General features: G+C 69.8%; 54 protein-coding genes and 1 pseudogene (2 of these 55 cut by a window edge). 25 read left to right on the plus strand and 30 right to left on the minus strand.

The annotated features are described in order from the left end of the window. On the minus strand, positions 1–541 hold the 5' portion of the coding sequence (locus AQJ91_RS07680; protein ID WP_067017738.1) for a M20 family metallopeptidase. It extends 677 nt beyond the left edge of the window; the window shows 541 of its 1218 coding nt (coding positions 1–541); it begins with the start codon at positions 539–541; its stop codon lies beyond the left edge, outside the window. Positions 542–1433: 892 nt separating this feature from the next. On the opposite strand from AQJ91_RS07680, the gene AQJ91_RS07685 reads away from it, so the two are divergent. Next, on the plus strand, positions 1434–2102 hold the full coding sequence (locus AQJ91_RS07685; RefSeq protein WP_067017740.1) for a class I SAM-dependent DNA methyltransferase: 669 nt from the start codon (positions 1434–1436) through the stop codon (positions 2100–2102). Between the two features lie 4 nt (positions 2103–2106). On the opposite strand, the gene AQJ91_RS07690 is transcribed toward AQJ91_RS07685, so the two are convergent. The 4 genes from AQJ91_RS07690 to AQJ91_RS07705 are packed head-to-tail and all read right to left on the minus strand — an operon-like array spanning position 2107 to position 6830. After that, positions 2107–3177, minus strand: a complete 1071-nt coding sequence (locus AQJ91_RS07690) for a hypothetical protein (protein WP_067017742.1) — start codon at positions 3175–3177, stop codon at positions 2107–2109. Positions 3178–3235: 58 nt separating this feature from the next. Then, positions 3236–4174: an N-acetylneuraminate synthase family protein gene (locus AQJ91_RS07695; protein ID WP_067017744.1), complete on the minus strand. Its 939-nt coding sequence runs from the start codon at positions 4172–4174 to the stop codon at positions 3236–3238. A gap of 14 nt (positions 4175–4188) precedes the next feature. Beyond that, the gene (locus AQJ91_RS07700; RefSeq protein ID WP_067017746.1) at positions 4189–5451 is read right to left on the minus strand and encodes an N-acylneuraminate cytidylyltransferase; all 1263 of its coding nucleotides are present in this window, start codon (positions 5449–5451) and stop codon (positions 4189–4191) included. A gap of 32 nt (positions 5452–5483) precedes the next feature. Further along, a complete protein-coding gene (locus AQJ91_RS07705; RefSeq protein ID WP_079084749.1) occupies positions 5484–6830 on the minus strand; it encodes a DUF6716 putative glycosyltransferase in 1347 nt (448 codons plus the stop codon). Positions 6831–7028: 198 nt separating this feature from the next. Between AQJ91_RS07705 and AQJ91_RS07710 the strand changes: the two genes are divergently transcribed. The 3 genes from AQJ91_RS07710 to AQJ91_RS07720 all read left to right on the plus strand — a co-directional run bounded on the left by AQJ91_RS07710 (position 7029) and on the right by AQJ91_RS07720 (position 10464). Then, entirely contained in the window at positions 7029–8015 is a 987-nt protein-coding gene (locus tag AQJ91_RS07710) for a glycosyltransferase family 2 protein (RefSeq protein WP_067018053.1), read from the plus strand. Next, on the plus strand, positions 8015–9343 hold the full coding sequence (locus tag AQJ91_RS07715; RefSeq protein WP_067017750.1) for an alpha-2,8-polysialyltransferase family protein: 1329 nt from the start codon (positions 8015–8017) through the stop codon (positions 9341–9343). Before AQJ91_RS07710 ends, AQJ91_RS07715 begins: the two co-directional genes overlap by 1 nt. Before the next feature lie 137 nt (positions 9344–9480). Then, on the plus strand, positions 9481–10464 hold the full coding sequence (locus tag AQJ91_RS07720) for an O-methyltransferase (protein ID WP_067017752.1): 984 nt from the start codon (positions 9481–9483) through the stop codon (positions 10462–10464). Between the two features lie 57 nt (positions 10465–10521). On the opposite strand, the gene AQJ91_RS07725 is transcribed toward AQJ91_RS07720, so the two are convergent. From AQJ91_RS07725 to AQJ91_RS07735, 3 genes are all read right to left on the minus strand, one after another. Then, complete coding sequence (locus AQJ91_RS07725) at positions 10522–11637, minus strand: S1 family peptidase (protein WP_079084750.1); 1116 nt, start codon at positions 11635–11637, stop codon at positions 10522–10524. Positions 11638–11776: 139 nt separating this feature from the next. Further along, positions 11777–14107, minus strand: coding sequence for a glycosyltransferase (locus AQJ91_RS07730; RefSeq protein ID WP_067017756.1), 2331 nt, complete (start codon positions 14105–14107; stop codon positions 11777–11779). Continuing rightward, the gene (locus tag AQJ91_RS07735) at positions 14104–15561 is read right to left on the minus strand and encodes a tetratricopeptide repeat protein (protein WP_067017758.1); all 1458 of its coding nucleotides are present in this window, start codon (positions 15559–15561) and stop codon (positions 14104–14106) included. Before AQJ91_RS07735 ends, AQJ91_RS07730 begins: the two co-directional genes overlap by 4 nt. A gap of 235 nt (positions 15562–15796) precedes the next feature. On the opposite strand from AQJ91_RS07735, the gene AQJ91_RS07740 reads away from it, so the two are divergent. The 3 genes and pseudogenes from AQJ91_RS07740 to AQJ91_RS07750 all read left to right on the plus strand — a co-directional run bounded on the left by AQJ91_RS07740 (position 15797) and on the right by AQJ91_RS07750 (position 19104). Beyond that, complete coding sequence (locus AQJ91_RS07740; protein WP_067017760.1) at positions 15797–16909, plus strand: acyltransferase family protein; 1113 nt, start codon at positions 15797–15799, stop codon at positions 16907–16909. A 140-nt stretch (positions 16910–17049) separates the two neighbouring features. Continuing rightward, a pseudogene (locus tag AQJ91_RS07745) lies at positions 17050–17997 on the plus strand (class I SAM-dependent methyltransferase). A 294-nt stretch (positions 17998–18291) separates the two neighbouring features. After that, entirely contained in the window at positions 18292–19104 is an 813-nt protein-coding gene (locus tag AQJ91_RS07750; RefSeq protein ID WP_079084751.1) for a sulfotransferase family protein, read from the plus strand. Between the two features lie 186 nt (positions 19105–19290). Here AQJ91_RS07750 and AQJ91_RS07755 read toward each other — a convergent pair whose 3' ends face one another. Genes AQJ91_RS07755 through AQJ91_RS07765 form a run of 3 tightly spaced genes read right to left on the minus strand, consistent with a single transcriptional unit; the run spans position 19291 to position 20747 of the window. Next, positions 19291–19692: a hypothetical protein gene (locus AQJ91_RS07755; protein WP_067017764.1), complete on the minus strand. Its 402-nt coding sequence runs from the start codon at positions 19690–19692 to the stop codon at positions 19291–19293. Then, positions 19682–20044, minus strand: coding sequence for a glycosyltransferase (locus tag AQJ91_RS55260; protein WP_234381878.1), 363 nt, complete (start codon positions 20042–20044; stop codon positions 19682–19684). Before AQJ91_RS55260 ends, AQJ91_RS07755 begins: the two co-directional genes overlap by 11 nt. Before the next feature lie 52 nt (positions 20045–20096). Beyond that, positions 20097–20747 (minus strand): TetR/AcrR family transcriptional regulator, encoded by a 651-nt coding sequence (locus tag AQJ91_RS07765; protein WP_067017768.1) that lies wholly within the window; start codon positions 20745–20747, stop codon positions 20097–20099. Between the two features lie 73 nt (positions 20748–20820). On the opposite strand from AQJ91_RS07765, the gene AQJ91_RS07770 reads away from it, so the two are divergent. Beyond that, the gene (locus AQJ91_RS07770; RefSeq protein ID WP_067017770.1) at positions 20821–22230 is read left to right on the plus strand and encodes an FAD-dependent oxidoreductase; all 1410 of its coding nucleotides are present in this window, start codon (positions 20821–20823) and stop codon (positions 22228–22230) included. On the opposite strand, the gene AQJ91_RS07775 is transcribed toward AQJ91_RS07770, so the two are convergent. Together AQJ91_RS07775 and AQJ91_RS07780 are read right to left on the minus strand one after the other, a co-directional pair. Beyond that, positions 22227–22802: a Uma2 family endonuclease gene (locus AQJ91_RS07775; protein ID WP_067018055.1), complete on the minus strand. Its 576-nt coding sequence runs from the start codon at positions 22800–22802 to the stop codon at positions 22227–22229. The genes AQJ91_RS07770 and AQJ91_RS07775 overlap by 4 nt on opposite strands. A 99-nt stretch (positions 22803–22901) precedes the next feature. Continuing rightward, positions 22902–24482, minus strand: coding sequence for an acyl-CoA mutase large subunit family protein (locus AQJ91_RS07780; RefSeq protein ID WP_067017772.1), 1581 nt, complete (start codon positions 24480–24482; stop codon positions 22902–22904). Between the two features lie 258 nt (positions 24483–24740). On the opposite strand from AQJ91_RS07780, the gene AQJ91_RS07785 reads away from it, so the two are divergent. Further along, the gene (locus AQJ91_RS07785) at positions 24741–25577 is read left to right on the plus strand and encodes a L,D-transpeptidase family protein (RefSeq protein WP_234381882.1); all 837 of its coding nucleotides are present in this window, start codon (positions 24741–24743) and stop codon (positions 25575–25577) included. A gap of 232 nt (positions 25578–25809) precedes the next feature. Here AQJ91_RS07785 and AQJ91_RS07790 read toward each other — a convergent pair whose 3' ends face one another. The 6 genes from AQJ91_RS07790 to AQJ91_RS07815 all read right to left on the minus strand — a co-directional run bounded on the left by AQJ91_RS07790 (position 25810) and on the right by AQJ91_RS07815 (position 30808). Next, positions 25810–26799: a hypothetical protein gene (locus AQJ91_RS07790; protein ID WP_067017776.1), complete on the minus strand. Its 990-nt coding sequence runs from the start codon at positions 26797–26799 to the stop codon at positions 25810–25812. Beyond that, a complete protein-coding gene (locus tag AQJ91_RS07795; protein ID WP_067017778.1) occupies positions 26799–27461 on the minus strand; it encodes an RNA polymerase sigma factor in 663 nt (220 codons plus the stop codon). Before AQJ91_RS07795 ends, AQJ91_RS07790 begins: the two co-directional genes overlap by 1 nt. Positions 27462–27791: 330 nt before the next feature. Further along, complete coding sequence (locus AQJ91_RS07800) at positions 27792–28574, minus strand: hypothetical protein (RefSeq protein WP_067017780.1); 783 nt, start codon at positions 28572–28574, stop codon at positions 27792–27794. A 210-nt stretch (positions 28575–28784) separates the two neighbouring features. Then, positions 28785–29402, minus strand: a complete 618-nt coding sequence (locus AQJ91_RS07805; RefSeq protein WP_067017782.1) for an RNA polymerase sigma factor — start codon at positions 29400–29402, stop codon at positions 28785–28787. Between the two features lie 120 nt (positions 29403–29522). Continuing rightward, entirely contained in the window at positions 29523–30380 is an 858-nt protein-coding gene (locus AQJ91_RS07810; protein ID WP_067017784.1) for a hypothetical protein, read from the minus strand. Further along, positions 30377–30808 (minus strand): hypothetical protein, encoded by a 432-nt coding sequence (locus AQJ91_RS07815; protein WP_067017785.1) that lies wholly within the window; start codon positions 30806–30808, stop codon positions 30377–30379. The genes AQJ91_RS07810 and AQJ91_RS07815 overlap by 4 nt, the downstream gene beginning before the upstream one ends. A 522-nt stretch (positions 30809–31330) precedes the next feature. Here AQJ91_RS07815 and AQJ91_RS07820 point away from each other — a divergent pair. Genes AQJ91_RS07820 through AQJ91_RS07830 form a run of 3 tightly spaced genes read left to right on the plus strand, consistent with a single transcriptional unit; the run spans position 31331 to position 33394 of the window. Beyond that, complete coding sequence (locus AQJ91_RS07820; RefSeq protein WP_067017787.1) at positions 31331–31576, plus strand: hypothetical protein; 246 nt, start codon at positions 31331–31333, stop codon at positions 31574–31576. Then, entirely contained in the window at positions 31573–31887 is a 315-nt protein-coding gene (locus AQJ91_RS07825) for a hypothetical protein (RefSeq protein ID WP_067017789.1), read from the plus strand. The genes AQJ91_RS07820 and AQJ91_RS07825 overlap by 4 nt, the downstream gene beginning before the upstream one ends. 16 nt (positions 31888–31903) lie before the next feature. Then, a complete protein-coding gene (locus AQJ91_RS07830; protein ID WP_067017791.1) occupies positions 31904–33394 on the plus strand; it encodes an AAA family ATPase in 1491 nt (496 codons plus the stop codon). 300 nt (positions 33395–33694) lie between these two features. Here the strand turns inward: AQJ91_RS07830 and AQJ91_RS07835 are convergent, their stop codons facing one another. From AQJ91_RS07835 to AQJ91_RS07845, 4 genes are read right to left on the minus strand one after another with little or no spacing between them, the layout of a single operon-like run. After that, positions 33695–34216 (minus strand): YcxB family protein, encoded by a 522-nt coding sequence (locus AQJ91_RS07835; RefSeq protein ID WP_067017793.1) that lies wholly within the window; start codon positions 34214–34216, stop codon positions 33695–33697. Between the two features lie 40 nt (positions 34217–34256). Continuing rightward, on the minus strand, positions 34257–34418 hold the full coding sequence (locus tag AQJ91_RS53410; protein ID WP_159054504.1) for a hypothetical protein: 162 nt from the start codon (positions 34416–34418) through the stop codon (positions 34257–34259). Next, positions 34415–34690: a DUF7848 domain-containing protein gene (locus tag AQJ91_RS07840; RefSeq protein ID WP_067017795.1), complete on the minus strand. Its 276-nt coding sequence runs from the start codon at positions 34688–34690 to the stop codon at positions 34415–34417. Before AQJ91_RS07840 ends, AQJ91_RS53410 begins: the two co-directional genes overlap by 4 nt. Beyond that, entirely contained in the window at positions 34687–34938 is a 252-nt protein-coding gene (locus tag AQJ91_RS07845) for a hypothetical protein (protein ID WP_067017797.1), read from the minus strand. Before AQJ91_RS07845 ends, AQJ91_RS07840 begins: the two co-directional genes overlap by 4 nt. Before the next feature lie 184 nt (positions 34939–35122). Between AQJ91_RS07845 and AQJ91_RS07850 the strand changes: the two genes are divergently transcribed. The 3 genes from AQJ91_RS07850 (at position 35123) to AQJ91_RS07860 (ending at position 38766) form a co-directional block, all read left to right on the plus strand. Beyond that, a complete protein-coding gene (locus AQJ91_RS07850) occupies positions 35123–35965 on the plus strand; it encodes a helix-turn-helix domain-containing protein (protein ID WP_067018056.1) in 843 nt (280 codons plus the stop codon). Continuing rightward, positions 35947–36156, plus strand: a complete 210-nt coding sequence (locus AQJ91_RS07855) for a DUF397 domain-containing protein (protein ID WP_067017799.1) — start codon at positions 35947–35949, stop codon at positions 36154–36156. Before AQJ91_RS07850 ends, AQJ91_RS07855 begins: the two co-directional genes overlap by 19 nt. 165 nt (positions 36157–36321) lie before the next feature. Beyond that, on the plus strand, positions 36322–38766 hold the full coding sequence (locus AQJ91_RS07860; RefSeq protein ID WP_159054505.1) for a FlgD immunoglobulin-like domain containing protein: 2445 nt from the start codon (positions 36322–36324) through the stop codon (positions 38764–38766). Positions 38767–40206: 1440 nt separating this feature from the next. Here AQJ91_RS07860 and AQJ91_RS48930 read toward each other — a convergent pair. Together AQJ91_RS48930 and AQJ91_RS53415 are read right to left on the minus strand one after the other, a co-directional pair. After that, the gene (locus tag AQJ91_RS48930; protein WP_079084754.1) at positions 40207–40701 is read right to left on the minus strand and encodes a DUF1877 family protein; all 495 of its coding nucleotides are present in this window, start codon (positions 40699–40701) and stop codon (positions 40207–40209) included. Positions 40702–41041: 340 nt separating this feature from the next. Further along, positions 41042–41452 (minus strand): hypothetical protein, encoded by a 411-nt coding sequence (locus AQJ91_RS53415; RefSeq protein ID WP_159054507.1) that lies wholly within the window; start codon positions 41450–41452, stop codon positions 41042–41044. A 111-nt stretch (positions 41453–41563) separates the two neighbouring features. On the opposite strand from AQJ91_RS53415, the gene AQJ91_RS07875 reads away from it, so the two are divergent. From AQJ91_RS07875 to AQJ91_RS07900, 5 genes are all read left to right on the plus strand, one after another. Next, positions 41564–42817, plus strand: a complete 1254-nt coding sequence (locus tag AQJ91_RS07875) for an IS256 family transposase (RefSeq protein ID WP_079084755.1) — start codon at positions 41564–41566, stop codon at positions 42815–42817. A 46-nt stretch (positions 42818–42863) separates the two neighbouring features. Next, on the plus strand, positions 42864–43238 hold the full coding sequence (locus AQJ91_RS07880; protein ID WP_067017807.1) for a YybH family protein: 375 nt from the start codon (positions 42864–42866) through the stop codon (positions 43236–43238). A 213-nt stretch (positions 43239–43451) separates the two neighbouring features. Further along, the gene (locus AQJ91_RS55265) at positions 43452–44009 is read left to right on the plus strand and encodes a hypothetical protein (RefSeq protein WP_234381885.1); all 558 of its coding nucleotides are present in this window, start codon (positions 43452–43454) and stop codon (positions 44007–44009) included. 239 nt (positions 44010–44248) lie between these two features. After that, a complete protein-coding gene (locus AQJ91_RS55270; RefSeq protein ID WP_234381887.1) occupies positions 44249–44599 on the plus strand; it encodes a hypothetical protein in 351 nt (116 codons plus the stop codon). 401 nt (positions 44600–45000) lie between these two features. Beyond that, complete coding sequence (locus tag AQJ91_RS07900) at positions 45001–47748, plus strand: FG-GAP-like repeat-containing protein (protein ID WP_067017813.1); 2748 nt, start codon at positions 45001–45003, stop codon at positions 47746–47748. A 95-nt stretch (positions 47749–47843) separates the two neighbouring features. Here the strand turns inward: AQJ91_RS07900 and AQJ91_RS07905 are convergent, their stop codons facing one another. Then, complete coding sequence (locus tag AQJ91_RS07905) at positions 47844–48188, minus strand: hypothetical protein (protein WP_407696828.1); 345 nt, start codon at positions 48186–48188, stop codon at positions 47844–47846. Between the two features lie 217 nt (positions 48189–48405). On the opposite strand from AQJ91_RS07905, the gene AQJ91_RS07910 reads away from it, so the two are divergent. Further along, complete coding sequence (locus AQJ91_RS07910) at positions 48406–48894, plus strand: DUF1877 family protein (RefSeq protein ID WP_324617981.1); 489 nt, start codon at positions 48406–48408, stop codon at positions 48892–48894. 93 nt (positions 48895–48987) lie between these two features. Here AQJ91_RS07910 and AQJ91_RS07915 read toward each other — a convergent pair whose 3' ends face one another. The 4 genes from AQJ91_RS07915 to AQJ91_RS07930 form a co-directional block, all read right to left on the minus strand. Beyond that, a complete protein-coding gene (locus AQJ91_RS07915) occupies positions 48988–49548 on the minus strand; it encodes a hypothetical protein (RefSeq protein WP_067017819.1) in 561 nt (186 codons plus the stop codon). A 76-nt stretch (positions 49549–49624) separates the two neighbouring features. Beyond that, a complete protein-coding gene (locus AQJ91_RS07920; protein WP_067017821.1) occupies positions 49625–50128 on the minus strand; it encodes a hypothetical protein in 504 nt (167 codons plus the stop codon). Between the two features lie 89 nt (positions 50129–50217). Further along, positions 50218–50901, minus strand: a complete 684-nt coding sequence (locus tag AQJ91_RS07925; protein ID WP_067017823.1) for a DUF4328 domain-containing protein — start codon at positions 50899–50901, stop codon at positions 50218–50220. Positions 50902–51017: 116 nt separating this feature from the next. Then, complete coding sequence (locus AQJ91_RS07930; protein ID WP_107122376.1) at positions 51018–52595, minus strand: beta-N-acetylhexosaminidase; 1578 nt, start codon at positions 52593–52595, stop codon at positions 51018–51020. Positions 52596–52852: 257 nt separating this feature from the next. On the opposite strand from AQJ91_RS07930, the gene AQJ91_RS07935 reads away from it, so the two are divergent. From AQJ91_RS07935 to sdhA, 4 genes are all read left to right on the plus strand, one after another. Beyond that, on the plus strand, positions 52853–53428 hold the full coding sequence (locus tag AQJ91_RS07935; RefSeq protein WP_067017826.1) for a 2-oxo-4-hydroxy-4-carboxy-5-ureidoimidazoline decarboxylase: 576 nt from the start codon (positions 52853–52855) through the stop codon (positions 53426–53428). Positions 53429–53619: 191 nt separating this feature from the next. Beyond that, positions 53620–54000 (plus strand): succinate dehydrogenase, cytochrome b556 subunit, encoded by a 381-nt coding sequence (gene sdhC / locus AQJ91_RS07940; RefSeq protein WP_079084756.1) that lies wholly within the window; start codon positions 53620–53622, stop codon positions 53998–54000. An 8-nt stretch (positions 54001–54008) separates the two neighbouring features. After that, complete coding sequence (locus AQJ91_RS07945) at positions 54009–54503, plus strand: succinate dehydrogenase hydrophobic membrane anchor subunit (protein WP_067017830.1); 495 nt, start codon at positions 54009–54011, stop codon at positions 54501–54503. 23 nt (positions 54504–54526) lie between these two features. Further along, positions 54527–56035, plus strand: partial view of a succinate dehydrogenase flavoprotein subunit gene (gene sdhA, locus AQJ91_RS07950; protein ID WP_067017832.1) — the 5' portion only. The gene runs 246 nt beyond the window's last position; 1509 of the gene's 1755 nt are visible here — the first part of the coding sequence; it begins with the start codon at positions 54527–54529; the stop codon falls past the right edge of the window.

Here is a 56035-nt window from a genome sequence, read left to right on the forward strand (position 1 = left end):
GGTCGCAGTGCACGGCGAGCATCCGGCCGACGCCGTCCAGCACGCCGCACTCGATGGCGTCGGTGGCACCGCCGGGCAGCACCTCCTCGGCGGGCTGGAACACCAGCCGTACGGGGCGCGGGAGGAGCCCCTGCCGGTGCAGGTCGGCGAGCACGAGACCGGCACCCAGGACGACGGTGGTGTGCACGTCATGGCCGCATGCGTGGGCCCGGTCCGGCACGGTCGACCGGTACGAGCAGTCACTCTTCGTGTCCGGAATGGGCAGGCCGTCGATGTCGGCCCGCAGGGCGAGCATGGGCCGGCCGCCGTCCCACTCCCCGATGTCGCAGATGAGCCCGGTCCCGACGGCGAGCACGCGCGGCGCGAGCCCGGCCTTCTCGAGGCGCGCCTTGATCGCGGCGGTCGTGCGGAACTCCTGGTTGCCGAGCTCGGGGTGCATGTGCAAGTCGCGCCGGAACGCGACGAGTTCGGCACGGAGCGCTGCGCTCAGCGTGCCGGGAAGCACGGCTCCCCCGGGAAGGGCCTCGGACTCGTGGGACATCAGTTGATTCACCCTCTGAAGGGTAGGACGCCGAGGCGGCCAACCGACCCTCGATCAACAAAAGTTCAACCCGTTAGGGGAAGAAAAACTGGCCGCCCGACGCATAGGTATCGGTTGGGATGGGTAAACTCGCCCGCTTTTCCGGCCAAGTCGATCACAGATCGACCACGAGTCGACCATGGGATCCACGGAGAGTCACCGCGGTACCCGTCCACTCCTCAACGGATACCACGCCCCGCACGCCCCCGTCGGTTCTGTTCACCTGTCGGGACCGCACACGGGAAGACCGCCTGGCGCAAGGGCCTCGGGCCTGACAATCGGAGGATCCGGGCTACGGGCCCAACGGAATCGCCCGCTCGGGCGCCCGCGCCTCGGCCCAACCCTCCCATTACGCTGGTCGTGTCCCGCGACGTGGTGTAGGGGATCAAGCGCTGCGCGTTCCGATTCGAGGCACAGGGCGATCTGTGCCGAGACGGTAGTCCACGAGACCTCCTGGCAGGGCGAGTTGGACACCCGATCGGGCCGAGCCACCGTCCCTGGCCTGCGGATTCCGGCGCCTTGATCCCCTACACCACCTGGCGGGACGCCACCATTACGCTCGGTCACGCGGCGGGGCCGACGTCCCACCGACCTCAAGCCGCTGGCCCCAAGTCGCCGAACCCACCCGGCATACCGCCGGACCCCGGCCACACCCGGCAAGACCGGTCCGCACCCAGCCGACCGCACCGCCCCTGACCTGGGCTCCGCTCCTCCCCCGTCCGCCCGCTCACTCCCCGGCGATGCCGACCAGTGGCCGCCGCTCGGTCTCCGCCGACGCTGCCGCAGGCACCGAGGCACCGCACTGGCCGAGATACGGCCGGTCCCCGGCGTTCCGCCGATAGGGTGCCGGAGCGTGACCGACGCCGATGCTGATTTTCTCCGCGCCACCCGGGCCTCGTACGACGCGATAGCCCGGGCCTACACCGACCGTTTCGCCGACGGGCTGGCCGATCTGCCGCTGGAGCGGGGCCTTGTCGCCGCCTTCGCCGAGCTGTGCCGTGCGCACGCCCCCGCGCCCGTCGCCGACCTGGGCAGCGGGCCCGGCTATGTCACCGCCCGGCTGGACGCCCACGGCCTGCCGGTCTTCGGGGTGGACATCTCGCCCCGGATGGTGGAGCTGGCCCGGCGGGCGCATCCGGGGTTGCGGTTCCATGTGGGGTCGATGACGTCGCTGGACCTGCCGGACGAGACGCTGGCCGGCGTCCTCGCGCTGTACTCGGTCATCCATGTGCCGGACGAGCATCTGCCCGCGACGTTCGCCGAGTTCCACCGGGTCCTGGTACCGGGCGGGCACGTACTGCTGTCGTTCCAGTCCGGGGAAGCCGAGGACCGCCTCCATCTGACCGAGCGCTTCGGCCAGGAGATCGACCTCGACTGCTACTGGCGCACCCCGGACACCGTCATCGCCCACCTCACCAAGGCGGGTCTCCGGCTGCACGCCCGCTTTCTGCGTGAAGCCCGTGCCGAGGAGCAGCGGCCCCGTGCCTTCATCCTCGCGGAGAAGCCCCCGTACCGGTCCTGAACCGCTAAACCGCGCTCACCGCCGACAGCCGGTGGACGTCCCGTGCCGTCCCGGTGACTCCGGACAGGAAGCCCTGGGCGCGTGGTGAGGCGTTCTCCGTGAGCCACCCGGGGTCGATGTCGCACACGGCGACGCGGACCTCGGTGCCGGACAGTGCCAGCGGCAGGGTGTGGACGACGGTCGACGGGAAGCTGAGGATCGTCCGGCTGATGGGCCCGCGCCGGGCGATCAGCTCCAGCGGCAGGTCCGGGCGTACGATCTCCAGCCCCGTCTCCACCGCCAGCCGGTGCAGTTTCTCGGTGCTTTCGCGGCGGTGGGCGAAGTAGCGGGTCGCTCCGTGTGTCTTCGCCAGGGCGCTCACCGCCTCCAGGTAGCGGTCGGTGTCGACGACGCCTGTCTCGACGAGCGACGTACCGACCATGTCCGCGCCCTTGGTGATGCGGGGCGGGCCGAAGCGGGTGCGGGTCCAGGCGAAGGTGTTGGCCGTGACGGTCACGCCCGCCGGTGTCTCCTCCATCGGCATCGAGGAGAAGATCTCGACCCGGTGGCCCTCGCTCGGCGTCAGGCGCTTCCGGGCGGCTGCGGACACCGGCGCGAAGACCAGGTCCCGGGGGCCGGGTCGGCCGCCCTTGCGGTGCCAGCGCACCAGGCGTTCCCCGCGGGCGAGCTGGGCGACGAACTCCATGGTCGCCGTGCCGTCGTCGACCACGACGAGATCGCGGGCCCTGGTGATCGTCAGCAGGAGTTGTACGTATCGCGAGAAGGGGTCACCCAGCACGACGCGGGCGGCACGGCGCAGCATTCCGGCGAGGCCGCCGATCGTGTGGAACGGGGCCGCCGTGCCGCCCCGTGCCTCCTCCCAGCGGACCTCGTGCCCCTCCTCCCGGGCCAGCTCGGCCATCCGGCGCAGCTGGCCTCGGGTCATGGGGTCGATCGGGGACAGGACGACGAGGGTGAGCCCCGCGCCGAGGGCATGCTCCTGGGCATGCGCCCACTCCAGTACGTTCAGCAGCTGTACCGGGCTCTCGACGAAGGCGAGAGTGCGGGGGCCGGGGTTCCCGGCGCGGGGGCTCATCGACGTACGACCGTCCAGTCGTAAGGCGCTCAACAGGCGCTCTGAAGGGAGCTGGGACTCAGACCGCGACCGGCTCGCCGGCCGCCGCGGCGATCTCCGCCTCGGCGACCACACCGGCGACGCGGCGCAGCTTCTTCATCGGGCCTAGCTCGGACTCGTAGACCTTCTTGACGCCGTCGCCGAGGGAGGCCTCGATGGTGCGGATGTCGCGGACGAGGCGCTGCAGGCCCTGCGGCTCTACCGAAGCGGCCTGGTCGGAGCCCCACATGGCGCGGTCGAGGGTGATGTGACGCTCGACGAAGGTGGCGCCCAGGGCGACCGCGGCCAGCGTGGTCTGCAGGCCCGTCTCGTGGCCGGAGTAGCCGATCGGGACGTTCGGGTACTCCGCCTGGAGGGTGTTGATGACGCGGAGGTTGAGCTCCTCGGCCTTCGCCGGGTACGTCGAGGTGGCGTGGCAGAGCAGGATGCTGTCCGAGCCCAGGACCTCGACCGCGTGGCGGATCTGCTTCGGCGTCGACATGCCGGTGGAGAGGATGACCGTGCGGCCGGTCGAGCGCAGGGCGCGCAGCAGCTCGTCGTCCGTCAGGGAGGCGGAGGCCACCTTGTGGGCGGGGACGTCGAACTTCTCCAGGAAGGCGACGGCCTCGGTGTCCCACGGGGAGGCGAACCAGGCGATGTCCTTGGACTTGCAGTAGTCGTCGATCTGGCGGTACTCGTCCTCGCCGAACTCCACGCGGTGGCGGTAGTCGATGTACGTCATCCGGCCCCAGGGGGTGTCGCGCTCGATGTCCCACTGGTCGCGCGGGGTGCAGATCTCCGGGGTGCGCTTCTGGAACTTGACGGCGTCGCAGCCGGCCTCGGCGGCGGCGTCGATGAGCTTGAACGCGTTCTCGAGCTCGCCGTTGTGGTTGATGCCGATCTCGCCGACGACGTAGACGGGGTGACCCGGGCCGGCGGTCTTCGAACCGAAGGAGCGGAGGCGGGAGTTGGTGCTCATGGCGGTAGCTGTCCTTACTTGGTGAGGGAATCGAGAGAGGGGCCGAGGATCCAGCTGGCGATCTCTCGGATCGCGCCGTCGCCACCGGGAACGGTGGTGACCGCGCGTGCGGCGCCGCGCACGACGTCGTGGGCGCTCGCGACCGCCACGGGCCAGCCGACGAGGGCGAAGCACGGGAGGTCGTTGACGTCGTTGCCGACGTAGAGCACGCGCTCAGGCGCGATGCCCTGCTCCTCGCACCACTGCTTCAGCGCGAGGTCTTTGCGGTCGATGCCGTGCAGGACCGGGATCTTGAGCTTCCGGGCCCGGGCGGCGACGACCGGGTTCTGCTCCGTGGAGAGGATCAGCATGTTCAGGCCCGACTTGCGCAGGGCGGCGATGCCGAGGCCGTCTCCGCGGTGCACGGAGACGAACTCCTTTCCATCGGCGTCGATCAGCACCCGGTCGTCGGTCTGGGTGCCGTCGAAGTCCAGTACGACCGCGTCGATGTCGTCGGCGGTCGGCAGCGAACCGGGACGGTCCGCGTCGAAGAGGGGGGCAAGCGCGCGGGCGCGGGCCAGGTCGTGCGGGTCGTCGATCTCCAGGACCCGGGCGGGGTCGGTGCGCACGAGTTCCGTGCGGCCGAAGAAGCGGTGCTTGTGCTCGCGGAAGCCTCTGGCGTCCATCGCGTAGGCGGCGCCGGTCTCCAGGAAGTCCTGGGGGCGGTCCTGGCGGCGCGGGCGGAAGGACTTGTCGTGGTTGACGCCGAAGCCGCCACCGGCTGCGATCGTGCGCTCGGCTTCCGCGGCGGCCGACTCGTCGTCGCCGTGGCGCCACACGAAGCCGTGGAAGGGCGCGACGGTCAGGGAGGTGTCGGCGCCGTTGGCGACGATCGCCTTGACGACGGCGTCGATGTCCTCGCGGACGATGAACGGGCTGGTGCACTGCACGAGGAGCACGACGTCCACCGGGGCCCCGTGCAGCGCCTCGTGCGCGTCCATGGCGTGCAGCACGGCCGCCTCGGAGGTGGCGGTGTCGCCGGCGATGGCGGCGGGGCGCAGCACGATCTCGGCGCCGGCCTGGCGGGCGGCGGCCGCGATGCCCTGGTCGTCGGTGGAGACGAGGACGTCGGTCACCAGCCGGGAGGCCCGGCACTCGCGCACCGCACGCGACACCAGCGGTACGCCGCCGACGGGGGTGAGGTTCTTCGCGGGCACGCCCTTGGAGCCGCCGCGGGCGGGGATCACGGCGAGCACCCGGCGTACCGAGGCGCCTGGACCTGCTTCCGACTGGGACATGGGTTCTGCTCCTTGACGTGGGATCTGGCGGCTCACAGCTCCCCCATCCGCCGGATGACAGGTGCCACGCGCTGCACGCCGTGCCGGTAGGCGCCGCGTGCCGCCCGGCGCACTATCTGGCGGACCGGGCCGGGCTCCTTGTCGTGGGCGGGGGCGCCGGGCAGCGGGCTGCCGTCCGGGCCGAGGTGGTGGCGGGCGAGGATGCCGGGCAGATAGCCGGGCGCGGTGGCGGGTGTGTAGTACGGGGTGAGGGCGGGCAGTCCGCCGGGGCGCTCCAGCAGCGTGGCGATACGCTCGCGGGCCGCGTCGAAGGCGGTGGCGTACGAGCCGTCCGCGGCGACGCCCTGCCGGGACACCCACTCCTCGTCGGGCACCGGCCGGTGCCCTTCGTCCAGCTGGTCCCAGGAGGCGAGGCAGCCGGAGCCGACGAAGTGGTGGTTGCCGAGCACCTCACGCACGCCGAGGTCGGTGAGGACGACGGTGGGGATACGGCGGTGCAGCGACTCCAGCGCGGCCGTGGAGCTGATCGTGACCAGCAGGTCGGTGCGGTCGAGAACCTCGCCCATGTTCCCGTAGACCAGGCGGAAGTTGGCCGGCGGGTCGAGCCGCTGCACCAGCTTCTGGTACGGCAACTCCTCGATGTGCGTGGTGTGTTCGCCCGGCTTGGAGCGCAGCTTGAGCAGCACCTCGCGCTCGGGGTGCAGCCGCGCGTGCTGGATCAGGCGGTTCAGCAGGTACGTACGGTCCTTGCGGCTGTCCGGCACGGAGGGCTGGGCGGCGAAGACGACCGTGTACGGGTCGTGCTCGCCGGCGTAGGGATCCCCGCCGAGGAACGGCAGCGCCACCTCGGTCACCGCCGAGGCGTCGGCGCCGACCCCCTCGTACACCGCGCGGAAACGCTCTGCGTCCTGGCGGGAGTTGGCGAGGACGAGGTCCGCGCCGTGCCGCAGCAGCAGCCCGTCGGCGAGCTTCTCGTAGACGACGCCGACATAGCCGGTGACGACGACCGGCCGCTCCGGCCGCCCCTCCCAGACCCGCTTCAGGCCGTGCAGCATGGCCTGCACACCGCCGCCGACGAGCGAGAGGACCAGGACGTCGTACGACTCCTGCGCCATGGAGCGCAGGAACTCGACGGCCGTGACCTCCTTCAGGGAGTCGGCGCGCACGCCCACCTCTGCCAACTGGCGGGCCGTGGGTGTGGCACGGCCGCGCAGCAGGAATCCGTCCAGGGCGGGGCTCACTTGCGCCTCGCCGCGCGGTCCGGCTTCCATGGACAGGCCCGGCGCGATGCGGTCCGCGGTCAGCGCACCCCATTTCCAGCGGGTGTCGGAGTCCGCGAGGACGGCAATTCGCAGGGGCTTCGTTGTACTTGCTGGCACAACGGAGACGCTAGGAAGCAATTTCTAGGTCCGGCCCAACCGCAACTCAACGAAAAGTTAACAACACCCCACCGAGAGCCGAACTGGCCTGCCGATTCCCGGAAAGTACAAGGGATGCACCGTTCCGACACATTGAGTTCACTCCCCGTACCCCCACCGGAAAGTTCCCGAGCCGGGCGTTCTCCTAGCCTTTTGCAGGTGCCAAAGCTCTCCGTCATCGTGCCGTTCTACAACGTGCAGCAATATGCCCCGGACACCCTCAGAAGCCTTCACAGAAATGCTCGGAGTGACTTCGAGTTCGTACTGGTCGACGACCATTCGAAGGACGAGACGCCGGCAATTCTCGAACGGGCGACCGAGGAGCTCTCGGACGTCGCCCAGGTGCGGTACATCCGCCACGAGAAGAACGGCGGGCTCGCCACCGCGCGCAACACCGGCCTGGACGCCGCGCGGGGCGAGTACCTGACCTTCCTGGACGGCGACGACTGGCTCGCCCCTGGCTATCTGGCCGAACTGGTGAGCGCCATCCAGGGGTTGGGCTGCGACTTCGTCCGCACCGACCATGTGCAGGCCACCGCCCGCGCCCGGTCCGTGCACCGGGCCCCGGTCGGGCTGCGGAACGAGGTACTGAACTCGCGGGATGCGATCCTGCCCGCCGACCGGACGACCTCGGTGGACTACGCCTACGCCTGGGCCGGCGCGTATCACCGCCGACTCCTCGATCGCGGTCTGCTGCACTTCACGGACGGGCTGCGTACGGCCGAGGACCGGCCGTGGATCTGGAAGCTGCACCGCGAGGCGGAGTCGTTCGCCGTGGTGAGCCTGCTGGGCGTGTTCTACCGGCGCGGCGTCACCTCTTCCCTCACGCAGATCGGCGACGCACGCCAACTCGACTTCATCCGCGCCTTCGACCAGGTCATCGAGGAGACGGCGGCGGACCGCGACGCCGACCGGCTGCTGCCCAAGGCGGTGCGCACGTACTGCGCGATCATCGCCCACCATCTCGCCGACGGGGCCAAATGGGAACCGTCCGTGGCCAAGCAGCTGCGAGCGAGGAGCGCGGAGGCGATGAAGCGCATGCCGCAGGACGCGCTCAGTGACGTACTGGAGACCATGGACATGCACCGTTCCTCGAAGCTGCGGCGCCTGCGGCGCCGGATCACCAGGGCGGAGGCAGCCGCCTGATGTCTCGTACCACCCAGATCTTCTGTGCCTCGACGCTGTACGGCGCCGTCACCTTGGCGGCCGCGATCGAGTCCGGCTGCTTCGCCGAGGCGGACCGCCGCCTGCTGCTGGTCTTCAACAACTCGGCGACTCCGGAGAACACTCCGTCCGTCGACGAGATGCCGGGCTTTGCGTCGCTGCACGACCACTTCGACGCCGTCCTGTCCTGGAACGAGGCCATCCGCCCCTTCCACCCGGGTGCCTGGTCGCCGCGCCCTGACGACATCCCGCTCTTCGAGCGCTATGTGCGGCTGCTCTGGGGCCTGGGCGACGACCTCGTGGAGCTGGTCCTGGAGTCCATCCAGGTCACCCCCGCCCTCACCGTGGCCCAGCTGTTCACCGGCGCCCCGATCCACGTCTACGCCGACGGGCTGATGAGCTACGGCCCCACGCGCAACAAGCTGGATCCGCTGGTCGGCACTCGCGTGCGGCGGCTGCTGCACCTGGACCTGGTGCCGGGGCTGACCCCGATGCTGCTGACCGAGTTCGACGTGCCCGCGCACGTGGTGCCGACGCCGGCGTTCCGGAAGGTGCTGAGCGGCCTCACGGACGCCGTGCCGGATCTGCCCGCCCTGCCCGGCGACGCGGCGCTGCTGCTCGGCCAGTACCTGTCCGCGCTGAACATCCTCTCCGCCGCCGAGGAGGAGGACCTGCATGTGCGGATGATGCGCGGGGCGGTCTCGCGTGGGCACCGCACGATCGTCTTCAAGCCGCACCCGACCGCGCCGGCCCGCTTCAGCCGGGCTCTGGAGACCGAGGCCGAGAAACTCGGCGTGGACCTCACCGTCCTGGACACGCCCGTCCTCGCCGAGGTGCTGTTCGAGAAGGCGCCGCCCGCGCTGGTCGTCGGCTGCTTCTCTACCGCGCTGTTCACGGCGTCCGCGTTCTACGGCCTGCCGGTCGCCCGCATCGGCACCGAGCCGCTGCTCGATCGTCTGACGCCCTACCAGAACAGCAACCGGATCCCCGCCGTCCTCGTCGACGCGCTGCTCCCGGATCTGGAGGGCAAGGGTGACGACGCCGTGCCCGTCCACACGCTGAACGGTCTCGTCACCGCAGTCGGCTTCATCATGCAGCCACAGATGCACGCCGGCCTGCGCCCGGCCGCGGAACGCTACCTGTCCCAGCACTTCGGTCCACGCACCCAGCGCTACTTCAAGCGCAAGCGGCTGACCTCCCTCGGGCTGCCCGGCGGTATCCCGGAGCGGCTGTCCTTCCTCCCCCGCAACGCCACCGCACGCCGGGTGGTACGGCGGGCGCGGGCGCTGAGGAAGGCGGTTCGCCTTTGAGCCAATCAAGGGTGAACAGGGCAGCACGATTGAGGAAACAGCGGAGAACTATCGAACCGCCCCGTTGATTTCACGGCGAAGCATGGGCGGTGCCCTTAGGATCACGACACCGCCCACCCGAACCCCATGAGGCTCTCATGACGAAGCTCGGCCGGCTCTATTCCCTGTTCGACAGCGTCGAGTTGCCGGACACCCTGCCCTACACCCAGGTGAGCGACTGGGAGTTGCGGTTCCTGTACCTGCTGGGGCGTCATCACCTCTCGGGCCGGGACCGCATCGTCGAACTCGGCTCCGGCGGGGGCGGATCGACGTACGCTCTCGCACTCGGGCTGCGCGAGAGCCCGGTGTTCGACGAGAAGACGGGACGGCTGCACGCGTACGACTTCTTCCGCGTCGGCAAGGGGACGTTCGCCACGGAGAAGTTCTTCACGGCCGGCACCAGGCCCGAGGGCGAGAACTCCTTCCTGGACGACTTCCGCGACCGGCTCGAGCCGTTCCTGCCGTTCCTGGAGATCCACGCCGGAGACATCTGGCAGACCTCCGACCCGGACGACTCGACCCCCGTGGAGTTCCTGCACATCGACATCGCCAAGACGGCTCGTGTCTTCCGCTGTGTGTCCGAGCGCTTCCTGACCCGGCTGCGCCCCGGCTCGGTGGTCCTGCACCAGGACTTCGCGGGGCCCCGGCTGCCCTGGCTGCACTACAGCATGGGCGCCCTGCTGCCGTACGTCGAGATCGCCGGGCCGCCGATCCGCTCCACACTCGCCTTCGAGGTGACGCGGCCGATCCCCGAGGACGTGCTGAAGACAATCTCCGAGGACGCCTTCTCCCTGGACGAGAAGCTGGCGCTGATCTCGGCCGTCCAGGAGCGCGTCGACCGCGACCACACCGGCGGCATCCCCTTCAAGTCCGTGCTGGAACTGGCCAAGGCCTACGTCGCCCACTACGCCGGCGAGCATCGGCGGGCCTGGTCCATCGCCAAGCCGCTGACCGGGGACGAGTACCTGAGCCGTACGCGGTCCGACCACTTCGAGCAGGTGCGGAAGGCGTATGAGGACGACAGGGCGACGGGCGGCGGCTCCCGTCTCACCCGGCTGGTGAGGAAGACCGTACGCGGCTGACACGCCCGGCGGCCGCCGGCCACCGCGGGGCATGCCCCGCGGTGGCCGGCGCTCAGCTCAGAACACGCTCAGCCCGTGGTGGGCCAGCACCCAGTGCACCGGCTGGAAGTACGTCCGGTACTGGCTCACGGTGCTGTTGCACGTCGCGCCGTCCGGAGTGTTGGTCCCGGAGGTGATGCCGAGCGCGTAGGTCCCCGCCCACAGCGGACCGCCGCTGTCTCCTCCGAGGGCGCAGTGCGAGGTCTTGATCATGTTCTTCAGGACCGTGCCGTCGGAGTAGGTGACGGTCTCGCTCGGCGAGAGCACCTCGCCCACGAGGTCGCTGCTGACGGCGCCGGCTCGCTTGGCGGACTCACCGTCGTTGGGGTAGCGGGAGTCGGTGATCTCGTAGTAGGTGCCGACCGCCTTGACGGACCCGTAGGCGGCCAGGTCTTCGCCGCGGTACTCCATGACGGCGTAGTCCTTGTCAATGCCGCCGTAGTCGAACCATATGCGCTTGCCGAGGTAGTTGCCCCCGGCCTCCCTGTGCCACCAGAGGTCGAGATCGGTTTTCGCGCAGTGCCCAGCGGTGACGAAGTACTTCTGCCCGGAGGAGTTGCGGGCGTTGAACCCGAGGGTGCAGTGCCAGCCGCCGTCCTTCGAGTAAATACCGATGCCGCCGACGGATTCGTAGGCCGTCGGCCTGATCGTGCCGGGGAGCTTCTCGACACGCACCGCGTCGCCGTAGCCGGCGACGAGGCTCATGAGCCGCTTCTCGTCGGCAGCGGACACGCCGTCGAAGATCTCGACGGTCAACTGGTTGGTGCTCGGGTCGACGCCCCAGGAGGTGTTGGGAATCGGGTCGGCGTCGGCGATCCGCCGGTCGAGGGTGGCGCGGGCGGAGGTCAGAGTGGCGGTGCTGTGCTTCACGACCTCGGCGACGCCGCCTTCGGCGCGGACGGCCCGCGCGGTGGCCTCGTCGGTGACGGCGATGACGAGCTGTCCGGCCTTGTCGTAGTAGACGCCGCCGGTGTGGTCGGCACCGAACTCGGCGGCGACCGCTCTCGCCCGGGCGGGATCGGTGAGGGGAGTGGGGGTGGTGGGGGCCGCGTTCGCGGTCGGCGCGGACAGCGCTACGAGCAGGCCGCATATCGCCACGGTCAGCGACGCGCGACGTCTCGGGTGTCTTCGCATGGGTGTTGCACCTCCAGGAAGCAGTGAGCACGGCGTGCTTGATCGCCGTGCTCACAGGAGCGTACGGAGGAGCGTGGAGCCCACGCCTTTACCGGTACATGAACACTTGACGTCAGTACGTCAGTTGGTCGTCAGTTGGTCAGTCCTGGCCGCCCAGGATGATCCGCAGGTCGGCCGCGTTCGCCTCGGTGATCTTCCAGAGTTCCTGCTGGCGGCCGTGCACGTCGGCGACCGTCCTGTCGTGGTCGGCGAGCAGGTCCTTGGCACGCTCGACGAGGCGGGCGGCGAGGTGGCGGTCGTGCACGGACACGCCCCACTCGGGCCGCTCGATGTCGTTCAGGAAGTACGCCATCTTCGGGTGCGAGATGAGGCTGATGATGGGCGTGCCCACGCCGAACGGGATCATTCCGGCGTGGCCGCGCATGCCGATCACCAGCTTGGTGCGGGCGTACAGGTCGCGGATGCCGTCGTTGTCGAAGTCGTACATCGGGATGACGGGCATCGAGATGCCGTGCTCGCGGCGCAGGTCGAAGGCGATCTTCTCGTCGTCGAGCGAGTGCGCCACGCACTTCACCTCGCCGAGCTCACCGAGGTCCCGGACCGCCTGGGCCATCTGCGCCAGGAAATAGGCGTAGTCGTGGCCGAAGCGCAGGGCGGCCCGGTCGTAGGCGGCGTTGATCAGGATGGTGTCGTCGCGGGTCGCCGGGTCCTGCCAGCCGGGCACGAGCTGGCGCGTCACCGTGGTCGGGCACGGCTGGAAGCGCACCTTGTCGTGCAGGTGGGCCGGGAGCATGGCGCGCACCTTCTCGATCGAGCCGTGGTTGCGCAGCCCGAAGAAGGAGGACTTCTCGACGAGGAGGCGCAGGGACTCCCGGAACCGGTTGGCGCGGTAGGACTGGCCGTCGAAGGCGTTGAAGCCGACGGCGTACACCACGATCGGTACGTCGATGCGGCGCATCAGCTCGTCCGGGACGTTCCACTGCCAGGCACTGTTGCCGTTGGGCATGGTGTCCGGGATGAACAGGCCGCCGCCGCCGATGACGAGGCCGCGGCGGGCGTTGACGCTGTCCAGCGCCGCCTCGTCGAACAGGCGGTGGGCGTGCACGGAGTGCCAGCGGCGGGAGGTGGTGTCCGGACCGAAGGCGCTGCGGACGCTCTCGGGGAGGAGCTTGTCGCCCGCGTTGCCCTGCCGGTCCATGTAGAAGGCGACATGGGCCAGTTGGTCCTCGGCGCTGTCCTGCTCCTGTGCGGGGACGGAGGCCGCGCGCTGCGCCCACAGGCGGCTGGAGCGGTGGGTGATGTCGACGGACAGGCCGCTCGTCGCGTACTTCAGGGCCGAGGCGTTGTCGCCGTGCACCCAGGCCATCTGGGCGAGCCGGGCGTAGGCGGTGGCGGCCCGGTTGGGGGCGGCGGTGGCCAGCAGCAGCTGGGCCCTGGCCTCGTCGTAGCGGGAGACGCTCATCAGGGCGTGGCCGAGCACCTCGTGCGGCCAGGCCTCGTCGAGCGGGATGCGGACGCTTTCGAGGATGTCCACGGCGTCCTGGTAGTTGCCGGTCGCGATGTGCGCGGCGGCCACCTTGCGGGCGGTCTCGACGTCGCCGGTGCGGGCGACGTGCGGGGTGCCGCAGTGCACGACCAGGTCGTGGTGGAGGCCACCGGAGGAGGCGAGGTAGGCGGCGTGGAAGTCGGCGTCTTCCAGCTCGTACTCGCGCCACTTCTCCTCGGCCAGGCTGTACCCGGACTCGCCGCCCTGCCAGGGCTTGTGACGGCCGGTGAAGTGCAGGATCGCGGTGTCCTCGGGCACGGGCAGGTCACCGGACAGCCGCCGCTTGACGAAGTTGTAGCGCGGGTCGAGGCGGATGAAGTCGCCGTCCAAGACCGCATTCAGGATGCCCTGGTCGTGCTTGTCGAGCTCGTAGTCGCCGCTGCGTCCGGTCGCGTCGAGCTTGGCGCAGAACGCGTCGCTGAGGTACTCCCGCTGGATCACCAGCAGACCCGAGTTGAGCTTGTGCTGCCCGTAGAAGAACTGCGACACGGCCGCCAGGCCCTCGCGCAGCTTCAGCAGTTCGCCCAGGTCGCCGAGGACGACCATGTCCGTGTCGAGCGTGATGACGGTGTCGTAGTCACGCATCCGGAAGACGTCCAGGATGAAGTACGCCTTGCGCACCAGGTAGTTGTCCTGGTCGCCCTTCTTGTACGAGTCGTAGTGCGCGTCGTTCACGCGGCGCAGCACGATGCGCGGGTGCAGGGCGCGGATGCGGGCGATGGAGGCGGGGCGCAGGTCGTCGTACAGGACGACGAAGTCCTCGCACACGCCCGGGTTGGACAGGGCGAGACTGCGCAGCAGGGCGAGGAAGCCGGGCAGGTAGTTCTCGTCGACGTACGACGCGAAGGCGATGCGGCGCTTGCCGGTGAGGGCGTGCGACGAGGTGGCGGCCGCCTGGATCCGCGTGGGGGAGGTCGTGGTCATCGCAGGGATATCCTCATGTCGGTCACGCGCTGGGCCCGCTGCATGACCCATTCCTTCTCGCTGGTGTATTCGTGGACGGACGTGATGGCCAGCTTCATCGCTTCCTGGACGCGGTAGGCGCCGGACTCGTAGAAGTCGAAGCCGATCAGGTCGAGCGTCGGGCTGACGTCCAGGAAGTCCAGCAGCCACAGCATGTTGAAGCCGGTGGTCGGGATCCCCGACCAGACGTCGGCGCCGAGCTTGCCGATGTTGCGTACGGGCCAGCGCAGCGACTCGTCGCCGAGGCAGGTCTGCGCGCCGGGCACCAGGCGGTTGCGCAGCGACCACTTCCAGTCGCCGGAGATGCCGCCGAAGACGAGCCGTGTGGTGACCTGCTTGTCCCAGTTGAAGCCGTGCTTGTGGATGGTGGCGTGGATGTCGGTGCGGGTGCCGGTGTGCTTCGGGTCGATCTTGTACGAGTTGAAGCGCACGACCAGGTCGTAGTCGTCGATCTCGGCGCCCATCGAACTGCTGCCGACGCGGCCGGAGTTGGCGATCAGGCAGATGGACTTGCCGGCGACCTGGTTGCGGAACTCGCCCAGGCTGATCCACCGCACGCCGCCGTTGGTCGGGTCGGTGACCGGTCCGCGCATCCGGGAGCGACGCTGCTCGGCGTAGAGCGCGAGGGCCTCGGTGAGCTCGGGGAGGTCGGCACCCGGGACGGCGGTGCGCAGGTCGAGATACTGGCTGAGCAGCTCCTGCCGGTCCGCGACCGGGGCGTCCTCTTCGGCCAGCCGAAGCAGCGCTCCCACGAGCCGCGGCTCGGCCTCCGTCCAGTCGCCGAGCGCGTGCGCGGCCAGGCCCTCGGCCCACACCTCGGTGGCAGGGCCGCGGGCGAAGTCCGTGGCGCGCGGACACTGACGCCTCAGCAGGGCGAGCAGTTCGCGCTCCTTCTCACTCGCCATGCGCAGTCCGGCGATGCGGGCGCGGACGCCGAAGCCGTCGTCGTCGGTGAGGGCGACGTAGCGCTCGTACGCCTCCACGGCCCCGTCCTCATCGCCCAGGGCCTCGAGGAGGCGGGCGCGCAGCCGCCAGCCGGCGCGGGAGTTCTTGCGCTGGGCCAGGACGGTGTCGCTGATGACGAGTGCGAGGTCCAACTCGTCGTCGTAGCCGCACTCCAGTGCCTTGTTGGCGACGGCGAGCAGCGCGTCGAGCAGCTCGTTCGAGATCCCTGAGGCGGGCGTCGCCGCGCCCTTGACCGCCCGCTTGAGCAGGGCGCCGGCACCGGCGGGTGCGGAGGCGGCGGGCTGGGACGTGCTGGACACGACGAGCAGCTTGCGCAGCTGCTCGGCGAGTTCGGTGCGGCGGCGGTCGAGGCTGCCGACGAGTTTGCCGCTGTGCACCGCACAGGCGCGCACGCAGTCGTCCGGCTCCCCTCCACCCGCACGTGCCCGTCTGTTCTGGACCCGCGTCATGGCACTCCTGTCTCTTTTGCCAAAGCAATGCTGAATTCGCGGTCGCATTCCCTGCGATTACCGCGACGTAGGGGGGATGTTGAGAAAATCTAGAAACCGAAAACGACGCCCAGGTGAACGCCTCGGGACCGGGCGGCGAATGGTTTGCCGGTCAACGAGGCCCTTCCTGTGGTTCGGACTAGTGTGCTGCGACGGAACCGCAGGACCACCCGTCGAGGGGATTTTCGTGACCAGCATGACCGTCCGCCCGGCCCCCCAGACCACCAGGCGGCCGGAGCCGGCACGGCCACCCCGTCAGGCCCGGCTGCGGGCCTTGGACGGGCTGCGGCTGGTCGCCGCGCTGATGGTGGCGGCGTACCACTACGGCGGCCGCGGCGGCGACGTCACCGAGGCCTGGGGCAGCTCGCCCAAACAGCAGTTCCCCACGCTGCACGAGTACTTCGCCTATGGCTGCCTCGGCGTCCAGGTCTTCTTCGTGATCAGCGGGTTCGTGATCTGCATGAGCGGCTGGGGCCGGCCCCTGAAGTCGTTCTTCGCCTCCCGGGCCTCCCGGCTGCTGCCCGCCTACTGGGTGGCGGTGGTGCTCGTGGCAGCGGTGTTCGCTCTGCCGATGGTGGCCTACAAGGCGGTCTCGCCGAGCGACGCGCTGGTGAACCTGACCATGCTGCAGATGCCGCTCGGCGTGGACCGGGTGCTCGGGGTGTGCTGGACGCTGTGGGCGGAGATCCGCTTCTACGCGCTGTTCGCGCTGTGCGTCGTGCTTCCCGGAGCGAGCCGCCGCCGAGTGATCATGTTCTGCGCGGTCTGGACGCTGGCGGCGGTGATCGCGCAGAACGCGAACATGCCGCTGCTCGACATAGTCCTGATGCCCGAGTACGCCCCCTTCTTCACCGGCGGCGTCGGCCTCTACCTCGTCCACCGCGACCGGCGGGACGCCTACGCGTGGGGCATCGTGGCGGTGAGCTTCCTGATCGGGCAGCACTACGCGGTCCGGAACCTGTGGAACGCTGCGGACCCGAACGCCTTCGCCCACCGCACGTCCTTCGGCATCGTCCTGGTCGTCGCCTTCGGCTTCGTCGCGGTCGGCGCGATCGCGCTGGGCTGGCTGAACTGGGCGAACTGGCGCTGGCTGACGGTGGCGGGGGCGCTGACGTACCCGTTCTACCTGGTGCACGAGCACCTCGGCTGGGCGGTGATCCACGCCCTGCACCGCGGCCTGGGCCTGGCGTCGGCGGAGACCTTCGCCCTGACGATCGGCCTGATGCTCCTGCTGGCATGGCTGCTCCACCGCTTTGTGGAGAAGCCGCTGGCGCCGCGGCTGCGGGCGGTGCTGGCGAAGGCGCGGTAGCGCTCCGCTGGTCGTGCCGCGTGGGGTCGTCCTTCGTGTGCGGCGCCGTCGGGGCTTGTCGCGCCTGGCGAGCCGGGGCTGTTCACTCGACGTTCAACCAGTCGTCGGTTTGGACGGCGCTCAGGGAGCAGGCTCGTGTCATGGCCAACGCACAAGCGACTGACAAGTACCCCGGCGAGCTCGCGGACGTGCCGGGCTGGTTCCCGCCACTCGACCAGGTGCTGTTCACCTGGTTCCTCGACCAGCAGGAGAAGCAGGGAGTGGAGGGCGACCTGCTGGAACTCGGCGCCTACCTGGGCAAGAGCGCGATCCTCCTGGGCCGGCGTCTGCGGGACGGCGAGAGGTTCACCGTGTGCGACCTGTTCGAGAGCGACGCCCCGGACGGGCCCAACCAGGCCGAGACCAACAAGTCGTACGCCTCCCTCACCCGGCAGGCCGTCGAGCGGAACTACCTCTCCTTCCACGGCACCCTGCCGACCGTTATCCAGGCACCCAGTTCGGTGATCGCCAAGGACGTCGCCCCCGGCACCTGCCGCTTCCTCCACATCGACGCCTCGCACCTGTACGAGCACGTGTACGACGACGTAGGACGCGGCCCGGGAGATCCTGCTGCCCGAGGGCGTCGTGGTCCTCGACGACTTCCGCTCCGAGCACACCTCGGGCGTCTCCGTCGCCGCCTGGGAGGCGGTGCTCAACCGGGGCCTGCGCCCGATCTGCCTCAGCACGCTGAAGCTGTACGGCACTTGGGGCGATCCCGAGCCCGTGCAGGAGGCGCTGCTCACCATGCTCCGGCAGCGCACCGACTGCGGGCTGAGCGTGCAGGGGGCCGCGGGACACCGCCTGATCCGCACCCGGTCCAAGGGCATGCAGCCGCCGCCGTTCCCACGCTCACGGCACTATGTGCCACCGACACCCGCGCCGCAGAGTTCCCCGGCACCCCGGCCGCGGACCGCCCACTCCGCCAGTCCCGCTCCCGTGCCCGCCGCATCGCCGTCGATCTGCTCCCCCCAGTCGTCACTCGGGCCATACGCAAGACCCGCACCGACCGCTCTACGGGCCTGCCCGGCGAAACCGGCCCGCGGTCGTGAATCAAGACGACGGCACTGTCACTTGCCTGACCGGCCGCGGAACCTGCGACGACCAACGGCGTCACGCCCATGGGCATCAAGATTCCCATGGAGAATTAAGGAAGGGGTAAAGCTACAGGTCACGGATGGTTTTCAGCCACTTGCCACACACGCGCTCCTCCCGCCTGACACCTGCAGTTCATCCGCAACCCCTGAGATGCGGATCGCACGGCGCGAACGCGAGAGAAAGGTGTCACTGTGCGAGACCCTCGGATTGCTGCGATCGGAAAGGGACTGAAGCGCCGGGGGAGGCTGATGAAGGAGGCTGTGAGTCCCCCGCGCGGTGGCCTGAACGCCGTTCCCTCACCTCGGAGGGCCGAGGACTCCTACACCGCCCCGCCCGCCCCGCGCCTGGTGGAGTCGCCGGTCTTCGTGCTGTCCTCGGTGCGCTCCGGATCGACCTTGCTGCGGATGCTGTTGAACAGCCACAGCCAGATCCGGGCCCCGCACGAGATGCACCTGCGCACTGTGCACGTCCAGCTGTCCCGCGATTTCACCGCGGCCGCCATGCAGGAACTCCAACTCGACAAGGAAGAGCTGGAACACGTGCTGTGGGACCGGGTGCTGCACCTTGAGCTCACTCACAGCGGCAAGGACCTCATCGTCGACAAGACCCCGCCGAACACCCTCATCTGGCCGCGACTGCAACGATGTTGGCCGCAGGCACGCTACATCGTCCTGCTGCGCCACCCGGCCGCGGTCATCACGTCCCTGACCAACCGCCGAACGGATCCCGACCACGAGGCCATCCGCGCCGAAGTGCTCGGCTACTGCGAGAAGCTGGAGGAGGCGAGACGGAACCTCGATGCCCACGTGATCACGTACGAGGAACTGACCGCGGAACCGGAGCGGGTGACCCGCGGCGTCTGCGCGTATCTCGGTGTCCCCTGGGAGCCCGGCATGCTCGATTACGGCGGCAAGGACCACGGCACGCTCCGCCCACAGCTGGGTGACTGGTCCAGCACCATCAGATCCGGCCGCGTCCAGCCCGGCCGCACGGCCGAATCGGGCGTCGAACTTCCGTCGCGCCTGCGGGAGTTGGCTCAAGCATGGGGCTACCCGTTCTGAAGTACCCGATCGGCAGCGTTCCATCGGGCCGAGCTCGGGGTCGACGTCTTCGGGTCGTGGTGGTCCCAGCCGGACAGCGTGGAGCCGCGGCCATGGGCAGGGGACCTTCCGGTCGTGCATACGTCCGGACGCCCCATGCTGCCGTGGCCCCCGGCGACGGGCGACAGGGGCCACGGCGGGGGTGGATCAGGGTGCGTCGGAGATGTCGAGCTTGTTCACCTTGATCCGGGAGGTGTCGAACTCCCAGGCCACGTAGAACCTGCCCGGGGCGTACTCGTCGGCCATGGGGTACGTGTCCCAGCCTTCGCCCGTGGTGTTCTGCTGATCGGGGTCATATTGGTCCCGGGGGCCGTCGGCGAAGAACTTGGCGGCGCTCCAGGCCGCGCCGGGGCGTTTGGTCTTGTAGTTAAGGGCCGGGCGTGTCTCGGTGCTCGTGCCGGTGGTGTAGATGTACAGGTACTGGCCGTGATCAGATACGTGCCAGAGATGGATGGTGCGTCGACAAACCCTTCGGATCGTGAACTCCAGGTGGATCCGAAGGGAAGAGATCTCCTCAGATTTCGAGGAATCTCCCCGCTCAGAAGGCATCCGAGGGAACGTACGTCCCCCAAACCTCCCGCAGCTTCGCGAACCGCCCGATGGCGTTCACCAGATACACCCGGCTGTTCTTCAGTCTCTTCGTCAGCGTCAGCAGCGCTTCGTACGTCTTGTCCTTGGAGGACCGGTCCTCGACGAAGATGAACTCGAAGTCGTCCCGTTCGTTGTTGACCAGGCTGGTCACCGTCTCGGGTACGTACGACTCGATGTTGCAGCAGGGGACGATCACGGACAGTGTCGGGGGGCGGTTGGTCGCGCGACTGGCCCGCTTCGACGACTCCCTGCTCCACAGCGACCGCTGTGAAGGTGCCTGCTCGCCGTCCCTGGTGCGCTGCTGACTCACTTCCTCGGCGACCTGGCCTACACCTGGATCGGCGCCCACAACCGAACCGCGCTCACCTGACCCCGTACCGCGCCTCGATCCCGGCGATCACAAGGACCAGCCCCTCCTCGAAGTGCCGGTCGTAATCAGCGAAGATCTCCGCGCCCACCTGAGCCGACAAGGGATAGTCGGCCATCAGGCGGGCACGTTCGTCCACGTCGTAGCCTTCCCGGCGTTCACCCGCCATGGGCTCGACGCCCTGCTCCTCGGTGACGAAGCCAAGGGTGTAGAAGTACGTCGTCGAGGTCGCGCGGACCGCGTCGGCGAGAGTGAAGCCGGTGGTAACGAAGAGGCGCAGGTTGTCCTCCATCTGCTCGGCGTGCTCGATGCCGGTGAAGCGGGAGCCGCTGAAGACCTTGGCGCCGTCGCGGTAGCCGAGCAGGGCGGTGCGCAGTCCGCGGTTGGCCTTGAGCAGCCGCTCCTGCCAGGTGTCGGCGGGGTCGAGGGGCGTCCCAGCGATCATCCGGCGGTACATCTCGGTCGCCATCTCGTCGAGCAGCGCCTGCTTGTCCTTGAAGTGCCAGTACAGGGCGGGTGCCTTGACGTCCAGTTCCTTGGCGATGGCGCGCAGGGTCAGGCCGTCCAGACCGACCTCGTTCAGCAGCTTGAGGGCGGCGTCCGCGACGCGTGTGCGGTCGAGGGGCGCTCGGCGTTCCGTGCTCACACTTGACAGTTTAACGTCGTTAAGGTCACCCTCGTAGCCGACGACACGTTAACAACGTTAAGGGGATATGGGCATGTCTGTACGCACTGATGTGCTGATCGTCGGCGCGGGCCCGACCGGCCTCGCCCTGGGCGTCGACCTCGCCCGGCGCGGGGTGGACGCGCTGGTCGTGGAGCGGGCCGACGGGCTGTTCCCCGGCTCGCGCGGCAAGGGGATCCAGCCGCGCACGATGGAGGTCTTCGACGACCTGGGCGTCCTCGATGCGATCCAGGCGGCCGGGGGCAGTTACCCGGTCGGGATGGTCTGGCAGGACGGGAAGCGGGCGGGCGAGCACCAGATGTTCGACCCGGCGGAGGTGACAGAGGACTCCCCGCACACCGGGCCGTGGATGGTGCCGCAGTGGAGGACGCAGGAGATCCTTTTCGCGCGGCTGGAGGAACTGGGCGGGACGGTCACGTTCGGCCGCGAGGTCGTGGGACTCACGCAGGACGAGGACGGCGTGACCGTGCACTTCGCGGCGGGGGACGAGATCCGCGCCCGGTACGTGGTCGCCGCCGACGGCGGCCGCTCAGCCGTACGGCGGGCTCTCGGCATCGGCATGACCGGGGAGACGGTCGACCCGAGTTCGATGCTGGTGGCGGACGTGCGGATCGCGGGCCTGGACAGGAACAACTGGCACATCTTCCCGCCACACGAGGAGGGCGACGGCTACCTGGCGATCTGCCCGCTCGCCGGGACGGAGGACTTCCAGGTCGTCGCACAGTTCCCGGAGGGCACGACGGTGGACCTCTCCCTCGACGGCATACGCAAGACCGTCGCCGCCCGCTCCCACCTCGCCCCCGAGGATGTGACCGAGGTGCGCTGGGCCTCGGACTTCCGCCCCCGGGCGGCACTGGCGGACCGTTTCCGCGCGGGCCGGGTCTTCCTGGCCGGAGACGCGGCGCATGTGCACTCGCCGGCCGGGGGCCAAGGCCTGAACACGAGCGTCCAGGACGCCTACAACCTGGGCTGGAAGCTGGGCGCGGTACTGCGAGACGGCGTCGACGCCGGGCTCCTGGACTCCTACGAGGAGGAGCGCCGCCCCATCGCCGCCGACATGCTGGGCGTGTCGACGGGCGTCCACCGCGGTGAGGTCCGGCGCGGGGAGGCGACGCGGCAACTCGGGCTGGGGTACCGGGAGTCGCCGCTCACGGTAGAGACGCGGGCGACGCCGGGGCCGGTGCGGGCGGGGGATCGGGCGCCCGACGGGATGCTGGGTGAGGTACGGCTGTTCGACGCGTTTCGGGGGCCGCACTGGACGCTGGTGGCGGTGGGGGCGGAGGTGCCGTCGGGGGTGGCGGGGGTGGTGCGGGTGGTTCGAGGGGGCGTGCAGGGGGCGTACGGGTCCGGGGTGTTCCTCGTACGGCCGGACGGTTACGTGGGGTGGGCGGGTGGCGGGGCGGCGGGACTGACGAAGTACCTCGCACGGTTCGGCCTGCGTTAGTCGTCGTCGCCGTCGAGAAGCGTGTCGACGGCGAGTTCGAGGGTGACGCCGACAGAGTCGGGCACCGGCACGGTCTGGCCTCGCTTGAAGCGCTTGGGGTCGGGGTATTTGCCGTCAGCCGGGTCCTGGTAGAGGAGGACCTCGTCGTGTTTGCGGTCGGCGATGAGGTAGACGGGGATGCGAGCCCGAGCGTAGATATCGACCTTGGTCGCCGTGTCATTGGTCCAGTTGGAGGAAGTCACCTCCAATACCAGCCGGAAGACGTGCGGCGCGTAGCAGTTCTTCTCGACGAGGGCGTCCTTGTAGTCGGCGTCGACTACAGAGAAGTCCGGTACTGCATAGTCGTCCGGGCCGGTCGGCAACCACAGGCCGATTCCTTGCACGTACCTGAGCCCCAGTGCTCGGGCCCTGACTCTCAAGAACTCCTCAATGAGCCACGTCAGCGTCTCTTGGTGCGGGCCATCAGGCGGCGGTGTCACGACAATGCTCCCGTTGAGGATCTCCACCCGGTGCCCGGGCAGCTCCTCCCAGAGCCGGTCGGCAGCATCAGAAAGCGACGACTCGTGCAGCATCACAGCCACGGCACCCTCCTTTCGGGAACACCCTCCACGAGATTAACCGGGGACGTGCGGTTTCCGCCCCCGATCACTCATTCGAGGGAACCACCCATCTCAGAACGCATCCGACGGAACGTACGTCCCCCAAACCTCCCGCAACGCGTTGCACACCTCGCCCACAGTCGCCCGAGCCCGCAACGCGTCCTTCATCGGGTACAGGACGTTGTCCTCCCCCTCCGCCGCCTTCTTCAGCGCCGCCAGTGCCGAGTCCACCGCCGCCTGGTCCCGCTCGGCCCGCAGCTTCGCCAGCCGTTCCGCCTGCTGGGCCTCGATCGCCGGGTCCACCCGGAGGGGCTCGTACGGTTCCTCCGCGTCCAGCTGGAAGCGGTTGACGCCGACCACGACCCGCTCGCCGGCGTCGGTCTCCTGGGCGATGCGGTACGCGCTGCGTTCGATCTCGCCCTTCTGGAAGCCGTGCTCGATGGCGTTGACCGCGCCGCCCAGCTCCTCGACCTTCGCCATCAGTTCGACGGTGGCGGCCTCGACGTCGTCGGTCATCTTCTCTATGACGTAGGAGCCCGCGAAGGGGTCGACCGTCGCCGTCACGTCCGTCTCGTAGGCGAGGACCTGCTGCGTACGCAGGGCCAGGCGGGCCGACTTGTCCGTCGGCAGCGCGATCGCCTCGTCGAAGGAGTTGGTGTGCAGGGACTGCGTGCCGCCCAGTACCGCCGCCAGGCCCTGGACCGCGACCCGGACCAGGTTCACCTCGGGCTGCTGCGCCGTCAGCTGGACGCCCGCCGTCTGCGTGTGGAACCGCAGCATCAGCGACTTCGGGTTCTTCGCGCCGAACTCGTCCCGCATCACCCGGGCCCAAATGCGCCGCGCCGCACGGAACTTGGCCACCTCTTCGAGGATCGTCGTACGCGCCACGAAGAAGAACGACAGCCGCGGCGCGAAGTCGTCGACATCCATGCCGGCCGCGACCGCCGTGCGCACGTACTCGATGCCGTCCGCCAGCGTGAACGCGATCTCCTGCGCGGGCGACGCCCCCGCCTCGGCCATGTGGTAGCCGGAGATCGAGATCGTGTTCCACTTCGGGATCTCGGCCTTGCAGTACTTGAAGATGTCCGCGATCAGACGGAGGGACGGCTTCGGCGGGAAGATGTACGTGCCCCGCGCGATGTACTCCTTCAGCACGTCGTTCTGGATCGTGCCGGTCAGCTTGTCCGCGCTGACGCCCTGCTCCTCCGCGACCAGTTGGTACAGAAGCAGCAGCAGCGACGCGGGCGCGTTGATCGTCATCGACGTCGACACCTTGTCCAGCGGGATCCCGCCGAACAGCACGCGCATGTCGTCGATCGAGTCGATCGCCACGCCCACCTTGCCGACCTCGCCGTGCGAGATCGGGGCGTCCGAGTCGTGGCCCATCTGCGTGGGCAGGTCGAAGGCGACGGACAGGCCCATCGTGCCGTTGGCGATCAGCTGCTTGTAGCGGGCGTTGGACTCCACCGCCGTACCGAAACCGGCGTACTGGCGCATCGTCCAGGGACGGCCCGTGTACATCGACGGGTACACGCCCCGCGTGAAGGGGTAGCCGCCGGGCTCGCCCAGCTTCTCCGCCGGGTCCCAGCCCGCGAGCGCGTCCGGCCCGTAGACCGGTTCGATGGGCAGTCCGGACTCCGACTCGCGCGCCATGGTGTGTTGCCTCCCACTGAGCAGTTACTCGCCAGTTACTCGCTGGTACAGACCGACCCTTCGACGGACTGTAGCGGTGGGCGTGCACCCGGTGGAGAGGAGCACGCTGGGACCTTGCTCACAGACATGTTGCGGTCCCGGTCACAACAATGCCGCGCCGTTCGCAACCAGTATCCGCGGGGAACATCTCACGTGACACCAGCGCAGTCGCCGGTGGCTGCGGTGAGACGACGGGGGCCGTACATGCGTATGAGGGGCATGAGGAGATCGACCGGCGCGCTCGCCTCGGCCGCGGCGCTCGCCGTGCTGTGCGGCGCGTGCACGGTGCAGCCCGCGGACGGCGAAGGCGGGCAGCAGGCGCCGGTGCGGATCGAGGTGCCGAGCGGTACGCCGTCGCCGGCCCGGACCCCGTCCCGTACGCCCGCGGACGACAAGCCGAAGGCGTCACCGCGCCCGGCCGCGCCCGAGGTCCTCTGGGCGCCCGGCGACACCGGCCGTGACGTCCGTGAGCTCCAGGCGCGGCTGCGGCAGGTCGCCTGGCTCTTCGACGGGCCGACCGGCGAGTACGACGACCTGACCGAACAGGCGGTCAAGGGCTTCCAGGGCAAGCGCGGACTGCCGAAGACGGGGAAGACCGACACCGTCACCTGGCAGCGGCTGCTGAGGATGACGCGGGAGCCGGGCAAGTGGGACCTGTATCTGATGGGCGGACAGCCCGCCGACGAGCCGGACGCCCGGTGTCTGAGCGGCCGGGCGCTGTGCATCAGCAAGTCGAGCCGGACCCTGCGCTGGATGGTCGGCGGACAGACGCTCACGACGGTGCCGGTGCGGTTCGGCTCGGAGTACACGCCCACCCGGGAAGGTGTGTTCCAGATCTACTGGAAGTCCCGGCACCATGTGTCGACGCTCTATGACTCGCCGATGCCGTACGCGATGTTCTTCAGCGGCGGCCAGGCGGTGCACTACTCGTCCGACTTCGCGGTCCAGGGTTACGCCGGGGCCTCGCACGGCTGTGTCAACGTCCGGGACGAGGCGGCGATCGCGGATCTCTTCGCGCAGGTGCGGAACGGTGACAAGGTCGTCGTGCACTGGTGAGACGCGGGGAGTGGGAGTGGGGCGCGGGCGGGACCGGGGGAACGTGTCCCGCCCGCGCCATTGCACGAGCCGTAGGTACGGGGGGAACCCCGGCTCTGTGCGACGGCCGATGACCAGTCGGCTCACTCAGTACTGCGCATCAGCCTGCGAAAACGTCACACTCGCCGCGAAGAATTTTCCGCACGACCCGCTCCGCGGGGTGAAACCGCAGGTCACGGGCTTACGGCGGGGGTCAGGAAGCGTCGTTCTTGCCCTTGCCGCCGCCGTTGCCGTTCCCGCTACCGCCGCTGTTGGCGTTGCCCTGGCCACCGCCGTTGGCGTTCCCGTTGCCGTTGCCGTCCTGGCCCGGGTGGTGGCCTTCGTCGTCGCTGCCCTTGCCGCCCTGGTCGGACTCGCCGCCGCCGGTGTCGCCCTTGCCGTGGTCGCCCTGCCCCGCGGTGCTCGTGCCGGTGTCGGCCAGGACGCCCTTGCAGTACGTCTGCACGCGCGCCGGGCCGCCCGCCGCACCCTCGAGGGCACGTCGGCGGTCGTCGGTGAGCTGCTTGCCGTCGCGGACGTCGCGGCAGGCCGAGGGTGCGCCTTTCCACCGGCCGCCGGACGGGGCCTCCCGGCCCTCGGTGGAGCCGCGGTCGGTGGCCGGGCCGCCGGGTGCCGCCTCCTTGGACGGTGCCCCGCCGGTGCTGCCGTTGGTGTCGCCGTCGGGCGAGGGCACGCCGACGACACCGTTGTCCGGGGAGGGCGAGATCAGCGGGCGCTCCGGTGTCGCCGAGACCGAGGCGCCGGGGCGCGGCTCGTCGTCGTGGAACGGGGTCGGCAGCGCTCCGGTTCCGGCCGCGACCGCGACTCCGCCGATCATGCCGGCGGCCAGCGCGGCGGCGAGTCCGAGGCGCACGGGACGGGCCCAGCGGGGGCGCCGGAAGGCCTGGGCGGGGCCGCCGATGCGGACGAGGCCGACGTCGGACGCCTCGGGGCGGGCGGCGTGACCGAGGGTCGCCGGGGCGTCGTCCCGCTCCGCGCGCGCCGACCGGAAGGCGGCCAACGCGGCGGCCTCACCGGGGAGTTCGGCGCTGATGGGAGCGGGTTCGACGGACAGGGAACCCAGGGTCTTGGCAAGACGTTCGGCCTGGTCGCGGTCGGCCGCGTCCACAGCTTCGAGTGACTCTCCGCTCAGCAAACGCTCCGCTGTTTCGCGGTCCAGCCACCTGTACTGCTCGTCGGCCATCACACATCCTTCTGCGTCCGCGCACGCATATGCGTCACACTGGCGGACGTCACCGCGCGACCGCGCGGTTCTCGCTGGGGAGGCAGGGCGTCGAGCCCGCCGACCGATTCCGGATCGTCGCCGAGCAGCTCGGCGAGCCGTTTCAGACCTCGGTGCGCGGCCGTCCGCACGGCACCGGGCCGCTTGCCCAGCGTCTCGGCGGCGGTCTTGGCGTCCAGGCCCACGACGACGCGCAGGACGACGGCCTCGGCCTGGTCCTGCGGCAGCCGCGCGATGAGGGAGAGGGTGCTGTCGGTGGCCAGGGCCTCCATGGCCTCGCCGGCCGTGTCGGACTCGGCGGCCTGCCCGGTGAGCTCCGTCTCGTCGCCGCCGATGGCGGGGCGGCGGCCACGCATGCGTATGTGGTCCAGCGCGCGGTTGCGGGCTATGCGGGCGGCCCAGCCGCGGAAGCGGTCCGCGTCCCCGCTGAACCTTTCCAGGTCACGGGCGATCTGCAGCCATGCCTCCGACGCCACGTCCTCGGCGTCGGGATCGCCGACCAGCGTCCGTACGTACCCGAGCAACCGCGGGTGCACCGAGCGGTACACAGTCCGGAACGCGGTCTCGTCCCCGTCCTGTGCCGCAAGCACCGCGGCGGTCAGCTCCGCGTCATCCCCCAGCACCTGGTGGTTCCTCAATTGATGGTTGCGGTTTCAATACCGCAGGTGGTTGCGGTGGTCCATACGTCCCCCGCGTCCGGCGCGAAAGGCACGTTACGACCTGAAACCGCTCCCCGTCCATGTCCGTACAACGTGCAACTAACTCGTGACGCGCCGCTGTGACGCGGAGGTGTGACAGAAAACGCAGCGCCGGCGCTGTAGAGAGTACGGGCCGCCGCGCGGCCCGTGCCGCGCGACGGCCGGGGCCTCTCCTGTGGGGGGTGGCGGCCCCGGCCGTTGCCTCGGCGCCACACTCGCGGAGCCTGTCAGGGGTGAACACCGGGGCGCGCGAGGTCAGTTCTTCCGGCCGACGCCATTGTCAGTCTCTCCGGCCTGCCCGCTGCCGCCGCTGTCGGCGTTCCCCGCACCATTGGTCGCGTTCCCTGCGCCCGGCGTCGGGGTGGGCCTGGCCGGCGTACTCGGCGTCGGCCTGCTCGTGGCCTGCGCCCCCGCCAGCTGGTCCGCGCAGAACGGCGCGACCTTCTCCTCGCCGCCCGCGGCCGTGACAAGCCGCTGCCAGGCCGCCGCGTCCAGCGCGTTGCCGCGCTCCTTGACCTGCTCGTAGGCACGGCACTGGGCCTCGGTGTCCTGGGCGGCGTCCGGGCGGTCGGACGGCCCGGAGCCGGACGGCTCGCCGGAGGACGGCGCGGCCGGCTGCTCCGGGGCACTGGTGGCCGGGGCGGTCGGCCGTACCTTGTCGTCGCCGTCGTCGGAGGACGAACCGGCGGAGCCGATCGCCGCGACCGCGACGCCGCCCAGGGCGAGGCTCGCCACGAAGAGGGAGAGCGTGGCCTTCACCGACCGGGCCAGGCCCCGCTGCTCCCGGGGCCGCCAGTCGTCCCGGCGCCGGGCTCGCGCCTGGTGCACGCCGGCCTCCCGGGCGGCCCGGAACGCGGCCACGGCCCGCCGCTCGCCCTCGGCGTCCACACCCTCGACGCGTATCGCGGCGGCGAGCAGCGCCTCCAGCGCGGCGTCGTCCAGCACGCCACGGGCACCGGCGGAGTGGCCGGACGCGGTGCCGCCAGGGCGCACATGCCGACGGCCGGGCATCCCGCCGCCGCTCTGCCGTTCACCCATGTCCGCTTCCCGTCCCTGTCCGACCTGCTTGACTTATGGTGCCTGTGGAGCCTGTGTGACTTGAGTGGCCCATGTGAGCCGTACGGCCGGAAGAGCCCGTACGTCTCATGCGCTCGACCGCCGGCCGGCCGCGAAGGCCGCTCCGGCCCCTCCGGTCGCGGTACGTCGGCGGGCCGCACAACCCGTTCTCCGACCGTTCACCGGCGTCCGTCACTTCGACTCCCCCAGCGTCCGGGGGCCGTCATCCGTCACACCCTCGGCGCCGAGCTGCTTGGCCAGGCGCTTCAGGCCCCGGTACGCGGCGGTGCGCACCGCGCCCGGACGCTTGCCGAGCACGCGGGCGGCGGCGGGGCCGTCGAGGCCGACCACCACCCGCAGCAGGACCGCCTCGGCCTGGTCACGGGGCAGGCCCCGGACCAGTTCCAGGGCGTACTCCGTGGAGAGCGACTCCAGGGCCTGGTCGTGCGTGCTGTGGACGCCGGGCAGCTCCAGGACGTCCTGCTCCAGCGCCGACGAGCGTGGCCGTACCTTCTGGCGGCGCAGATGGTCCAGCGCCCGGTGCCGGGCGATGGTCGCGCTCCAGCCGCGGAAGCCGGCCCCGTCGCCCTTGAACCGGCCCAGGTCCCGGGATATCTCCAGCCAGGCGTCGGACGCCACGTCCTCCGCGTCGTCGCCGACCATGCCGCGCAGATACCCGAGCAGTCCGGGCTGCACCAGCCGGTAGGCGACCGCGAAGGCGGCCTCGTCACCGTCCTGGGCCCGCGCGACGGCCGCGCCCAATTCCCCGTCGTACGCGTGCCCGCGGCGGGGTTCCCCTCCTTGGCCCAAGAACTGTCCTCGTCCGTACCGGTTCGCGGCGAATCCGTACCGTGCGGTGCGGCCGCCCTTTGCCCTCGTTCCCCCACGGTCAACAGCGCCGGGCCTCACAAAAGTGTCACTGGGCATCCATCACCCCACCCCTTCCGGAAGCGCGACCGTCCCCTCGTAGGTCCCCGAGTTACGCTCCGTCACCTCCTGGTCGTAGCGGATCCGCTGCCCCTCGTAGGGGATCAGGAAGGTGCACTTGAAGGTGTGCGCGGTGACGCGGTACGTCGTGGCGTCGAGGACGAAGGACTCCTCGACGCCCGCCACGGTGATCCGGCTCTCGGAGGCACTGACACCGGCCGCGCGCAACTGCTCCAGAGTCGGGGTGAATTCACGCAGGGCCTTCTGTACGACACCCTCGTCCCGTACGCCGGTCAGCGGGGCGGTCGCGGTACGGACGCGCAGCTCGACCCGGCCGTCCGGGCCGTCCGGCTCGCTGAGGGTGATCTCGTCGCCGTATCCCCGGAACGCGTCGAGCGCGGCGAGGGGGTCCTCCACCTTGTCCGCGAACTCCGGGTCGGAGAGCGGGCCTTGCTTCCAGGCGGCGGTGCCCTCCTTGACGTACGCCGTCCCGTCGACGACGTAGATCTCCTCGGGCTTGGCCCCACTCCTGCCGCGGCTCGCGCCGGTGGAGCGCAGCGCCCACGGGTCGCCGGTGGTCCGGTGCACGGTGGCCGTGTAGGTCGCGGCGTTCTCCTGCCCTCGCAGGACCAGGCCCTCACGCCCCTTCACCTCGAACGTCCAGCCCTGCTCCGCGGCCATCGCCGCCTCGGCCCGGGCGAGGAACTCGGCGACCGTCCGGGGCTTCGCGGGAGCGGCCTGCGGGCTCTGGGAATCGGGCTGCCCGGACTCGACGGGCTTCCCCTCGTCCGTCGAGCCCGAGCAGCCGGTCAGCACCGCGGCGACGAGGAACGCGGCCGCGGCGCCTCGGAGGTCTCTCATGCCACCACTCTCCGCGCCCGCCCGTGCAGGGTCAGATAGAAGGTCTGCAGCGAGTCCTCGGTGCCACCCGTGGCGAAGCGGTTGTGGACCTTGCCGAGCGGGTTCCAGACCCGCCCGTCCGGCATGCGCACCCCGGCCGTCTGACCGAAGTAGGCGCGCTGATCGGCGTCGAAGTCCACCCACACGGCGCCCGCGCGGCGCACGAGCACCTCACCGACGTAGGCCCCGAGCCCGACCAGCGGACCGCGGGCCCGCTCCGGATCGGCCCCGCCCTTGCGCAGCCCGTCGATCAGGAAGTCGACGACCCGCAGGCTGGCAACGGAGTAGTCCAGCGGGAGCCGGTTGCGGGTGACACGGGCGACAAAGGCCGCCGCGTGCGCCCGCATGTCGCGTGCGGCGGACGGCACGCGTTCCTCCGCGGTGGCCATGGGACCCCACCCCTTCGCTCGGTCGGCGGGAGACCTGCTTCCGGGCCTCCCGGCTGACCCAGCGGATGCCACCTCGGGAGCATCACAGGTAACGGGCGTGTCTATTGCCACACAGAAAGGCCATAGAGCGCATACAACCTTTCGGCCTTTCGTACGTCTGTGACCTTGGTGCGTCCTTGAGGGAGCCGCTCTCAGATGACTCCGTCGGGACGGGGGTGCCGTCGGGGAGTTCCACGGCGGACGACACCTGATAGCCGAGTCGCGCCCCCGTCAACGAGCGGACAAGAGGCGGCATTCGGGGCCGCGGCGCGCTCACTACGGGTTGAGCCGCCAGCGAGTCCGGTCATTCGGCCGCACGGTGTCAGTACCTCTCGACAATCCCGGCGCGGGGATGCGGGCCGTTCGCGAGGGCGACGCCAGGGCCTCCTGACCCCGGGTACCGTGACACCGACCCCGTGAATGGGAGCCGCATCACCATGACCACACACGCGGCAGACTCCGGTCCTTCTGACCTCCCCCCCCATGCGCACGATCGGCGAACTCCACACTGCTCTCACCCTGGGCTACGGCTTCCCCGGCGATGCGGACGACTTCGAGGCCGAACTGGCCCGCGAGATCAACCACTCCGACCCCGCCGACCTCAATGGCGTCGTGCGTTTGGTCGAAGCGTTCCGTGGCCGGGTCGTCGCCCGCCAGGATCCCGACTTCGACACCGCTGTCGCCGCGGCCGTCGCCGAGATCCAGGCGGCCCGTGGGACCCGCCAGTGACCGACGAACCGCAGCAGGTCATCGCCGAGATCACCCAAGCGGCTCGCGCCCACTCCTCGCTCCATGACTTCGCGACCCGGGAGCCGCTGCTGAGGCTCCTGCGGGCCGGCAACGCGGAGAAGCTCGCCGTGTCCCTGGCCAACGAAATCCTGGCCCTCTGGAACCGCCCGCCGATCACCGAGACCGCCCTCGAAGGTGACCTCGGCCCCGCGCTGTGGCCATCGACGCCACCGACAAGAATGCACCCTGCCCGCGTCCTCAGGGATGCATCGTCGTTCTTAGAGATGTACTTCTTAGATATACGTCCCTAATAACCGCGAGGCATCCATGGCACGCCCGAAGCACCGCAGCCTTCCCAAGCCGTCCGCCATGTTCGACCGCGACTGGGAGTGGAGCGAACTGACCGCCTTCGCCACCGGCGAGGGCGCGGGCCCCCGCCTCGGCGTCGTCTCGGGGCGCCGTCGGCAGGGCAAGAGTTTCCTGCTCCATGCCCTGGCCGAGGCGACCGGAGGCTTCTACTACGCCGCTCTGGAGGCATCGGCCGCCGAGTCGCTGCGTCTGCTGGGCGAGGCCATGGCCCGCTACACCGGCGCCTCCGCCCCGCCCCACCCCGCGGACTGGAGCGAGGCACTGGAACTCCTGTTTGATCTGGCAGCCGAACGGCCGGTGACCATCGTCATCGACGAGTTCCCCTACCTAGTCCACAACGACCCGGCCCTTCCCTCCCGGCTCCAGGCCATCCTCGGCGTGCGCGCGGGCCGCTACGTGAGCCGCCACCCCCGCCTGATCCTCTGCGGCAGCGCGATGTCGTTCATGGGCGGCTTGCTGTCCGGCACATCACCGCTGTACGGCCGCGCGGGCCTCGACCTCGTGGTGCATTCACTCGGTTATCGCGAGGCGGCCCGGTTCTGGAACATCAGCGACCCGCGGCTCGCCGTCCTCACGCACTCCGTGGTCGGCGGAACCCCCGCCTACCGCCGCGAGTTCGTCGACGACGACGTCCCGGACGGGCTCGACGACTTCGACGAATGGGTATGCCGTACGGTCCTCAACCCGGCCCGCCCGCTGCACGGCGAGGCCGACTTCCTGCTCGCCGCCGAGCCCGACGTACGCGACCGCTCGCTCTACCACTCGGCCCTCGCCGCGGTCGCCACCGGCAACCGCACCAGCGGCGGCATCGCGAGCGCGGTCGGCCGTAAGGCCACGGACATCTCCCAGCCGCTCACCGTACTCAAGCGCTGCGGTCTCCTCACCGCCGAGCCGGACGCCTTCCGCGGCAACCGCAGCGCCTACCGCATCGCCGAACCGCTGATCGCCTTCCACCACGCCGTCGTACGCCCCAGCCAGACCCTGCTGACCCGCAGCAGCGGGGCCGCCACGGTCTGGGAACGGGCCCAAGACACCTTCCTCAGCCAGGTCGTCGGCCCTCACTTCGAGCGCCTGTGCAGGGAGTGGGTCTCCTGGCACGCGAACCCGGAGACCTTCGGCGGGCTGCCGATCGACGTCACGGCGGGCAGCGTCCCCGATCCCGCCGCCCGCACCTCGCACGAGGTCGACGTCGTCGTACGCGGCGCGGTCGGCCAGGACCAGGGAATCCTGCTGTCGATCGGCGAAGCCAAGTGGAACAAGGTCATGGACGTACGCCATCTCGAACGGCTCCGCCACATCCTCGACCTGCTGACCGCCCGCGGCATCGACACCACCCACACCCGCCCCGCCTGCTACAGCGGCGTCGGCTTCACCCCGGCCCTGCAGGCGGCGGAAGCCCGCGACGAGGTGATCCTGGTCGACCTGCAACGGCTGTACGGCGGGGCCTAGCCGCACGGCGCAGGAGCAACCCCGTTCGTGGTGGAGGAGAGATACGCCGCGTGGTCGTCGGCGTTCATCTTCTTCGCCACATCCTGCGCCAGGTTGCCGTGGCGTCGTAGGTATAGGTGTGTGAGGAGACCAGGGTGCCGTTGGGCTTCTTCTCGGTCTGGGTCTTGGCCGTCCCGTCCAGGTCGAGGACCGCCTCATGTCCGTACGAGGCGGCTCATGAGGCAGCGGTCACGTTCACCGTGCAACTTCCGCACACTCGCGGTCACTTCGAGTGACGGCGATGCGGTTGCGGTCCTTCGCTCAGACGCGGGGCAGATGGCGACTCACGAGGGCCCGCAGCCGCTCCGCGTCCTGCGGAGAGCGCAGCCCGCGCTTGGGTAGCACCTCCACGAGCAGGATGTTCGGGTCGCGGCTGAGCAGCACCACGTGGTCGCGGGTCTCGCGGTAACCGCGGAAGACCGACCAGCGCTGTTCGAGCATCACGTGAGCGGTCTCGGTCGCGATCCCCGTCTCGCTCACGGAGGTGCGGTACTCGCCCTGCCAGGAGACTGTGCGCAGCGCGTGGTGGGCCTGGAGGTGGGGGATCGACCAGATCCAGGCGGCGCAGAAGACGGCGGTCACGAGAGAGAACGCGGAGCTTTCCGGTGAGGTCACCACCAGCACGGCGCCAGCCCCGAACAGCCCCGTGAAGCCCCACCGGAGCAGGTGGAGGCGCCGACGGCGCTCACGCAGCCGGACGCCCGCGAGGATGTCGGCGCGCGTCGGCTGGTAGACCAGCTCGGCCGTGTCCTGTCTTCCGTCCCGCCCCGTGTCCACGACCATGAAACGGGATCGTACCGCCGGCTCGCCGGGGACCGGGTCCTCACAGATAGAGCTGCTGCTCGCAGTCCCGGCAGTGCGTCTTGCCGTCACGCTTCTCGATCTGCCGGTGCTCGCACACCTCGGAACCGGCCGTCACCTCTTCTCGATCTTCCCGGCCTCCCCGGTCTTCCCGCTCGGCAGAGCCGTGGTGGACGACGGTCACACCGTGCCCCCGCTCCCGCTCAGCAACGCGGCCAGTTCTGCCGGAGGCCGCATCACGGCATAGTCGCCGAAGTTCCGCCGGTAGCGCAGGTGCCGGGTCTCCTGCGCGTGCCGACGCTGCCACTCCTCGACGGGCCCGGGATGGCGGTACGTACCGGACTGCGCGCCGCACTCGGTCTCGTCGCCGGACACGCAGCGGGCCTCGTACTCGGGCTCGGCGGTGCGGTCCTGCTCGATGGTGAACGGGACGTAGCGGAACACGCGCCGGGTCACCGCGCCGCTCCCCTCTCGGTTCCCTTCTCGGTTGCCTTCTCGATGACGGCCGCCAACTCCCGTGCGAGGGGCGGGGAACAGCGTCCCAGCTCGATGAGAGGGCGGGGCTTCGCGTCGGCGTAGGTGTTCGGGTCCAGCCTCAGTGACGGGAGTCTGAGCCCGGCGCGTTCGAGGGCGGACGCGAGGGTGTCCCTGACCTCCTCGGCTTCTCTGATCGCGTCGGCCGCCGTCCGGTGCTCCGTCGTCATGGGTCCGCTCCTTCCGCCGTTTCCCCACACGGGGTGAACTGCCTGGATTACGCTGCGTGTTCTGGTCATTACGAGCATGACCCGGGAGCGGGACCGGAACGCCGTGGACGAGTTCTCCTTCGCCGCCGCACGGCGTACTTCCACACCTGCCACGGCCTTCTTCAAGGGACGACGGAGGAGCGCGATGCCGCCGAGAAGGGTGATCACGGGACGCAGCCAGGAGCCCCGCCGGCGGTACGCGGAGGAACTCCGGCGACTGCGCACGGCCAGGGGCGAGAGCCTGCGTGAGCTGGCCAAGGTGGTGGGCTGGGACCCCTCACTGTTCGGCAAGTTGGAGAGCGGGGCGACACTGGGGAGCCCAGAGGTCGCCGAGGCACTGGACCAGCACTACGGGACGCCGGGGTTGTTGTTGGCGTTGTGGGAGCTGGCGGTGGGGGATCCCAACCAGTTCAAGGAGCGGTACCAGCAGTACATGGCACTGGAGGCCGAGGCGGTGAGCCTGTGGCACTACTCCGTGAGCGCGCCGCCGGGTCTGCTCCAGACGGCCGGGTACGCACGCGAGGCACTCGCGGCGGGCGGCCTCAGAGGCCGGGACCTCGACCAGCAGGTCGAGGCGCGCATCGGACGCCAGGGACTGCTGGAAGGGGACGATCCGCCGACGTTCCGCGTCATCCTCTCCGAGACTGTGCTCCGCACACGACTGCGCGACCCGCAGGAGTGGCGGGGGCAGCTGGAGTATCTGGCGGAGGCGGCGGAGCGCCCGAACATCACGCTCCACGTGCTGCCGTTCAGCGCCGGTCCACACGGCCTGATGAACACCGCCACGATGTTCCTCCGCCTGCTGGACAGCCGTACCGTGGTCTACACCGAAAACGACGAACATGGTGAACTGATCGAGGAAAACCCCAGAGTTGAGCGTTTGCAGCGCATCTATGATGCGGTGCGTGACCTGGCCCTGTCCCCGGCCGAGTCGCGCGAATTCATCGTCCGGATGTTGGAGGAAGCCCCGTGCGAGCCATCGACCTGAGCGGTGCGACGTGGCGCAGGAGCAGCTACAGCAACACGACGGGCGGCGAGTGCGTCGAGGTCTCCGACAACCTCCCCGCCCTCGTCCCCGTCCGTGACAGCAAGGCCCCCGACGGCCCCGCACTCGTCTTCGAGGCCGGCCCCTGGTCGTCGTTCGTCACCGCCGTCAAGGACGGCGGACTCCCCGCCTGAGCTCACGCACGTCCGGTTTGGCCACTCGCAACCGTTTCGCACACCTGATCGATTCCCGTCTGTCTGCTGTGTTAGGTTGCGGCGCCTTTTGGAGGGCTGTTCCGCGTCGACCCCCGTGTGTCCGCGTCGAACGGCCCCCTCTGCCAAGCCTGTTGGAGGTGCTCCGTGGCCCCACGCCACAAGCCGAACCGAAGACGACCGATCGTGCGCGGCGGCCTTGCCGTCGGCCTGGCCCTCGCGGCCGCCGGCGGTACCCTGCCCTTCCTCCTGTCGGACGCACATGCCGAGACCCCCTCGCTGACGATCCCGGCTCCGAACCGCTTCAAGCCGGTCGCCAACCCCGTGTACGGCGCGGGACCCGGCGGCATCGTGGAGCGCACGGAGGTCAAAGACCAGAGCGCGCTCGGCTACTACCGATGGACCCCGGACGGCGGTACCCCGGTCGACCTGCCCGCCTCGTCCCCGTACGACGACGTCAACTCGATCGACGGAGGGGGAGGGAGCCACGTCTCCGTCACCAGTGGGGACGTCGTGGCGATCTACGACTCCCCGAACCATGTGCAGCTGAAGGACATGAAGTCCGGCACCACCACCAAGTACACGCTCCCCGACGGCCACTTCTACCGTGGCGTCTTCGGCTCCGCCGTGCTCACCGCCACCCGGGACGCGACCGGCAACAAGAACGTCCTGCACGTGCTGCACATGGCGGACGGACAACTCGCCGACACTCTCGTCACCGGGCTGAACGGCTGGGTCGCGGAGGACGCCATGACGCTCGGCGGCGACGACCGTTCGGCGGCGATCTGGTACGCGCACCCCGACGGCACCCGCGGTGTCGGTCTGCTGGACCTGGCGACGGCCGCGGTCACCCCGGTGTTTCCGGGCACCACCGGCGCGAACGCGCAGGTCGTGTTCTCCGACGCGTACGTCGCCTGGTACTCGCCCGAGGGCGGCAACACCACGGCCCGTGTGCTCCCCCGCGCCACTTTGGAGGTGGCCGACACCAAGGTCGAGCTCGGTTCCGGTGAGGGCACCCCGCGGCTCGCGCTCGTCGGTGAGTGGCTGCTGACCACGCGTCAGTCGGCGCAGAGCGCGGGCGACTTCCTGGTCCGCCAGGGCGCTCCACTCACCGCCCTGCCGATCGCCGGTGGCGAGCCCAGGACGCTGCTGGAGCACGCCGGCTGGCGTGTGGCGCAGGTCCCGGGCGGCGGCGTGGCCGTCACCGGCGGCGCCTCGGCCGGGGACTGGGCGGTGCGCCGGGTCTCCGTCGGCGACGACGGAGCGCCCGTGCTGCGTACGGTGCGCGAGGTGGCGCCCAAGGAGGGCAAGCTCACGAAGCTGTCGCTCACGGCCGGGCACCTGGTCACGGCCGAGTCCGACACCACGTACCTGCCGGCGCTCTTCCAGCAGCAACTCACCCTCGGCGCCGCCCCGTCGGCGGGCGAGCGGTCGCTGCTCGCACGGCCGGACGCGCAGACCACCGGCGAGGCGGCACAGCGCGTCTACGACTCCCGCCAGCCGGTCGGCACCGGAGACGGCCGTACCGTCGTCGCCACCACGGACGCGGACGGCGCCCAGGTGCTCGTCGTGCTGACGGCGGACGGCACGAGGACCGTCGTACCCGCCGTGGACCCGCAGACCGGCGAGAAGATGCCGACGGGCTCCGAACACTCCTCGGCCGTGCGCTCAGCCTCCGGCCGCTATGTGGTGTTCGGCGACAGCGGGCGCGGTCCGGAGGACCGGCAGTACGTAGTCGACCTGGACGCGTCCGGCGGGCCGAAGGTGGTCCGGGTCCGCCAGGGCCAGGGCGGACTCGCGGTGTGGGGCACCAAGCTGTGGATGCCGAGCGACTCGGACGACGGCACGCTCCAGGCCGTCGACCTCAAGTCCGGCGAGACGACGGCCACGGACCCGATCACCGACAACGGCTGTCAGCCGCAGCAGCTGCAGACGGCCGGGCCCTGGGTGTACTGGGACTGCTATCCCTCGGGGTCGGTCAGCTCCGGCCACGGCGTCTACAACACGCAGACCCGGCAGTCGTCGTGGGCTCCGCGCGGCACCCTCGGCGACGGCTATGTGGTGGCGTACGACGGGAACCGGGGCCAGCTCAATCTGACCCCGATCGGGGACGCACCGCGCACCATCGATGCCTTCACGTCCCAGTACGCGTACCCGATCGTGGAGGCCGACCGTTTCGGCGGCGCGGTCGCGTACGCGAAGGAGAAGAGCAGCCAGATCACCGCGGTCAACTCGGGCGTCGCCACCTCCCAGGTGGTCGGGATCGAGTCACAGGTCGAACAGTCCGTGAACCTCACGTCCGTCACCGACGCCCTGTGGGACGCGGACTGGCAGCTGTCCAAGCCCGTCATCGACGCCCAGGTGACGGTCCGGAACAAGACCGGGCGCACGGTGTTCACGGGTTCGGCCAAGGAGTACGCCGCCGCCGTGTCGTTCTCATGGGACGGCCGGACCGGCGACGGCCGGTACGTCAACGACGGCACCTACACCTGGGAGCTCACCGGCACACCCGCGGACGGCAGCGGCGGCGCCCTGAAGGTTACGGGCACGGTCGCGTTCAGCGGCGGCCAGGGCACGCGTACCAGGAGCTGAACAGTGGTGCCGGCGCAGGTCGTGCCCCCGGTGAGGAAACGCTGGGGCCGGGGGCGTGACCTGCGTCAGCGTCTTGTGCCCGCCTCAGGGAGGATCAAGTGACGGAACCGGTCGGGCTCGTGCGCGTGGCGAGCCGATGAACACCAGCAGTCCCGCGACGGAGGCCGTCACCTGCCGCCGCTGTTCTGGTCCAGCTTCAGCTTGGCGTCCTCGCTCTGCTTGAGGCTGTAGGACCCGAGGCTGACCCAGGTGCCGGTGTTGGCCGTCTGGTCCTTCGTCACCGAAGGTTCGGTCCGTCGTGCCGTGCGTGAGGGTGTACGCGGATTGGTGGACTGAAGGAGACCGAAGCGGCTCGTCGGATGAGGGGGACGCCCCCCGGTGGGACCTTTACGGCCAAGCCGGAGGCGGCACGTCGCTGACCGCTCCTTACCTCTGTCCGATCATCCGCTTGGCCGGTGTGGGCCGGACCGAAGCCCGGCCCACACCGGTCACGTCAACCGAAGGACATGCCCGCGAACGGATCCGGTCCACCAGTCCACGGGTCCAGGCCCTGTTCGAGGCGGCGCCGTTCCTCCGCCTCGTCGAGGTAGAGGGGGTCTTCGAAGTTGAGCGGTGCGCGGACGCCGGGCGCCGACTGGTAAGCCGCGAGGATGTGACAGTTTCCGCGGGAGTGTCACATCCCCGGCTTACGAGGGCCCTGGGGGCGGACGCCGACCAACAGGGGCGCACCGCTCAAGTTCGAAGACCCGGTAGAGGGCGGAGCCCGTGCCCCAGAACGAGCGGTCTCCGAGGGGACAGTGGTCGAAGTCCGCCCGCAACACGCGCACCAGGAACTCGACCACCCCGCGTCGTAGCGACGCCACAGGTTGTCGTTCCGCTTGTACACGAGCAGGGGCCAACTGTCCGGGTCATCACCCGAGGCGTCCCAGCACAGGATGTCGGCCGCGCAGGAGACCCCCCACGCGATCAGTACCGGATCCAGGCCGGCCGCCTCGGGGGCCTTCGGCGTTGAGCGTCTCGTGGATCATGCCGCCGTAAGGCGAGGCAGGGGGCTCCTCTTTGTTCTCGGGTGCCAGGATGGCCAGGCAGTCCTCGACCCCACCTGCTCCGTAGGAGTCGATGAACCGACGGTAGTCGGACGGGAACCGCTTCGCCCACGACTGTTCCACGCGGGCCCAGTCCACCAAGGCATCGCTCTCTGCCATGCGAGGCATGAGGTGCTGGGGCGTTCCCCACGCAGGCATGCTGCTGTCTCCTCCGGTGGGAACCTGTCGCCCTGTGTTCGCCGGGTCGGGCAGTCGGCGCATCTCCGGGAACAGGTGCTCTCGGGCGACCGCGAGCCACCGAGGCAGCCGAGGGGGCGGCGCACCGAGGTCCGCCCCGATCGGGGCCCGCCGTGCCGTCGACGGCCTCCTGGCTGAGCCGGCGTGCTGCTGAACGTCACTCCATGTAGATCCGCTTCACGACCACCTGCCCGGCGGCGGCCGCGAGGCCGTAGAAACGCTTGAGGTTCTCCGCGCCCCTGATGATTCCTTCGATCACCCAGCCGGGCAGCGAGCCGGCGTTCTGCCACGTCAGCTCTTCCCGATTGGACTCGATCAGCCGAGGGACGTCGATCTGTGCCAGGAAATCCGCCGCCGCCCGGACGCCGTCCTGAGGCAGGAGCACGATCGCGTCCGGCGGAGTGCCCACATGCCCGAGAAGAATCCCGCCCATGACGGGCACATCGCTGATCGGACCGTAACCGCTACCCCGGCACCTGAATGTCATCTCAACCGCTCGCCACTCCTCAGCGAGGTCGCAGAGAATTCCCTCGGCACATTCCTTCTCGTAGACCGAAGTGTCCAGAGTTGCTTCGAACCCTGACTCAAGGGCGCCCAGACCTTCATCCACGCCGGAGGGATCAATTCGCCGCATACACACAGAAAATCCCATGGCTCCGCCTCTTACTCTCCGTCTCACCCGAGTTGTCACGGACCAGCTTCACCGCGTCCGCACGTCGGTGAGCCTGCACACCGCGTACGAGGTGACCTTGATTCCATACTGCTCACCCAGGAGACGATCTTCCGGAACGCGGCCAGCTGGGCAGGAACGGGCATTCCACCTTCGCCGCGACCGAGACCGGGCTGAACTCCCGGTCGACGAACACCCGGCAGATCAACTCCGCAGTGGACACGTCGAACCGGTGCCAGTCGGCCCTACTCTGCGCGAAAGGATCCTTCTCCGGGAGGCCTGAGGGCAGAACAGGTGTCCACCTGCACCGTCATCGACTCTTTCAGGGCAGGAGACCGCGTCTCATATCGGCCCACCGGGTGAAGAGTTCAATGAACGGATCGTCTTCGTCGATCCTGGAGAGCAGATCCTGAAGTTTCTCCCGAGGGTAGTCGTCAACCATGAGCAGCAACTCCGACTTGAGTGCCCCGCGACGACGAATCGACGGCGTTTCCGGAGACTGGATAGCCGCGAGAAGGTTCTCCCGGACGAGCAGTTGGCGGATCCTCGGAACCTCGGCCACCAACGCTTCGCCAAGTACCTTTCCCACCTCGGCGCGGTTCCTGTCGCCAAAGGCCCATCTCGTACGGAAGACACCCGATGAAGCAGGGTCATGAGCCGCCGAATCCGGCGGCATCAAAGAGTAGGACGCCAGGGCTCCCGATTCCTTGACCTCGGGAAGAGCAATGCTCAAGGCCTGTGGATCGGCCTCGGGTTGGACGCGAAAGGGCGTACCTTCCCGAGTGATCGATTGATGGTCACCGAGTAGACCCGCGGTGCGAACGCGGGTCGGGAAGGCACGCCCGTGCTCAGCGTAGTCAATGAAGACGGCACCACCGAGGCCGGTTCCCTGATCGACGAGATCGTCCGTGAGGGCGCTCGGCGGATGCTGGCCGCCGCCCCGGAGGCCGAGGTCGACCAGTACATAGCCGAACTCGCCGGCCAGCGCGAGGAGCAGGGCCGTCGGCTGGTGGTCCGTAACGGACGCCACCGGCCCCGGACGGTGACGACGGCAGCCGGGCCGGTCGAGGTCACGGCCCCGCGTGTGAACGACAAGCGGGTCGACGAGGCGACCGGTGAGCGCAAGCGGTTCTCTTCGAAGATCCTCGCCCCGTGGTGCCGGAAGTCCCCGAAGATCAGCGAGGTCCTGCCGCTGCTCCACCTCCACGGCCTGTCCTCCGGCGACTTCGTGCCCGCGATGGAACAGTTCCTGGGCTCCGCGGCCGGGCTGTCGCCAGCGACCGTGACGCGGCTGACGAAGCAGTGGACCGCAGATCACGCCGAGTTTCAGCGCCGTGACCTGGCCGAATCCGACTACGTCTATGCCTGGGCCGACGGCGTGCACCCCAAGATCCGGCTGTCCCAGACGCACTCCTGCCTCCTGGTCCTGATGGGCGTCCGCGTGGACGGCACCAAGAAACTCATCGCGATCGCCGAGGGCCTGCGGGAGTCCACCGAGTCCTGGGCCGACCTGCTGCGGGACTGCCGCCGACGCGGCATGCGCGACCCGATGCTCGTCGTCGGCGACGGCGCGATGGGCCTGTGGAGGGCGCTGGCGGAGGTGTTTCCGCAGGCCAGGCACCAGAGGTGCTGGGTTCACAAGACCCGCAATGTCATGAACGCGCTGCCGAAGTCCGCGCAGCCCGGAGCGAAGAAGGCCCTCCAGGAGATCTACAACGCCGAGGACCGCACCCACGCCGAGAAGGCGATCACCGCGTTCGACAAGGCGTACGGGGCGAAGTGGCCCAAGGCCGTGAAGAAGGTCACCGGCGAGGTCGACGAGCTGCTGGCGTTCTACGACTTCCCCGCCCAGCACTGGGTCCATCTGAGGACGACGAATCCGATCGAGTCGACCTTCAGCACCGTGAAGCTTCGAACCAAGGTCACCCGCGGGGCCGACAGCCCGGCTGCGGCCCTGGCGATGGTCTTCAAGTTGGTGGAGTCCGCCCAGGACCGCTGGCGTGCGATCACCGCACCCCACCTCGTCGTGCTCGTCCGAACCGGTGCCAGGTTCGAAAACGGCATCCTCGTCGAGCAAGAAGAGGCCACGGCCGCCTGACAGCCCCTGTGCGTCGCACTGCGTCAAGGGAGAAGAGGACCAGTCCATGCCCGAACCCACCGCCCCGCTCACCGAGTTCATCCGCGCCTACGAGCAGGCCACCAACAGCCACGACATCCCCCAACTCGTCCCACTGATCGCCCCCGAGGCCGTCTACTGGTTCTCCGATGGATCGCACCGCGGCCGCGAAGCCGTCCTCGCCGCCATTGCCGAGACCTTCGCCACCATCCGCGACGAGATCTACGAGATCAACGACCTGGAATGGATCACTTACAGCGACGACCACGCGGTATGCCGCTACCAGTTCACCTGGACCGGAACCGTCGACGGCCAGCTGCGGTCAGGCAGCGGCCGGGGCACCAACGTGCTCGTCAACAACGCCGGAACCTGGCAGATGCTTCACGAACACCTCAGCGCATAACCGGACGGCAGCACTGATCCATAAGTCTTGACAATTACTCGTGGGGTCGGCTGTGTCGGGCTTGTCGATGCCGGTGAACTCGGCGTCGTCGGCCTTGCCGTAGGCGGTGTAGCCGTATGTCGCCTTGGTGTTGCCGGTGTCGTCGGTGAGGGTTTCGACGTCGGTGTGGCTGTTGTAGCCGTAGTAGCTGTCCTCCGTCGTGCCATCGCTGTTGTGCTTGATCTGCGACAGCCGCTCGCCCCACGGGCTGTACTGGTACGACTTGGTCAGCTCGCCGGAGACCTCTTCGTTCAGTACCTCGCTGTTCAGACCGAGGTAGTTGAACGTGGTGGTCTTGCCGTCCGCGGATTCGGCGACCGCGCCGGCCTGCTCGCTGCCGGCGTCGTACTGGCCGCCTGCGGTGGCCTCGTCCTCTACGGCGTGCTCGACTCGGGCGAGGACGAGAAGAAGCCGGAAAACCGCACTCCCACCGCCGCGGTGACATACGAGGTGACCGGCGAGGGCACCACCGACATCACCTACCTGGCCCGCAGCACCTCCGGAGAGGCCATCGTCGTCAAGGCGGCCACCCTGCCCTGGCGCAAGACCGTCGACGTTCCGCTCGGCGACGAGCCGACCGTCAGCATCATCCTCGGCGAGAAGGGCGGTCAGGCCCGCTGCACCCTCGCCATCCGCGGCAAGCACGTCCAAAGCGCCACGGCCACCGGCACCTTCGGCCGCGCCACCTGCGCCGGCACCCTGCCCGAGCGGGCGGACACGACCGAGGGCTGATGCTCAGCCGGAATCGGGTGTTTGCTCCTATCACCCTCTTTTTCACCGGACTTGACGTCGGCCCGGCCACGTAACCACAACCCCGGCCCGGTTGCACATGACCTCCTCCAGGCCGTGCGGCGTACGCCCGCGCGGTCCCTCCGTCATGCCGTGACGCCCACCCACTTCGTCGCCGCGCCCACATCCGTGGACCGTTCCCGACACGCCCCCGACAGGCCCCCCTTCGTAAGGAGTTCAGCGTGCAGGTCTTCCCCCGCCAGGCCCCTGATCAATGCCGCCGTCGTAAGTGTTCTGGCGGTGACGTCCGCCTGCGGTGGGCAGGACGACCGGCAGTCGGCGGCCGACTCGGTCGAGGCCTCGCCCGCATCCGACGCCACTCCGAAGGAGACCGGCACCGCGGCGAGCGGCGCGGGCGCGGCGCGGCCACCGCTCCCGACCTCCCTGTACCGGTCGAGGTCGGCGACGCCACCCGGCTGATCACCGTCAAGGCCAGCGGCTCCTACGCCACCGTCACCGTCTGGGCCAAGGAATCCTCCGGCTGGAAGGCGCAGTTCAGCGCGAGCGCGGGCCGGGTCGGCCCAACGGCGTGACCGACGGGGCGACCCGGCAGCAGAGCCCGTACACCCTCCCCTCCGGCAATCACCGAGGGCTTCGGCCACGAGGTCGGCGGCACCGCCATGCCGTACCACGTGGTCACCGACGACGACTGGGGGTGCAGGACCCCGAGTCGAAGCTCTACAACCCCCTGCACGGCGAGCAGGGCGCGGACTTCCCGCTCACCGAGTCCGGCGACCGCGGCAACACCGTCCGCCCACCCGCGGATCGCCATCGACTGACCAGCCGACGTGATCTACGTCACCACACGTCGCCGAGCAGTGACGTTTGCTCAGTGCAAAACGCTGGGTGAAGCGGGCCCTCCGTGTGACGGATGTGCCGCACGTGACTTTCTTCTTCTCTGGCCGTGCACGGCCTTCTTTGGGGTGGATTCGTCTTGAGTCGTCGTACCCGACGTACGCGTCGTACGTCGCACGCGTACAGACCGCTGAACCTGAAGCGCAGAGCCTGGCTGACGCTCGGCGCCGTCGTCCTGGGAGGTGGGGGCCTCGCGACGTACGCCCTGGCCGGACCCTCCGAGGACGAGCCCGGCGCGACCGGCCGGGACAAGCGGCCGGTGAAGGTCTACGACCTCGCACTGAAGGGCAGCGGCAGCCGGGAGCGGGAGCTGCCGCGCACCGGCACCGAGCAGTTCTCCCTGCTGGGCGTCTCGTGGACCGGGGCCACGAAGAGGCTCGACGGCACCGCGCAGGTGCGCACCCGCAGCATCGACACCGGCGAGTGGAGCAACTGGCGGAACCTGGACCTGGAAGAGGGCCTGGCCGAGCACGTCGAGCCGGGCATGCGCGGCGCCGCCGAGCCCATCTGGGTCGGCCCGTCCGACGGTGTCGAGGTCCAGGTCGTCGCCGCGGACGGCGCCGCCAGTGCCGGGCTGCCCAAGGGGCTCCAGGTCAACCTGGTGGACCCGGGCGTGGTGACCTCCGCCGAGACCAAGTCGGTGGGCACCGAGTTCGAGCCGGCCGCGTTCGCCGCCGAGACCGGCCCCGCCGCCACGCCCACCGACGCGGCCACCCCGACGGGCACGGTCACTCCCACGGACACCACGACCGGGTCGCCCACACCGGACCCGAGCGCGACGCCCACGGACACCGCGTCGCCCACCGGCTCCGCGACCCCGACGGACCCGGCCACTGCGTCCCCGTCCCCGACGGAGACCGTGCCGACCGCCCCGCCGTCCACCGTCACCCGGCCGCCGATCACCAGCCGGGCGCAGTGGGGCGCGGACGAGTCGAAGGTCGACGACCCACCGGCGTACAACGACAAGGTGCAAGCCGTTTTCGTGCACCACACCGTCGGCTCCAACAGCTACAGCTGCGCCCAGTCGGCGTCGCTGGTGCGCGGCATCATGGCGTACCACGTCGACGTCAACGGCTGGAACGACCTCGGCTACAACTTCCTGGTCGACAAGTGCGGCCAGGTCTTCGAGGGCCGCGCGGGCGGCGCCGACCTGCCGGTGCAGGGCGCGCACACCTACGGCTTCAACAGCTACTCCGCCGGCATCGCCGTCCTCGGCGACTACCAGGGCGACTCCGCCAAGGGCATAGCGGCGGCCCGGCCGACCCGGGCAACGCTGGAGTCGGTGGCCCGTGTCGCCGCCTGGAAGCTGGGCCAGTACGGCGGCAACCCGACCGGCACGGTCACGCTGACCGCCGGGGGCAACACCGGGGTGTGGGACAAGGGCGAGCAGGCCACCCTCAACACCATCTCCGGCCACCGCGACGCGTACGCCACCGAGTGCCCCGGCGCCACCATGTACGCCAAGCTCGGTGAGATCCGCCGGTTCGCCGCGAGCGCCGGCCGGAACTCCGCGATCCCGACCGCCGACTTCAACCGCGACGGCGTCAACGACCTGGTCGCGGGCACGCCCCGGGCGCTGAGCGGCGGCGGCACGCTGACCGTCGTACCGGGCGGCACGGACGGGCCGGTGGCGTCGGCCAAGCGCACCCTCACCCAGAACAGCCCCGGTGTCCCCGGCGGCCACGAGTCCGGCGACAACTTCGGCGCCGCCACCGCCTGGGGCGACGTCAACGGCGACGGCCACGCCGACCTGGCGATCGGCTCGCCCGGCGAGGACGACACCAGCGGGCATGCCAATCGCGGCGCGGTCACCGTGCTGTACGGCCCGGGTCTGGACTCCGGTTTCTCGTACACCACGTCGGGTGTGACCAGCACCGGCGCCAAGCTGGGCACGGCCGTCACCGTCGGCGACTTCAACGCCGATGGCAAGGCCGACGTCTTCTCCGCGGGCACCGGCAACAGCGGCAGCTGGAACGCCCGTCTGACCGGCGGCGCCACCCGGTACGGCAAGCTCACCAGCGCCACCGGCTCCCTCGCCGCCCTCGACGCCGCCACCGGCGACTTCAACCGGGACGGTTACGCGGACGTGGCCCTCAACTACCGCGACCAGTCCGGCGCCGGCCGGGTCACCTGGTTCAAGGGCAGCTCGTCCGGCCTGGTCAAGGTGAGCGTCCTGTCCGTCAAGGGCGGCCGCTCCATCGCCGTGGGCGACGTCAACGGCAACGGCTACGACGACATCGCCATCGGCCAGCCGTACACCGCCGAGTCCGGCGCCTTCAAGGGCGGCCAGGTCACCGTGGTCCCGGGCACCTCGACCGGCTTCACCACCACCGGCATGCGCACCGTCCACCAGGACACCAGCGGCGTCCCGGGCACCGCCGAGGCCGGCGACGCCGTGGGTGCCTCCGTATCCGTCGGTGACTACAACGACGACGGCTACGCGGACGTCCTGGCCGGCCTGCCGGGCGAGGACATCACCCGCGGCGGTGTCAGCCGGTCCAACGCGGGCATGGCCCTGCTGTTCAAGGGCACCTCGTCGGGCCTGACCGGCTCCGGGGCCCAGTGGTTCAGCCAGGACCGCAGCGGCATCGCCGGGGTGACCGAGTCGAACGACAGGTTCGGTTCCGCCGTGGTCCTGCAGGACCTCTCCGGCTGGGGCCGCGCCGACCTCGCCATCGGCGTGGAGGGCGAGGACACCTACGACGGCGTCATCCTCCAGCTGGACAGCGGCAGCTCCGGCATCGACACCAGCGGCGGCGTCTACTACAACCGGGGCGCCCTGGGCACCCCCGTCGACGCCCGCCTGGGCCAGACCCTGACGCCGTAACCGCTCGACGGCGTCCCACGACGGCCGGGGCCCCTCCACTGCGGGGCCCCGGCCACTTCTCCTTCTCAGGCCTTCTCAGGCCTTCTGATGCCTTCTCAACGCATCCCGCTCACCGCATCCCGGCACAGCAACCGCAGCGACCCGTCCCCGGCGAAGCACCGCCGCGCCTCGTCGATCGGGTCCCACAGTCGCCCGTCGGGCGTGCGGACCCAGTGGTCGCCGCCGGTCGCCCACCACTCGGCGCCGGTCTGCCGGACGATCACCTCGCCGGCGTAGGCGCCGAGTCCGCGCAGCACGCTGTCCACGGCGGCGTACGGCGTCCCCTCACGGCGCAGGTCGTCGATCATCCGGTCCACGCGCCACAGGCTCTGCGCCGAGTAGTCGAGGCGCAGCCGCGCCCCCTCCCGCATCGTCGCCACCGCGTCCGCCGCCCACCGCATCGGCTTCACCGCAGCTGAGGGCCTGATTTCCTGCTGAGTCGTCACAACCGGAAGAGCGCCCCGGAACCGCGTTTCGTCACCCGGATCCGGCGGTTGCCCCGGACCGGTGCAGGACCAACTCACCTCCACCGCACGACAGTCACAGGACTCCCCCACCAGCGAGGTTTACCCAGGAGTGACGCTTCGCCCCTCCCGTGCGCTCCTCTCACTGATGAGCATGTACTTCCATCTCCGCGCGGTGCCGCCCCCGGCCCTGCGCAACAGTGCGAACTGGTTCCAACGACTGTTCGACGACGACTGGGACACCGTGCGGGAGCGGATCGGCCGGCACCGGGAGGAGGTGCTGGACAAGCGGTACCTCGACCACGAGCTGCTCTACTCCGGCATCCCCCCGAACCACGCGCCGGACGGCCCGCCCTGCCAGGTGGTCCTGGGCGGCCGCCCGGTGTTCCACCCCGATGCTGCCCAGCCGCCGTTCCTGCTGCTGACCGCGGCCCACACGGCCCGGGTCGCCGCGTATCTCACGTCGGCCGACTTCGACGACCTGTGGGAGCACGCGCGCGAAAGGCTGCTGCGGCCGTACGGCGATCCGGACACGGAGCCCGAAGTGCGGGGCGCCTTCGCGGCGACCCACCGGGACCTGACCGCGTTCTACGCGCAGACGGCCCGGTACGGCGACGCGGTGGTCAAGTGGCTGATCCTCTGAGCCAAGTGGCTGGTCCTCCGAGTGGTCAAGTGGCTGATCCTCTGAGCCGGACCGCTGAAACCCCGCCCGAAAGCCCCACGCCCGCCCGAAGACTCAGCGCCGTTGCCGGGTGCGCCGCGACACCACCGCCCGCAGCACCCGCCGCCCCTCCGTGGACACCTCCAGCGCCCGGCGCAGCCCGCCCGCGCCATGCCCGGCGAGCAGCTCAAGCACCGTGATCTGGCGCCGCAGTTCGGCGGCGACGAGCGGCGACATGCCCTCCGTACGGCCCTCGCGGGGCGCGTCGACCGAGGACGCGCCGCGCGCGATGGGGTCGAGCATCCGGTGGATCTGCAGCGCGGCGACGGAGCAGGCGTCGGCCCACAGCCGTATCTCGGCGGCGGACCGGTCGGCCGGGGCGGCGGCCAGCATCCGCCCGGCGAGCAGCGTCGCCTCGTCCGGGCCGGCACCCTCCGGTCCCGCGCCGTCGAGCTTGCCGCGGGCCTGCGCCAGCAGCTCGCCCCAGTCACCGCCGCCGTCGGCGAGGCTCGCCCACAGCGGCCGCAGGATCTCGTCGTCACCGCCCAGCAGGGGCACACACCGATCCAAACAAGCCAACCCGCTGGCGGCCAGTCCGCGTTCGTCGGCCTGAGCGATCAGTTCCACCAGGCTCATCCACGCCTCCCACGCCAAGCGGTCTTCCCTTACGGAACCCGTACTTCCCCTTACTGCGTGCGACGGCCCGCGAGTGTCACAGGGGCACGACGCCGAGCCGGTCCAGCAGTCGGAAGAAGAGGTTTTCGGCCACTGGATCAGGATCCGCAGTGATTACGTCGAACAGCACGTCGGCGTTCACCTCGTGCCCGGCTTCCGCCGCCCAGGCGACGGCACGCTCGGCGGCGTCGCGGGGCTCCAGGAAGTAGTCCTCCAGGGTCAGCCCCTCCTGCCCGGCGCCGAGGTGTCCGGCCATGGCGGCCCGCGCCAGACAGGTCGTCCACGCCCCGCTCTCCGGTCCCGCCGCCTCCACCACGACACAGTCACTGTCCATGACGTATCCGAAGAGCGCGGGCGCCCCGGTCTCCAGGGCCAGCGCGTTCATGCTCCCGACGTCCCCGTCACCGCTCGGGTACTCCCAGACCGGCCACCCGCCGGGCGCCCGGGCCCGCAGGGTCATGTCCCTCGCGCCCGACAGCGCCTCCAGCTCCGTCAGCGCCCGCTCCCCGCGGCCCACCACGAAGTACCCCCAGTAGCCCATTCCGGTTCCCCCCGGCTGCTCGGTTCGGCTCCGGCCGAATACACCACAGTCGTACGACAGTTCGCAGCCGGATGGAACAATCCGGCGTTTCAGGCGGGCGCGGGGGCAGAGCCGGCCAGAGCCTTCTCGTGCTGCATCCGCGTCAGCCGCAGCACGACGACGATGGCGAACGCGGCGGCCACGATGTCGATGACGTCCGAGAAAATCACCTGCTGCACGGCGTCGCGGATCTCCTCGGCGGTCTCGGCCTTGCGGTACGCGGTGAGCGCGGCCCGCCCGGAGACCAGCGAGATGACCCAGAACGTCCACCACGTGTTGACCAGCCCCTGCGGCCGGGGCGCATCCCAAGGACTGCTGGCGTCCCAGATGTCCAGGGTGATCCGGCGCGGGAACCAGAGGTTCACGATCGGAGTGAACCAGCCGCCGATCGCCCAGCCACGCTTCTTGCTGTGCCCGTGGGGGTTGAACACCTCGGCGTTGACCCGCACCCGGTGGAACCAGCACAGGAAGAGGACGGCGCTCGTGAGCAGCGCGACCGTCTGGACGACGCCGGCCGCGGAATAGAGCAGGTCCGCGCGCTCGGCCCGCTCGTCGAAGACGGCACCGCTCGCCAGGTCGCCCGCCACGTCGTACATGACGACGTCCGCCCAGACCGCGAACAGGTCGGTGGCGATGACCAGTGCGAGCCCGCTGACGGCGGCCCACCCGAGCCCGATCGGCGACCGCAGCCAGGCGGCCGGTGCGATGAAGTGGTCATGATGATTGTCGATCATGGCGAGGCGTCCCCCCGAGTCCTGAACATGGAGCGCCGCGCCCGGCTCTCCCCAGAACCTCACGCACGGCATGCGGAACATACGGTTCACCAGCGCCGTACGTCCACTCCTCACCGTCAGCCCAGCCGGTCGGCCATCGCCTTGAAGTCCGTCCAGGACAGCGCGGGCCGGTCCGCGTCCCACAGCTTCTGGACCAGCGCACGCAACGGCATCCGGATCCCCGCCGCGACCTGCGCCTGCGTCTGCGCGTTCGCGAGATCGCACCACACGGCGAAGGACCCGCCGAGAATCTGGCCGTCGTACTTCGTCGGCACCGCCTGTGTGCCCCGCAGCACCCGCGGCGTCCACTGCTCGTAGATCCGCTGCCCCGTCGGATAGACGAAGGTCTGCGGCTGCCCGAGCACGTAGTAGAGGAACTCGTCGTTGTAGTTGACCAGCTTCCGCCCCGCACTCAGATACTCGACCGGCTGCCGCGCCCCGATCTCCTTGCCGGTCCAGTACGCGACCTGGATCGCCTCGTCCGCTTGCACGGACCCGCCCCGGAAGAACCCGTCGTTCCACGCCCGTACGGTCCGGTCATGGGCCCGCACCGTGTCGGCTCGGTCGTTGAGCCACCCGGTGGCGAGGTCGGCGACGGTCGCCCCGGAGCCGTACGCCTCCCCGGCCGCACGCGCGAGCTGCGGATAGGAGGCCTCGGGGTTGGCGACGACCAGCGCCTGGTACTCGTCACCGCCGAGATGCCACTGCCCGGGAAACAGCCCGGCGTACTCGTTCAGCAGATCGTCGACGATGGCGGCGGACTCGTCCTTGGAGATGTCGATCGCACCGCGGGTGGCCACACCCGACGCGTTGCGCAGTTGCAGATCGGGATGCGCGGCGATGACCGCCCCCAGATGCCCCGGCGAGTCGATCTCGGGCACCACGGTGATGTGCCGACCGGCGGCCAGCTCGACGATCTTCTCGACCTGCGCCTTGGTCAGATGCTGCTGCGACACCACCTCGGGATGGGAGTCGGACTCGATCCGGAACCCCTGGTCGTCGGAGAAGTGCAGCCCCAGCTGGTTGAACTTCAGGTCGCCCAGCTCCCGGACCCGGTCCTCGATCCAGTCGGCGGTGAAGTGCTTGCGCGCGATGTCCAGCATGAACCCGCGCACCGGCTTGCCGGGATCATCCCGCACGACACCCTCCGGGGCGGTGCGGCCGCCGTGCACCTCCTGCTTGAGCGTGCGGGTGCCATAGAAGACGCCGGCGTCCCCCGGACCGCTGATGTGCACCCGCCCATCGCGCACGGTCATGGTGTACGACTCCGGATCCGCGCCCTCGTCCTCGCTCAGGGCCAGCCGCACGTCCCCGGCCCGCACGTCGTCCTTCTCCCCGCCGTACGCCAGCCCCAGCTCACCGGCGATGAGCCGCCCCTCGTCGGCGAGCTCCGCGTCACTGACGACCACCCGCTCACCACGGGCCGGACGCCAGCCGGGACCACGGGCAGGGGAATGGGAACGCACCGCGGGAATGGTCCGCGGCGTCTCGGACAGCGGGTAGGAACGGGTCGGGCTGGGACTCGGTGTCTTCCGCGGCGCGGAGGCGGTAGCGGACTCGGAGGTACTGCCGGACGGCTGCCGCTGCGCCGACCCCGCGGGCCCGGCGCCGTCACCCGTGGCCCACAGCCCGAGGCCCACCCCGGCCGCGACCATCACGACAACCGCCGCGACGATCAGCACCCACGTCCGCTGCAGCGCGCTCTTCGCCGGCACCCGGCGCCCGTGTCGGCTCACGCCGCCGACCCAGGTCCTGGGGCCACCCGACCCGGCGCAGACGCCACCCGGAAGCGTCCACCACACATCCTGAAACTCTCCCGTTCGGATGAAATTCGGGCATCGGTCCGACGCACCACGCCCACTCTCGATAGCGTGACGCCACACCTCCCACAGCTTCCCCTGTCGAAACCCACGTGACGCCCACACACCTTCCTGGCCGAGTCGCCATACCGTCGCTGCCCGAGCAGACCCTCACACCACCGTCTCCGAACGCACTGGAGACGTTCAACTCCACCACCCCCGAAGAGGCCCAGCACCTTCTCCTCGCCTGCCTCCGCAGCCTCCGCTGGGCCCGCCGAGTCGCCGACCACCGCCCCTACCCCACCATGGACGCCCTCCTGGCCGCGTCCGACGAGGCGGCATACGACCTGCCGCCGGGGGACCTGACGGAGGCCCTGGCAGGAGAGACGACGGCTGTACTGCCGGCGGGCACATACTCCGCGGCACACATGGCACTGGACGCCGCGAATGCCGCATACGAGGCCAAGTTCGGACACGTATTCGTCATCTGCCTGGACGATTCACCCACGGAAGAGGCCCTGGACCACATCCTCGAAGGCATCCGGTCACGATTGACAAACGATCCGGAGGAGGAACGGGTAGTGGCGGCAGAAGAGCTCCGGCGCCTTGCAAGGGGACGGCTGGGTGAGTTGCTTGGGGGCGCGGGGAACGGCGCGACCAGCCACAACGGCACCGCACCCGGCACATAACAGGACACCCCACCCAGTAGCCGCCCGACCTACACCCATACGCGTGCCACTTTGATCACACCGACAGGCCCGGCGTAAGCCAAACCGCGCCGCATCGATAACATGCTGGGGGCCGGTGGACCGTACCCGGCCGGGCCCGACCGACAGCACAAGCCGGCGCGGCCCCAATCCCCGCTCCCGGAGGGACTTCCGTGCCGGCTGGAACGCTGTACCGCGGCCGGGAAGGAATGTGGTCCTGGGTGGCTCATCGAGTCACCGGCGTCCTCATCTTCTTCTTCCTGTTCGTTCACGTGCTGGACACCGCACTCGTCCGCGTCTCCCCCGAGGCCTACGACAAGGTCGTGGCCACGTACAAGACGCCGATCGTCGCGCTGCTGGAGTACGGCCTCGTCGCCGCCATCCTCTTCCACGCGCTCAATGGCCTCCGCGTCATCGCCGTCGACTTCTGGTCGAAGGGCGCGCGCTACCAGAAGCAGATGCTCTGGTCCGTCGTCGGCCTGTGGGTCGTGTTGATGCTCGGGGCGGTCTACCCCGTCCTCGGCCACGCCGCTCGTGAACTGTTCGGGAGCTGACGCCCAGCATGTCAAACAACACAGTCACCACTGAGAAGACCGCGTCCGGGATCGGCCCCGTCGAGGGCGAGTCCCTCTACGACGTCGACAACCCGGCCCCCCTCATCGAGGCCCCGCGCAAGCGCACCAAGAAGACCCCGAAGTCCACGCGGGGCAACTTCGAGATGTACGGCTGGCTGTTCATGCGGCTGTCCGGCATCGTGCTGGTCGTCCTGGTCATCGGCCACCTGCTGATCCAGCTCGTCCTCGACGGCGGCGTCTCGAAGATCGGCTTCGCCTTCGTGGCCGGCCGCTGGGCGTCCCCGTTCTGGCAGGTCTGGGACCTGCTGATGCTGTGGCTCGCCATGCTGCACGGCGCCAACGGCCTGCGCACGGTCATCAACGACTACGCGGAGCGCGCGAACACCCGGCTGTGGCTCAAGGGCCTGCTCTACACCGCCACGGTGTTCACCATCCTGCTGGGCACGCTGGTGATCTTCACCTTCGACCCGAACATCCGCTAGGCACGGGGCTGAGGTAACCACCCATGAAGATCCACAAGTACGACACCGTCATCGTCGGCGCGGGCGGCGCCGGCATGCGCGCGGCCATCGAGTCGACGAAGCGCAGCCGCACCGCCGTGCTCACCAAGCTCTACCCCACCCGCTCCCACACGGGCGCCGCGCAGGGCGGCATGGCCGCCGCGCTGGCCAACGTGGAGGAGGACAACTGGGAGTGGCACACCTTCGACACGGTCAAGGGCGGTGACTACCTGGTCGACCAGGACGCCGCCGAGATCCTGGCGAAGGAGGCCATCGACTCGGTCCTCGACCTGGAGAAGATGGGCCTGCCGTTCAACCGGACGCCGGACGGCACCATCGACCAGCGCCGCTTCGGCGGTCACAGCCGCAACCACGGTGAGGCCCCGGTCCGCCGGTCCTGCTACGCGGCCGACCGCACCGGCCACATGATCCTCCAGACGCTGTACCAGAACTGCGTCAAGGAGGGCGTGGAGTTCTTCAACGAGTTCTACGTCCTGGACCAGCTGATCACCGAGGTCGACGGCGTGAAGCGGTCGGCGGGCGTGGTCGCGTACGAACTCGCCACCGGCGAGATCCACGTCTTCCAGGCGAAGGCCGTGATCTACGCGTCCGGCGGCTGCGGCAAGTTCTTCAAGGTGACGTCGAACGCGCACACGCTGACCGGTGACGGCCAGGCGGCCGTGTACCGCCGGGGTCTGCCGCTGGAGGACATGGAGTTCTTCCAGTTCCACCCGACCGGCATCTGGCGCATGGGCATCCTGCTGACGGAGGGCGCCCGTGGTGAGGGCGGCATCCTCCGCAACAAGGACGGCGAGCGCTTCATGGAGAAGTACGCGCCGGTCATGAAGGACCTCGCGTCCCGTGACGTCGTCTCCCGCTCCATCTACACGGAGATCCGGGAAGGCCGCGGCTGCGGCCCCGAGGGCGACCACGTCTACCTCGACCTCACCCACCTCCCGCCGGAGCAGCTGGACGCCAAGCTGCCCGACATCACGGAGTTCGCCCGCACCTACCTGGGCATCGAGCCGTACACGGACCCGATCCCGATCCAGCCCACCGCGCACTACGCGATGGGCGGCATCCCGACGAACGTCGAGGGTGAGGTGCTCGCCGACAACACGACGGTCGTCCCGGGCCTGTACGCGGCCGGCGAGGTGGCCTGCGTGTCGGTGCACGGAGCCAACCGCCTCGGCACGAACTCCCTCCTGGACATCAACGTGTTCGGCCGTCGGGCGGGCATCGCGGCGGCGGAGTACTCCCAGGGCGCGGACTTCGTGGAGCTGCCGGAGAACCCGGCGGAGCTGGTGGTCTCCCAGGTGGAGCAGCTGCGCAGCTCCACGGGCACGGAGCGGGTGGCGGTCCTGCGCCGTGAGCTGCAGGAGACCATGGACGCGAACGTCATGGTGTTCCGTACCGAGCAGACGATCAAGACGGCGGTCGAGAAGCTCGCCGAGCTGCGCGAGCGCTACAAGAACGTCTCGATCCAGGACAAGGGCAAGCGGTTCAACACCGAC

Source organism: Streptomyces dysideae, from assembly GCF_001514305.1.
GTDB classification, from domain to species: Bacteria; Actinomycetota; Actinomycetes; order Streptomycetales; family Streptomycetaceae; genus Streptomyces; species Streptomyces dysideae.

What these genes read in the sequence shown, in the direction of transcription:
- AQJ91_RS07790 (WP_067017776.1), bottom strand. Translation starts at nt 26,799, where the DNA reads ATGGCCGACGAGCAGTACAGGTGGCTGGACCGCGAAACAGCGGAGCGT.
- AQJ91_RS07845 (WP_067017797.1), bottom strand. Translation starts at nt 34,938, where the DNA reads ATGACGACGGAGCACCGGACGGCGGCCGACGCGATCAGAGAAGCCGAG.
- AQJ91_RS07945 (WP_067017830.1), top strand. Translation starts at nt 54,009, where the DNA reads ATGTCAAACAACACAGTCACCACTGAGAAGACCGCGTCCGGGATCGGC.
- AQJ91_RS07750 (WP_079084751.1), top strand. Translation starts at nt 18,292, where the DNA reads ATGAAGGAGGCTGTGAGTCCCCCGCGCGGTGGCCTGAACGCCGTTCCC.
- AQJ91_RS07830 (WP_067017791.1), top strand. Translation starts at nt 31,904, where the DNA reads ATGGCACGCCCGAAGCACCGCAGCCTTCCCAAGCCGTCCGCCATGTTC.
- AQJ91_RS07815 (WP_067017785.1), bottom strand. Translation starts at nt 30,808, where the DNA reads ATGGCCACCGCGGAGGAACGCGTGCCGTCCGCCGCACGCGACATGCGG.
- AQJ91_RS07720 (WP_067017752.1), top strand. Translation starts at nt 9,481, where the DNA reads ATGACGAAGCTCGGCCGGCTCTATTCCCTGTTCGACAGCGTCGAGTTG.
- AQJ91_RS07850 (WP_067018056.1), top strand. Translation starts at nt 35,123, where the DNA reads ATGCCGCCGAGAAGGGTGATCACGGGACGCAGCCAGGAGCCCCGCCGG.
- AQJ91_RS07700 (WP_067017746.1), bottom strand. Translation starts at nt 5,451, where the DNA reads ATGTCCCAGTCGGAAGCAGGTCCAGGCGCCTCGGTACGCCGGGTGCTC.
- AQJ91_RS07785 (WP_234381882.1), top strand. Translation starts at nt 24,741, where the DNA reads ATGAGGAGATCGACCGGCGCGCTCGCCTCGGCCGCGGCGCTCGCCGTG.
- AQJ91_RS07820 (WP_067017787.1), top strand. Translation starts at nt 31,331, where the DNA reads ATGCGCACGATCGGCGAACTCCACACTGCTCTCACCCTGGGCTACGGC.
- AQJ91_RS07715 (WP_067017750.1), top strand. Translation starts at nt 8,015, where the DNA reads ATGTCTCGTACCACCCAGATCTTCTGTGCCTCGACGCTGTACGGCGCC.
- AQJ91_RS07695 (WP_067017744.1), bottom strand. Translation starts at nt 4,174, where the DNA reads ATGAGCACCAACTCCCGCCTCCGCTCCTTCGGTTCGAAGACCGCCGGC.
- AQJ91_RS07915 (WP_067017819.1), bottom strand. Translation starts at nt 49,548, where the DNA reads ATGAGCCTGGTGGAACTGATCGCTCAGGCCGACGAACGCGGACTGGCC.
- AQJ91_RS07780 (WP_067017772.1), bottom strand. Translation starts at nt 24,482, where the DNA reads ATGGCGCGCGAGTCGGAGTCCGGACTGCCCATCGAACCGGTCTACGGG.
- AQJ91_RS07920 (WP_067017821.1), bottom strand. Translation starts at nt 50,128, where the DNA reads ATGGGCTACTGGGGGTACTTCGTGGTGGGCCGCGGGGAGCGGGCGCTG.
- AQJ91_RS07740 (WP_067017760.1), top strand. Translation starts at nt 15,797, where the DNA reads ATGACCGTCCGCCCGGCCCCCCAGACCACCAGGCGGCCGGAGCCGGCA.
- AQJ91_RS07690 (WP_067017742.1), bottom strand. Translation starts at nt 3,177, where the DNA reads ATGAGCCCCCGCGCCGGGAACCCCGGCCCCCGCACTCTCGCCTTCGTC.
- AQJ91_RS07755 (WP_067017764.1), bottom strand. Translation starts at nt 19,692, where the DNA reads ATGCCTTCTGAGCGGGGAGATTCCTCGAAATCTGAGGAGATCTCTTCC.
- AQJ91_RS07905 (WP_407696828.1), bottom strand. Translation starts at nt 48,188, where the DNA reads ATGCGGTGGGCGGCGGACGCGGTGGCGACGATGCGGGAGGGGGCGCGG.
- AQJ91_RS48930 (WP_079084754.1), bottom strand. Translation starts at nt 40,701, where the DNA reads ATGGGATTTTCTGTGTGTATGCGGCGAATTGATCCCTCCGGCGTGGAT.
- AQJ91_RS07880 (WP_067017807.1), top strand. Translation starts at nt 42,864, where the DNA reads ATGCCCGAACCCACCGCCCCGCTCACCGAGTTCATCCGCGCCTACGAG.
- AQJ91_RS07810 (WP_067017784.1), bottom strand. Translation starts at nt 30,380, where the DNA reads ATGAGAGACCTCCGAGGCGCCGCGGCCGCGTTCCTCGTCGCCGCGGTG.
- AQJ91_RS07775 (WP_067018055.1), bottom strand. Translation starts at nt 22,802, where the DNA reads ATGCTGCACGAGTCGTCGCTTTCTGATGCTGCCGACCGGCTCTGGGAG.
- AQJ91_RS07925 (WP_067017823.1), bottom strand. Translation starts at nt 50,901, where the DNA reads ATGATCGACAATCATCATGACCACTTCATCGCACCGGCCGCCTGGCTG.
- AQJ91_RS07910 (WP_324617981.1), top strand. Translation starts at nt 48,406, where the DNA reads ATGTACTTCCATCTCCGCGCGGTGCCGCCCCCGGCCCTGCGCAACAGT.
- AQJ91_RS07930 (WP_107122376.1), bottom strand. Translation starts at nt 52,595, where the DNA reads ATGGTCGCGGCCGGGGTGGGCCTCGGGCTGTGGGCCACGGGTGACGGC.
- AQJ91_RS07835 (WP_067017793.1), bottom strand. Translation starts at nt 34,216, where the DNA reads ATGGTCGTGGACACGGGGCGGGACGGAAGACAGGACACGGCCGAGCTG.
- AQJ91_RS07725 (WP_079084750.1), bottom strand. Translation starts at nt 11,637, where the DNA reads ATGCGAAGACACCCGAGACGTCGCGCGTCGCTGACCGTGGCGATATGC.
- AQJ91_RS07800 (WP_067017780.1), bottom strand. Translation starts at nt 28,574, where the DNA reads ATGGGTGAACGGCAGAGCGGCGGCGGGATGCCCGGCCGTCGGCATGTG.
- AQJ91_RS07730 (WP_067017756.1), bottom strand. Translation starts at nt 14,107, where the DNA reads ATGACCACGACCTCCCCCACGCGGATCCAGGCGGCCGCCACCTCGTCG.
- AQJ91_RS07770 (WP_067017770.1), top strand. Translation starts at nt 20,821, where the DNA reads ATGTCTGTACGCACTGATGTGCTGATCGTCGGCGCGGGCCCGACCGGC.
- AQJ91_RS07735 (WP_067017758.1), bottom strand. Translation starts at nt 15,561, where the DNA reads ATGACGCGGGTCCAGAACAGACGGGCACGTGCGGGTGGAGGGGAGCCG.